The organism is Brachybacterium sp. FME24 (assembly GCF_014897705.1).
Lineage (GTDB): Bacteria > Actinomycetota > Actinomycetes > Actinomycetales > Dermabacteraceae > Brachybacterium.
Window position 1 is genome coordinate 1 of sequence record NZ_JABUXV010000013.1, and the last position, 56648, is coordinate 56648.

Below are 56648 nucleotides of genomic sequence, written 5' to 3' on the forward strand. Positions count from 1 at the left end.
AAATAATGGCATCAACAAACAGACACGCTATTGAGATATCAAGCAACACGCGCACTCGGCCGTCCAAACCTTCCGGCTCTTCCGCTCCGAGGCAACCCTTATAACTTAGGGCTTCCGGCCTCCCATGTCAACTCGGTGCTGTGTGATCCACACCTCGCCGGCCTCGGGGAAGGCCTATCGTGCCTGCTCAGCGGCGAAATCTCGGAACAACCTCTCGGCCGCTCCTCGTTCCCGTCGTGCTGGGCACAAGGAAGAACATTACGCAGACCGGGGAGGTGCGTCAAGCCAGAACGGCCTTTCGCGTCGTGTCCCGCGCCACATTCCCACATGGCCTACGAATATGCAGGTCACAGGCATGCGGAGGGGATCCGTGGACTGCCGTTCGACGGCACCGGGTTCCCATCGCTCCCAGGAGGGCGTCTCAGATGTGAGGCACGACCCCGCGATGCAGCGCCACGATCCCTCCCGTGAGGTTGCGGAACTGGGCGCGGTCCAGGCCTGCCTCGAGGAACCAGCCCCGCAGAGCCTCCTGATCCGGCCACTCCAGGATCGACTCGGCCAGGTAGTCATAGGCTTCGGCGCTCGTGGCGACCCGACGGGCCACGGCCGGCAGCGCCCGCAGCAGGTACCGCTGGTACACGGTCCGGAACACAGGGGAGCTCGGGGTCGAGAACTCGCAGACCACCACGCGTCCCCCGGGCTTCACCACTCGGGCCATCTCGTCCAGCGCCTGTCTCGGGTGCTGCACGTTGCGCAGCCCGAAGGAGATGACCGCAGCGTCGAAGGAGTCATCGGCGAAGGGGAGGTGCTGCGCATCGGCGCCGACGAACGGGACGGGGGCTCCGCGCCGCCGGCCTTCCGTCATCATCCCCAAGGAGAAGTCGGCCGCGACCACCCGGGCGCCGGTGCGCGCGATCGCGGCGGAGGACGTCCCGGTACCGGCGGCGAGGTCGAGCACCGTGCCGCCGTCGCGAACATCGAGCGCCTCGACCATCGCTTCGCGCCACATCCTCACCTGGCCCAGTGCGGCGACATCGTTCATGAGGTCATAGCGCTTGGCGATGCTGTCGAACATCCCCGCGACGTCATACGGCTGCTTCTCGAGATCGGCTCGGCTCATGTCCCGATCTTCCCATGCACGAGGCCCGAGCACGGACCGCTCACGGGCGCGCCGAGTTCGCCTGGCAGGATGGGGACGCCTGCCGTCGGAACCGCCGTCGGCGCCGGCCCACGCATCATGAGGAGCAGCCGATGTCCGATGCCCGCACCGTTCGAGCCGACACGATTCGCGGTATGTCGATCCCCCAGGAACTGCTTCCTGCAGACGGTCGGTTCGGGTCCGGCCCCTCCCGCATCCGTGATGAGCAGCTCCAGGCACTCGCCTCGGTCGCCCGCACCGTGCTGGGCACCTCTCACCGCCAGGCACCTGTCAAGCAGCTCGTCGGTCGCATCAGGTCCGGCCTGAGCGAGCTGTTCTCGCTTCCCGAGGGCTATGAGGTGGTCCTGGGCAATGGCGGCTCCACCGCCTTCTGGGATGTCGCCGCCTTCGGCTTGGTCGAGCGCCGCTCCCAGCATCTGGTGCTCGGAGAGTTCTCCCAGAAGTTCGCGACCGAGATCGCTGATGCTCCGCATCTCGGCGATCCGGAGATCATCCGCTCCGCACCCGGCTCCCTCCCGGAGCCGGCAGCCCGCGACGACGTCGACGTCTACGCCTGGCCGCACAACGAGACCTCGACCGGCGTGATGGCCCCCGTGCGTCGGCCCTCCGGTGCGCGCGCGGACCAACTGGTGCTCGTCGACGCGACGTCGGCTGCGGGCGGGGTGATGGTGGATGTCTCCGAGACCGACGCGTACTACTTCGCCCCCCAGAAGGCTTTCGCCTCCGACGGCGGGCTGTGGCTCGGTGTCCTGTCCCCTGCCGCGATCGAGCGCGCCGAACGCCTCGCGACCGACCAGAGTCGTTGGATCCCGTCCTTCCTCTCCCTGACCAGTGCGATCGAGAATTCGCGCAAGGACCAGACCCTGAACACCCCTGCAGTCGCCACGCTCGTGCTGCTGGCTGAGCAGATCGACTGGATCCTTGCCCAGGGCGGGCTCGTCTGGGCTGACGCCCGCACGCGGGCCACCAGTGGGATGCTCCAGGACTGGGCCGCCCGCCGCCCCGAGATCACGCCGTTCGTGAGCGAACCGGCAGCCCGGTCCCAGGTGGTCACCACGCTGGATGTCGACGACGCGGTCGATGCCACCGCGATCACCGCCGCGCTGCGGGCCCACGGCGTCGTCGACATCGAGCCGTACCGGAAGCTCGGCAGGAACCAGCTGCGCATCGCGACCTTCCCGGCGGTCGGCGAGGACGACGTCGACGCGCTCCTGAAGGTTCTGGATCACGTTCTGGACCACAGCGCCTGACCACGTTCGCCGCGCATCATCGCTCAGCACGGCACGGGCCGGGCCACCTCGAGGTGACCCGGCCCGTGCTCTGCGGTGATCCGGCTCCGGCACCCGGATTCCGGACCCGGGTCAATCAGGACGCGAGATGAGTGTCCGACGCAGGAGCGCCGTCGCGTCACGCAGCGTCTGCTGCTCCTGTGGTCCGGCGGCCTCGATCCGGGTACGCAGCCAGGCGTCGCGCTCGGCGCGTCCCTTCAGGACCACCCGCTCCCCCGCCTCGGTGAGCGTCACGCGCACCTGTCTGCCGTCGGCGGGATGGGCGGCGCGGTGCACCAGGCCCTCCCTCTCGAGGCGACCGAGCATCCGAGTCATCACCGGCGGGCTGACATGCTCGAAGTCCGCGATCGTCCCCGGAGTCGAGGCCCCCGAGCGCTGCAGATAGGCCAGCACCGAGTACTGGGAGGCGGAGACATCGTCGGACGCGGTGTGGGAGCGCAGGATGCGCGAGGAGACGAGCAGGACCCGGCGCAGCTCGGCCGCCAGCTCGGCGACCTCGACCTGCCCTTCGTGACCGACGTGCTCGTCGGCCGACAGGGCCGCGGATCCCGGATCCGACGGGAGCCCCGGAACGAGATCGGGAGTCTCGTCCCGCGCGTCCTGCCGCTCCTGTTCCGTCACAGCAGCAGACCCTCGATCGCCCCGCGGAGGAAGTAGGCGACGAACAGTGCGGCGATGACATACATCAGCCAGTGCACCTCGCGCGCCTTCCCGCGCACCACCCGGATGAGGACGTACATGAGGAACCCGGCGCCCATTCCGACCGTGATCGAGTAGGCGAACGGCATGAGGATGATCGTGAGGAACGCCGGCAGCGCGATCTCCACGTCCGAGAAGTCAATCTCGCTGACCTGGGTCATCATGAGGAAGCCGACCATCACCAGCGCCGGCGTCGCGGCCTCGTACGGCACCAGGCCCACCAGCGGTGACAGGAACGTCGTCAGCAGGAAGGCGATGCCGACCACGACGGAGGCGAGGCCCGTGCGAGCTCCCTCCGCGACGCCCGAGGTGGATTCGACGAAGCTCGTGTTCGAGGACACGCCCCCGAGCCCGCCGGCGATAGCGCCGATCGAATCCACGACGAGGATGCGCTGGGAGTTCTCGATGTCACCGGTCTCGTCCACAAGGTCGGCGCCGCTGCCGACAGCGACCATCGTGCCCATGGTGTCGAAGAAATCGGCCAGCAGCAGGGAGAACACGATGACGATCGCACCGATTCCTCCGGCGGCCGTGATGCCCCCGATCGGGTCGACCGTGAACAGGGTCGCGAAATCGGGGACCTGGATCGGGAACTCGGTCAGAGCGGGGACGTTCATCGCCCACCCTCCGGGATTCCCGGCTCCGGACCCATCGGCCGGGGCGAAGGCACCGAGCCTCATCACCTGCTCGATGATGATCGAGAGCACGGTGGCGGAGACGATCGCGATGAGGATCGAGCCGGGGACCTTGCGCACCCAGAGGACGAACATGAGCAGCAGACCGGCCACGAACACGAAGGTCGGCCACCCGGTGAGCGAGCCGTCATTGCCCAACTGCACCGGGGTCCCGGCCGCGGTGGTCACGAACTTGGCATTGAACAGCCCCAGGAAGGCGATGAACAGACCGATGCCCACGGCGATCGCAGTCTTGAGGAACGGCGGCACGGCGTTGAACACCGCCCGACGGAAGCCGGTGAGCACGAGGATCAGGATGACGACGCCCTCGAGGACGACCAGGCCCATCGCCCCGCCCCATGTCATCCCTGGCAGCGGCACCACGGAGTACGCGACGTACGCATTGAGGCCCAGACCGGTCGCCAGCGCCAAGGGAAATTTGGCCCACGCGCCCATGAAGATGCTCAGCAGGCCTGCGATCAGGGCGGTGCCCGCGGCGACCGCCGGCAGATTAGGCTCGGACCCTCCGCCCAGGAACTGGCCGGTCGAGTCGGGAACAGTGCCGATGATCAGCGGATTCAGCACGACGATGTAGCACATCGAGAAGAACGTGACCAAGCCTCCGCGGATCTCACGAGGCACGGTCGACCCGCGCTCGGTGATCCGGAAGAACCGATCGAATCCGTGGCGCGGCGTCGGGGCCGTCAGGGAGGGGGACGAGGAGGGGTCGGCCTTCTGCATGAAAGCGATCGTATCCGGCGGTGCACCGCCCGGTCGCGCCGGGCCCCCGGCATCAGCTGTGAGGTACGACCGGGTTCTCGGTCTCGAGGAAGCGCGCGTACCGGTAGTAGTCGGCGAGCTCGAGACGGGTGGCGGCAGCTTCGTCGATCACGACGGTGACATCCGGGTGCAGCTGGAGGCTGGTCGCGGGCCAGCGGGCGCTGATCGCTCCCTCGACGAGCTGGGCGACGGCCTCGGCCTTGCCCTCCCCCGAGGCGGTCAGCACGATCGACCGTGCTTCGCGGATCGTCCCGAGCCCCTGACTCAGTGCGCGGACAGGGACGTCCTCGGCGCGGTCGAAGAAGCGCGCGTTGTCGGCGATGGTCCGACGGGTCAGGCCGATCACGCGTGTCCGGGATGCGAGGGAGCTGCCAGGCTCGTTGAACGCGATGTGGCCGTTCGAGCCGATCCCGAGGATCTGCAGGTCGATGCCCCCGGCCTCGGTGATCCGACGGTCGTAGGCGGCGGCTTCGGCGGCCGGGTCATCGGCGGCGCCGTCCGGCGAGAGCACCGCCGCATCGTCGATGTCGACGGAGCTGGTGAAGTTCTCCCGGATGAAGCGATGGTAGCTCTGCTCATGCCCGAGGGGCAGGCCCACGTACTCATCGAGCAGGAAGGCGCGGGATCCGGCGAAGGAGAGCCCCTCCTCGCGGTGGCGTCGGATCAGCTCGGCGTAGGCGGGGACCGGAGAGGACCCCGTGGCCAGCCCGAGGATCGCGCCAGAGGCACCGGCAGATCGCACCGTCCGCTCGAAGACGTCGGCGACGGCGTTCGCACCTGCGGCCGCGTCCGTGACGATGTGGATCTCCATGAGGTCCTTCCCTCCCGGCCCGCCCGCTGCGTCGGCAACGAGAACGATGGCCGTACATGCTCGTTCATTGGCTGAAACGAGCATACTCGGTCACGCGGAGGGTGCGCGCATCGCTCGCACCCGGTACGTGTTCTCTCACATGCGCTGAGGCACCGCCACGCAGTGCGTGACGGTGCCTCAACGGTGATCGGGAGGCCGCCGCTCAGGGGGCGACTCCCGGTCCGATCACTTCTTCTTGCCGGAATTCGCCGCGTACTCGAAGGCCGCGCGCGGCGTCGAGGACTGCGGAATGCCGATGATGTCGCGACGGGAGACCAGCGTGGTCGCCCAGCCGGCGACCACGGCGGCCTTGCGACCGAGCGTCGGCATCGCGTACACGTGGTAGGCGCGGGCCATGGCCCACGCGGGCAGGCCCCGGATGTCGAGCTCCTTGTCGGCCAGGTTGATGCGGCCGACGCCCTTGTACATGCCCAGGGTCGCCATGACGCCGAGGTTCTTGTGGTAGTAGTCCACCAGCGGCCGGCCCTGCACGGAGCGTGCGATGTTGTCGGCGACTCGCTTGCCCTGACGGGTGGCGTGCTGAGCGTTCGGCGGGCAGAACTTGCCCTCGCCCGAAGCCAGATCCGGCACGGCGGCGCAGTCGCCACCGGCGAACACATTGTCCAGCGAACCGTCAGGACCGTTGACTCGCAGATCGGCCAGTGCCTCGAGCTTGCCCATCATCGGGCCGCGCTCGGAGATGACCGGCAGGTCGGAGGCATCGGAGTCGCCGAGCACCGGGTTGGGCTTCACCCCGGCGTTCCACACCAGCAGGCCGGTCTCGAACTCGTCGCCATCGCTGGTCTTGATGAGACCGTCCTCGGCGGAGTTGAGGAACGTCTCCAGCTTGACCTCGATGCCGCGCTCGCGCAGCTGATTGAGCACGTAGGCGCGCTGGTCCTCGGTGAGCTCGGGGAACACGAACGGCGCCGCGTCGATGAGCACGAAGCGGATATCCGAGGCGTGCAGATCCGGGTAGTAGCGCAGGGCGTCGCGAACCATGTCCTCGGTCTCGGCGATCGCCTCGCCGCCGGCGAAGCCGCCACCGATGAAGGTGAAGGTGAGCAGGCGCTTGCGGATCTTCGGATCCTTGGTGGAGGCGGCCTCGGCGAGGTTGGCGAGGATGCGGTCGCGCACGGCCACTGCCTCCTCGACCTGCTTGAATCCGATGGCGTTCTCTGCGAGGCCCGGGATGGGCAGCAGGCGCGGAACAGCACCGAGACCGACGACCAGGTAGTCGTAGGCGATCTCGAGCTGGACATCTTCCTCGGTGGTCACCACGACAGTGTTGTCCGCGCTGCGGATCTGGGAGACGGAACCGGTGACGACCTTGGCGCCCGCGAGGACCTTGCGCAGCGGCGCGAGGACATTGCGGGGGTCGATGCTGCCGGCGCCGACCTCGGGGAGGAAGGGGGCGTAGGTCATGTAGGGCCGAGGGTCGACGACCGTGATCGCGACCTCGGAGCCGAGGGTCTTGCGCAGGTCGGACGCAGTCGTCAGGCCGACGGAACCGCCGCCGAGGATCAGGACATGGGGCTTACCGCCGAAAGTGGTGTTCATAGGCCACAGCCTAGAACCGTGAGGCCGTTCAGACAAAAACGATGCGCTCCGTGGACGAGCACGGCGATCTCGATGCCCCGGCCCTCCGCACGCACTGCGGGTGGGTCGGAGCGCGCTTCCGGCTCAGGCCACGCGGTCCAGCAGGTCCAGGGCGATCCCGTCGAGGATGTCGTGCTCGCTGGTGCGGGTGTCGGTGATGCCGGAGGCCGCTGCGACCCGTTGCATGATCCGTGACCAGATCAGAGCCCCGGCCCCGATCACATCGATGCGCCCCGGGTGGATCAGTCGGTGCGAGGCGCGCTGCTCCCGGGTCTGGGAGAGGAGGTCGCGACAGAGCCGCTCGACCTCCTCGATCCGCAGACGCGCCCCATGGGTGACGTCGGGCCGATACTCCTCCAACCCCAGAGCCACTCCCGTGACGGTGGTCACAGTTCCGGCGACCCCGACGAGGGCGGAAGCCTGCTCGAGGGGCACCACCGCCGCAGCCTGGTCCAGGAGCGCATCGACGTCCGCGGTGGCCGCGGCCACCTCGGCGGCCGTCGGCGGGTCCGTGGCCAGGTGTCGTTCGGTCAGACGCACCGACCCGATATTCATGCTGATCCGATGCGAGGGAGTCTCGGTGCCGAGCACCAGTTCCGTCGAGCCGCCGCCGATGTCGACCACCAGGCGCGGGCCCTCGGGCAGGTCACCGACAGTGCTGACGGCGCCCCGGAACGAGAGCGCCGCCTCCTCGTCGCCCGTGATCACCTCCGGCGTCACGCCGAGGATCTCGCGGATGCCCTCGATGAAATCGTCGCGATTGGAGGCATCGCGGGTCGCGGAGGTGGCGACGAAGCGCACATCGCTCGGGGCGACCCCATGATGCTCGATCAGCTGCTGGTACCTGCGCGCGGCATCCAGTGTGCGCTCGATCGCCACCGGATCGAAGCGTCCGGTGCGGTCCACGTCGAGGCCGAGGCGGACCATCTCGAGGTGACGTTCCAGGTCGATGAGCACGCCCGTGCCCTCCTCACGACGGGCGATCAGCAGCCGGATGGAATTGGTCCCGCAGTCGATGGCGGCAACGGGGGCACTCCCGGGCGCGCCTTCCGCTCCGGTCGGTTTCACAGGCTCCGCGAGCTCCGCTGTTCCGCAACGGCACACCAGCTGCGGAAGGACGCCGTCGATGGTCGCGAGGACCTCGTCGGCCACGGGGTTGATGCCCGGGCCCTCGGCGAGTGCCTGACCGGCAAGGGCGTGGAGGCACTTCACGCGCGTGGGCATGCCCCCGGCGCTGACGTGGTCGACCTCCTCCGCCTCACCGACCTCCTCGCGGCGGGCCAGATAGCGCTCATGGGCACGCTGGTAGCCGGTGGCGAGCTCGTCGTCCGTGGCGAGCCGTTCGGTCAGCTCCGCCATCAGGCCGCCGGACTCGAGGCGGGAGATCTCCAGGGTCAGCCACGGAAGGGTGAGGTAGAGCGAGGTGGGGAACGGCGTGCCGTCCTCCAGGCGAGGGGCGGTGCGGACCACGGCAGGGCGACCGCATCCGCAGCGGCGCGCGATGGAGACCACGCCGCGCATGTCCCGGCCGAGCTGCTCCCGCATCACCTCGAGATCGTGCTCGGTCGCCGGGGACTCGAAGGGAAGGGGCGCAAGTGCAGTCACTGGTCGGGATCCTGATCGGTGGGTTCGTCGGCGGGGTCCTCGTCGGAGACGTCCTCCTCGGTGGAGCCCGTCTCGTCGGGGATGTCATCGGGGGTCAGGCGGCTGGCTCCTTCGACACTCTTCCAGAGCGTCGAGAACCATTCGCCTTCCTGTGCCTGCTCGGCGGCCTGCTCGGCCTCCGTGAGCGGGACGTCCTGCCCGGAGGTATCGGTGAGGCGGTACTGGGTCTCCCCCGGCATCGCGAAGAGCAGCCGCTCCCTTGCGCGGGCGGCCACGAAGGCCGGGTCCTCCCAGCGGGAGACCTGCTTGCGCAGGGACTCCACGTCGCTCTCCTGCTGGTTCACCGTGGCGTGCAGCTCCGAGAGCTGCTGGCGCTGGGCGACGTACGAATTCACGGTCGGGACCAGGGCTGCCAGGGCGATCACCACCAGGGCGACGAGTGCAAGCGTGCGCCGGGTGATGGTGACACCGGGGCCGTCCCCCTCCGGGCCGCGCGGAGTCGTGCTGCGAGGGCGGGACGCGGCGGCCGGGCCGCGGTTGCGCGAGGCGGAACTCCCCTTCGCGGTGGTGCGGGATGTCGCGGCGGCAGGGCGTGCGGACGGCCTCGCGGCGGGACGGCGGGCCCCCGACGCAGAGACCGGGCGCCTCGCTGATCGCGGGGCGCCCGGTCGTCTGCTGCTCATGCTCCGAGGTTACAACCTCAGGCTGAGATCTCAGGCGGTGAAACGCGTGAACCGGGGAAATGCTGAAGCGCCGGCGTAGCGCGCGGCGTCGCCCAGCTCCTCCTCGATGCGCAGCAACTGGTTGTACTTCGCCACGCGCTCGCCACGGGCGGGGGCGCCCGACTTGATCTGGCCGCAGTTGGTGGCCACGGCGAGGTCGGCGATGGTGGTGTCCTCGGTCTCACCGGAGCGGTGGGACATCATGGCCTTGAAGCCCGCACGATGCGCGAGGTCCACGGCGTCGAGGGTCTCGGAGAGAGAACCGATCTGGTTGACCTTCACCAGCAGCGCGTTGGCGGAGCCCTCGGTGATCCCGCGGCCAAGGCGCTCCGGGTTGGTGACGAACAGGTCGTCGCCGACGAGCTGGGTCTTGGCGCCGACACGCTCGGTCATGGCCTTCCAGCCCTCCCAGTCGTCCTCGTCCAGCGGGTCCTCGATGGAGACCAGGGGGTACGCGTCGACGAGCTCGGCGTAGTAGTCGATCATCTGGGCGGAGGTCTTCTTCTCGCCCTCGAAGGTGTAGGAACCGTCCTCGAAGAACTCGGAGGCCGCGACGTCCAGCGCCAGGGCCACGTCCTTACCGGCCTCGAAGCCTGCCCGGCCGATGGCTTCGACGATGAGGTCGAGGGCCGCACGGTTGGAGTCGAGGTTCGGGGCGAAGCCGCCCTCGTCACCGAGTCCGGTGGCCAGTCCGCGCTCCTTGAGCACGGACTTCAGCGCGTGGTAGACCTCCGCGCCGACCCGCATCGCCTCGGCGAAGGAGTCCGTACCGATCGGGGCGATCATGAACTCCTGGATGTCGACGTTGGAGTCCGCGTGGGAACCACCGTTGAGGATGTTCATCATCGGAACGGGCAGGATGTGCGCGTTCGGGCCGCCGACGTACTGGTACAGCGGCACACCGGCGGAGTCGGCGGCGGCGCGGGCCACGGCCAGGGAGACGCCGAGGATCGCATTGGCGCCCAGGGCCCCCTTGTTCTCGGTGCCATCGGCCTCGAGCATGACCTGGTCGATCGCGCGCTGCTCCTGGACATCCATGCCCAGGATCTTCGGCTGGATGTCGGTGATGACCGCGGAAACGGCCTCCTCAACACCCTTGCCGAGGTAACGGGACGTGTCCCCGTCGCGACGCTCGACGGCCTCGAAGGCTCCGGTCGAAGCGCCGGAGGGCACCGCGGCGCGTGCCACGATGCCATCGGTCAGGAGGATCTCCACCTCGACGGTGGGGTTGCCTCGCGAATCGAGGATCTCGCGGGCGTGAACGGCATCGATCAGAGCTGCCATGGGCTGTTCCTTCCTTCAGGAGAAGAGCGGTCACGGCCGGTCGGCGCTGACCGTCCACCAGCCAGTCTAGGCGCTCGGGCCGCTCTCGCCCGACAGGGTGTCACCAGCCGGGCTCTCCGGGGCGGTCTCGGTGACGCTCGTGCGCATCCGCGCGAGCAGGGCGCGCAGGGCTGTCTCGGGGTCGTCGTCACGGGCCTCGGCCGCGATGACGAGATCCAGCAGGGCGCGGCCGATGTCGCCGCCCCAGTGCTCGGCGTCCGCGGACCCGGCGGCCTCATCAGCGGCGGCCAGCAGCTCCTCGAGCCTGCCGTCGGACCGTGCCCGGTGAACCACCTTGGCGGCGGTCTGCAGGGCAGGCAGCTGCGCGGGGATACCGTCGAACCAACCCCGGTGGCCGACTCCGGCCGCCGTGCGCTCGCTCGCCTTGACCGCATGCCACTGGGCGATGATCTCCTCGACATCGCCGGGGTCCGCGAGCGCCTGGTCGCGGCTACGACCGAAGACATGGGGGTTGCGCCGCTCCATCTTGGCGACGAAGGCTCGGGCCACGTCGTCGACGTCCCAGGCGGGAACCTCCTCCTGCCCCATACGGGCATGGAAGAGGATCTGGAAGAGAAGGTCACCGAGCTCGTCGGCCAACGCCCCGGGTCCGTGGGCCGACGGGTCGTCGATCACCTCGAGCACCTCGTGACTCTCCTCGAGCAGGTAGCGCGCGAGGGAGGCGTGGGTCTGCTGGTGCGTCCAAGCGTCCCCGTCGGCCGCGCGCAGGGCTTCCATCACCTCCACCGCTCTGAGCAGTTCGCGCCCGGGGCGCCGGTCAGGCGAGGGCTCGGTGGCGTCGGGGGGCTGCTGAGCATCGGTCACGGGAGCGAGGCTACTGCGCCGAGCCCGTCCCTGGGGCCCGCACCGAGACCGATGGCTGCTCCTTCCCGAGGCTCTCGTCAGCTCCTCGCCGCCGAGGATCCCGCTCCTTGCGGGGCCTGCGCCATCGCGTCGGCGGCTGCGGGGACGAGCGTGCGCAGCACCTCGCGCGCCCACGCCAACAGCTCGTGATCGCGCAGCTCGGTGCCCCCGAAATGCGAGGTGGTGGGCCGTGGCACCAGCACCTGCCGAATGGCCGGCTTCAGCATCGTGCCCGGGTAGAGGCGCTTCATACGCATCGCCGCGGAGTCCGGGACCTCGAGGTGGGCGAAACGGATCATCTTCCCCTGGGCCTGGACCTCGTCGACGCCGACAGCGCGGGCGTCGATGCGGAACCGTGCCACGTCCAACAGCACCTCGACCGGTTCGGGTGGGGCGCCGTAGCGGTCCATGAGCTCTGCGCGGATCTGCTCGATCTCGGAGATCTCCCGCACGGCGGAGAGCTTCGCGTAGGCCTCCAGCCGCAGCCGCTCGGACCCGATGTAGTCATGGGGGACGTGCGCGTCCAGGGGCAGCTCGACCCGGATCTCCTTCTCGGGAGCGGAGCTCTCGCCCCGGAAGGCGGCGACCGCCTCCCCCACCATGCGCACGTACAGGTCGAAACCGACCCCGGCGATGTGGCCGGACTGCTCGCCGCCCAGCAGGTTGCCGGCGCCGCGGATCTCGAGGTCCTTCATCGCGACCTTCATCCCGGCGCCCAGGTCGGTGTTGGTGGCCAGCGTGGTGAGCCGGTCGTGCGCGAGCTCCGTGAGCGGCTTGGTCGCGTTGTAGAGGAAGTACGCGTAGGCGCGCTCGCTCGAGCGTCCGACGCGCCCGCGCAGCTGGTGCAGCTGGGACAGGCCGAACTTGTCGGCGTTCTCGACGATCAGGGTGTTGGCGTTGGCGATGTCCAGCCCGGTCTCGACGATGGTGGTGCACACCAGCACGTCGAAGTCGCGTTCCCAGAAGTCGACGATGACCCGCTCGAGCTGGGCCTCGTTCATCTTGCCGTGCGCGACCTGGACGCGAGCGTCGGGCACCAGCTCACGCAGGTGCGCGGCGACGCGGTCGATGTCCTCGACCCGGTTGTGGATGTAGAACACCTGCCCCTCGCGCAGCAGCTCCCGACGAATGGCGGCGGTGACCTGCTTGTCCTCCTGCGCGCCGACATAGGTGAGCACGGGGTGGCGTTCTTCGGGCGGGGTGGCCAGGATCGACATCTCCCGAATACCGGTGACGGCCATCTCCAGCGTGCGCGGGATCGGGGTGGCGGACATCGCCAGGACGTCCACGTCGGTGCGCAGCGCCTTGAGCGTCTCCTTGTGCTCGACGCCGAAGCGCTGCTCCTCGTCGACGATCAGCAGGCCCAGGTCCTTGAACCGCACCTGCCCCGTCAGCAGACGATGGGTGCCGATGACGATGTCGACGCTGCCGTCGGCGATCCCCTCGATGGTCTGCTGCGAATCCGCGGGGCTCTGGAAGCGCGAGAGGCCGCGCACGGTGATCGGGAAGCCGGTGTAGCGCTCGGTGAAGGTGTCCAGGTGCTGCTGGGCCAGCAGCGTGGTCGGGGCGAGGATGGCGACCTGCTTGCCGTCCTGCACGGCCTTGAAGGCAGCGCGCACCGCGATCTCGGTCTTGCCGTAGCCGACGTCGCCGAGGATCAGGCGATCCATGGGGACGGTCTTCTCCATGTCGGACTTGACGTCGTCGATGGTGACGAGCTGGTCCGGGGTCTCGACGAACTCGAAGGCGTCCTCGAGCTCGCGCTGCCACGGAGTGTCGGGGCCGAAGGAGTGCCCGGGAGCTGACTGGCGGGCCGAGTACAGGCGCACCAGCTCGTCGGCGATCTCGCGGATCGCCTTGCGGGCACGGGACTTGGTCTTGGCCCAGTCGGAGCCGCCCATGCGGTTGACGCTGGGGTCCTCGCCGCCGACGTACTTGGTGACCTGGTCGAGCTGATCGCTGGGGACGTACAGACGATCCCCGGGCTGACCCTTCTTGGAGGCCGCGTACTCGATGACCAGGTACTCGCGGGTGGTGCGCTTGGCCCCGGTACCGACGGTGCGGCTGGTCATCTCGACGAAGCGGCCGACACCGTGGTGGGCGTGGACGACGTGGTCGCCCGGGCGCAGCTGGAGGGGATCGACGACGTTGCGCCGCCGAGAGGACATCTTGCGCTCCTCGCCGCGCCGCGCACCGGATTTGCCGGTGAGATCCCGCTCGGAGGCGAGGATCAGCTTCAGGTCATCCGCGATGAGCCCATCGGGGAACGGGCCGACGGTGACCACGGCCTCGCCCGGATCGACCGGGCCCTCGAGGTCCGTGGCGAAGACCGCCGGCATCCCCTCGGCGCGGAGGTTCTCGGTGACGTGCCGCGCTCCGCCGCTGCCGACCATCGTGGCCACGATGCTCCAGCCGTCCTGGCGCCGCTTCTCGAGGTCCTTGGCCGCATCCCCTGGCTTGCCCGAGTAGCCGGGGTGGGTGTGCGAGGTGGTGGTGAGGTCGGCGTCCAGGCCGAAAGCGGCCAGGGTGAACCAGGGGCGGCCCCCGTCGCGGGCATGAGCCTTGGCCTCCGAGAGCGGGACGAAGCTGGCGGCGCCCACGTCGATCGGGAGGCCACCACCGGCGGCGGCGCTGGACCAGGCTGCGGCCAGGAACTCGTCCGTCGTGGCGACCAGCTCATCGGCGCGCGCACGGGTCTTCTCCGGGTCCAGGATCAGGAACCGCGCCTGCGCGGGGAGGGCTTCGGCGACCTGCTCCATCCCGTCGACGAGGACCGGGCTGAGGGACTCCATGCCATCGGCGGCGATGCCGTCGGCGATGCGCAGCAGCAGGTCACGCACGCCGGGCAGATCTTCCGCCCGGGCGCGGGCGCGCTCGCGCACCTCCGGGGTCAGGAGGATCTCGCGGCAGGGCGGGGCCTCGAGTCCGCGCGTTGCCGGGTCCAGCGATCGCTGGTCGGCGACCGAGAAGTACCGGACGTCGTCGATCTCGTCGCCGAAGAGGTCCACGCGCACCGGATGCGGCTCGGTGGGCGGGAAGACATCGAGGATGCCGCCGCGCACGGCGAACTCCCCGCGCTTCTCGACCATGTCGACGCGCACGTAGGCAGCGTCGACGAGGTCGCGGACGATGTCGTCGAGCGGGTAGGTGTCCCCGACCGCAGCGCGCACCGGGCGCAGATCGCCCAGACCCTTCGCGATCGGCTGCAGCAGTGAGCGCACGGGCATCAGCAGCACGTGCACCGGGTCCTCGGACTCGGGATGCGCGAGGCGACGCAGGGTCGCCAGTCGCTTGGCGACGGTGTCGGCGCGCGGGGACAGCCGCTCGTGCGGGAGGGTCTCCCAGGCGGGCAGCTCGGCGACGTGCTCGGTGCCGATGAGCGAGGACAGCGCGGAACGCAGGTCCTCGAGGGCGCGGGTGGTGGGGGTGACCACGACGAGCGGGTGCTCGGCGGTGGCCTGCCGTGCGAGATCGGCGACGACGAAGGGGAACAGGCCGGTCGCGGCGACGATGCTGCCCCCGTCCCCCGTGCTCGAACCGTCCTCGACGAGGGCACGCACGGCGGTGAGGTCACGACCCGCGGCCAGCTGGTCGAGCAACGGGTGCAGGGGGGCGCGCGTGGGTGTGGCGCTGGGGTGGTTCGTGGTCATCGTGTCTCTCGGGAGTGGAAGCGCTGCTGGGCGGTGGTGAGCCCCTCGAGGATCACGGACTCCACAGCGTCGGCGGCGTCGGCGATCAGCAGATCGAGGGTCTTGCGCTCGGAGGCGGCGAAGGGGGCCAGCACGTGGTCGGCGGTGTCGCCCCTGCCGGACGGGCGGCCGACGCCGACCCGCACCCGCAGGTAGTCCTTGGTGCCCAGGGCCCTGGTGATGTCACGCAGGCCGTTGTGGCCGCCTTCGCCGCCGCCGATCTTCAACCGGATCCCATCGAAGGGGATGTCGACCTCGTCGTGCACCACGACGACCCTCTCCGGCGGAATGTCGTAGTAGGCGGCCAGTGCCTTCACCGGGCCACCGGAGACGTTCATGTACGTGGTGGTCTTGGCGAGGATCACGCGCTCATCGGAGCCGGGCGTGCCGAGGCGACCCTCGATCACGACGGCCTGGGCACGGCGGGCGGCGGCGAAACGTCCACCGGAGGCGCCGGCGATGTGGTCCAGCACCATCTGGCCGATGTTGTGTCGGGTCGCGGCGTACTTCGCGCCGGGGTTGCCGAGCCCCACGACCAGGTATGGGCCGGGACGTCGTGCGCTCACGGTCATGGACTGCTCCTCGCTGCAGCGTCGACGCCGCCCCGGATCTGGTGTCCGGCCCGGCCTGGTCCCGGCCGACGCGCGGACGGCCTCGAACACCGTACCGGGGCGCCGCGCAGTGCGCGACGCCCCGGGGCCATGGGTGTGAGGAAAGGAGCGGACGATGGCACCTCAGGGCGCCGCACAGCCGCTCGCAGGGGTCACTCCTGCTCGGAGGATTCCTCGGTGCTCTCCGCGGCGGCGCCCTCGGACTCCTCGTCCTCGGTCTCCTGGACGCGGGGAAGCGCGACGCTGACGACGAGGATCTCGGCGTCCGTGACCAGCTCGGTGTTCTTCGGCAGCGTGACGTCACCGGCGAAGAGCTGGTAGCCCTCCTCGGTGCCCTCGACGTCGATCTCGATGTGCTCTGGGACGTGGAGCGCATCGACGGAGAGGACGAGCACCTGCAGGTCGACGAAGGCGTCGGCCGGGGCGACGGGCGCGCCGGTGAGGACGACGGGGATGTCGACCTCGACCTTCTCGCCCTTGCGGACGGTGATCAGGTCGAGGTGGGTCAGGGAACGCTTCAGCGGGTGGCGCTGGATCTCCTTGATCAGCGCCAGGTGCTGGGAACCGTCGGCCAGCGACAGCTCGAGCAGAGCGTTGGGGTTACGGGCGGCCAGCGCCGTCGCGTGACCGGGCAGCGAGAGGTGGAGGGGTGCCTCGCCGTGGCCGTACAGGACGGCGGGGACGCGGCTATCGGCGCGGATGCGGCGGGCAGCGCCCTTGCCGAAGTCCTCGCGCAGTTCGACGTTCAGCTTCTCAGCCATGGTGGTGCTCCTCGTGGATACGGTTGCTCGACGGTGAGCGACGCCACGGGGCACAGGAGGCATCCTCCTGATATCCGCACCGCGTCGATCACGGAGGGGCTGAGCCCGTTCCCTCGCCGAAGTGACGAGGCGACACTAGCACGCGCACGCGCTCGATCAGGAGGGGACGTGACGCCCGTCGCCGGGCCCTGCCGAGCCTGCTGGTCGCTCCGAGTCGTGCAGGCGCCGGCGTCCGCACGCACCGTGTGACCGCGAAAGGACCGCATCCCGGAGGACACGGTCCTTTCGTGGTGGAGCGCACGATGTCACGAGGGCGATTCGTCTGCCGCACTCGAGGTCCGGCGTGCGTCCTGCTCAGCTGCGCGTCGGGCTCTCCAGCGAGCGGTCTCCTCCTCCGCGTCCCGTCGGGCTCTCCTGCCCCACACTCCGCCCAGAAAGGCTCCCAAGAGGACCATTGCCCCGACGATCACCGCGTTCAACACGATCTGAACCTCATCCCTCGCTGGACCGCCCGACCTCCTACCGCTCGCAAACTCGCAGTACGTCGATCAGACCCCACAGAACCGCCCGACCTCCTACCGCTCGCAAGCTCGCAGTACGTCGATCAGACCCCACAGAACCGCCCGACCTCCTACCGCTCGCAAGCTCGCAGTACGTCGATCAGACCCCACAGAACCGCCCGACCTCCTACCGCTCGCAAACTCGCAGTACGTCGATCAGACCCCACAGAACCGCCCGACCTCCTACCGCTCGCAAGCTCGCAGTACGTCGATCAGACCCCACAGAACCGCCCGACCTCCTACCGCTCGCAAGCTCGCAGTACGTCGATCAGACCTCACCATCGAAGAGGCTGGTGACCGAGCCGTCGTCGAAGACTGCTCGGATGGCGCGGGCCAGGAGCGGAGCGATCGACAGCTGGGTGAGGCGATCGAACTGCTTCTCGGGCGGGATCGGGAGCGTATTGGTGCAGACCACCTCGCGCACGGAGCTGGCCTCCAGGCGCTCGGTGGCGGGATCCGAGAGGATCGCGTGCGTGGTGGCGATGACGACGGAGTTCGCACCGTTGGCGATCAGCGCGTCGGCAGCCTGCACGATGGTGCCGGCGGTGTCGATCATGTCGTCGACCAGGACGCAGGTCTTCCCGGTGACGTCACCGATCACGCGCTTGGCGACGGCCTGGTTGGGCCGCGTGGAATCGCGGGACTTGTGGATGAACGCCAGGTTCACGCCGCCGAGCTTCTTGGCCCACTGCTCCGCGACACGGATGCGGCCGGCGTCCGGGGAGACCACGGCCATGTCCTCGTGACCGTACTTCTCCTGGATGTACTCCGCGAGGATCGGCAGCGCCATCAGGTGGTCCAGCGGGCGGTTGAAGTAGCCCTGCACCTGAGGGGCGTGGAGATCGACCGAGATCATGCGGTCCATCCCTGCGGTCTCGTACATGTCCGCGACCAGGCGGGCGGAGATCGGCTCACGGCCGCGGTGCTTCTTGTCCTGGCGGGCGTACGGGAAGCTCGGGGCGATGGCGGTGATCCGCTTGGCCGACGCGCGCTTGAGCGCATCGATCATGATCAGGTGCTCCATCACCCAGGTGTTGATGGGGGCGGGGTGGGACTGCAGCACGAAGACATCGGTGCCGCGCACGGACTCCCCGTAGCGCACGTAGATCTCGCCGTTGGCGAAGTCCCAGGCGTCCATCGGCAGGATCTCGACGCCGAGCTCGTCGGCGACTTCCTGGGCAAGGACCGGGTGGGCCCTTCCGGAGGCGAGGACCAGGCGCTTCTCCCCCGTGGTGACGATTCCGCTCATCGCTGCTCGTGCTCCTTGTGCTCTTCGGCGACAGATCCTGCAGGCGCATCGGCAGCGGACCGGTCCTCGGTACCCAGGGCGGCACGAGCCGCATCCTCGGCCGCGGTCCCCGCACGGCGTCGCAGGGTCCATCCTTCCATGTTCCGCTGCGAGACTGCGTTCACGGCCAGTGCGCCCGGCGGGACATCCTTGCGCACCGTGGTGCCTGCCCCGGTGGCCGCACCGTCGCCGATGGTGATCGGGGCGACCAGCACGTTGTCGGAACCCACTCGCACGTGCTTGCCGACCGTCGTGCGGTGCTTGGTCACACCGTCGTAGTTGGCGAAGATCGTGGCCGCACCGATGTTGGTGCCCTCCCCGATCTCGGCGTCGCCGACGTAACTGAGGTGGGGGACCTTCGCGCCCTCCCCGATCCTCGAGTTCTTGGTCTCCACGAAACCGCCGATCTTGCCCTTCGCGCCGAGATCGGTGCCCGCGCGCAGGTACGAGAAGGGGCCGACTGTCGCGTTCGCGCCGATCACGGCGAGAACCGCATGGGAACGGACCACCTCGGCACCTGCGCCGACCTCGGTGTCACGCAGCGTGCAGTCCGGGCCGATGACGGCTTCGGTACCGATGTCGGTGGCACCGTGAAGCTGCACCCCGGAAAGGATCACGGCGTCCTGGGCGATCGAGACATCGGCATCGATCCACGTCGTGGAGGGGTCGACGAGGGTGACCCCGGCGCGCATGTGGCGTTCGAGGGTGCGTCGGTTCATCTCGGCGCCGAGCTGGGCCAGCTGGACGCGATCGTTGACGCCCTCGACCATCATCACGTCCTGCGTGACGACGGCGCGCACGGATCGGCCGTCGGCACGGGCGATGGACAGCACGTCGGTGAGGTACATCTCGCCCTGCGCGTTGTCGGTGCCGATACGGCCCAGCGCGTCCCGCAGGACGGCGAGGTCGAAGGCGTAGATGCCGGAGTTGATCTCGTCGATGGCGCGCTGCTCGTCGCTGGCGTCCTTGTGTTCGACGATGCCGTGCACCTCGGATCCGTCGTCGCTGCGCAGGATCCGGCCGTAGCCGGAGGGGTCGGGAACCCGAGCGGTGAGCACGGTGACCGCGGCGCCCTCGGCCTCGTGGGCGCCGACCAGTTCGCGCAGGGTGGCCGGGTCCAGCAACGGCACATCGCCGTAGGTCACCAACACGGTGCCCTCGGTCGCGGTGACCTGCTCGAGACCGCACTGGACAGCGCGACCGGTACCGGGGACCTCGTCCTGGTCGGCGACGGTGACCTCCGAGGCGTGTTCGGCGAGGTGCGCGGCGACCCGATCCCGCTCGTGGCGCAGGACCACGACGAGCTCGGAGGGACTGGCCCCCTCGGCGGCCGTGACCGCATGGACGAGAAGCGATCTGCCCCCGATCTCATGGAGGACCTTCGGCGTGCGGGACTTCATACGGGTCCCGGCACCGGCGGCCAGAACGATGACAGCGGCGGGGGCAGGGGTTTCCACGTCGGCAGCTCCTCGGAATCGACGGGTGATGTGCGGCGGCACCGCCGCGGAGGCGGTGAGCGTTCCGCCATCAGGACTCGAACCTGAAACTTCAGAACCAAAATCTGAGGTGTTGCCGATTACACCATGGCGGACCGTGCGCCCGTCGCCGTCGACCGAGCCGCATCGACCACCGAGGGGTCTGCGGGTGGGTGGGAGGTATCGGGAGCGCGGACCGATCCTATCGCCCCGACCAGGTCGCTCGTGCCCATCACGGCACGAAGCATGGGTGCTCCTGCCCACGCCTGTGGGACACTCCCGACATGGCGGAGAACGGAGCCCCTCGTGGCCGATCGACCCGGATGACGGGACGCGAGCGACGAGAGCAGCTCGTGACGGTGGGGCGGCGTGTCTTCGCCGAGAAGGGCTTCGACATGTCCAGCGTCGAGGAGATCGCGTCCCGTGCCAAGGTCTCCAAGCCGATCGTGTATGAGCATTTCGGAGGCAAGGAAGGACTGTATGCGGTCGTTGTCGATCGCGAGGTCAGCACCCTGCTCGCCGCACTCGAGAGTTCTCTGCAGGACCAGCGCGCGCACCCCCGACTGCTCATGGAGCGGACCGCGATGGCGTTCCTCTCCTACATCGACGAGAACGAGGACGGGTTCCGGATCCTGGTGCGGGACTCTCCGGTCAGTCAGGCCGGCGGCACCTTCTCCTCCTTGCTCACCGACGTCGCCCAGCGGGTCGAGGAGATCCTCGGAGCCCAGTTGAAGCTGCACGGGTACCCGACTCGAGACGCGACGCTCTACGCGCAGATGCTGGTGGGGATGGTCGCCTATACCGGTCAGTGGTGGCTGGAGACGCGCGAGCCGTCCAAGGAGATCGTCGCCGGGCGCATGGTGAACCTGTCCTGGTACGGGCTCGGCGCGCTGCAGAAGACGCCGACGCTGCACGAGGACGCCCGAGCCTGATTCGGCGCCGTCACGCCGATCCCAGGTGGGACGCACCACGCACCGAGGACCGTACCTGCCCGTGAGGGAGCCCCCGCCCTAGACTCGGCGCATGCCCACCACCCCTGAGGACGCCGCCGCGCCCCGACTCGATGAGGTCGACCGGATCATCGCGGGCTGGGATCAGGCGCGCGGGGACCTGGACATCGAGCCGCTGGCCGTGTTCTCCCGCATCTCCCGACTGGCTCGCTACCTGGAGACCGCACGCCGCGAATCCTTCACCGCCGCGGGCCTCGAGGGGTGGGAGTTCGACATGCTCTCCGCCCTTCGCCGCAGTGGGGACGACGCCCTCTCCCCCGGCGCTCTGATGCATCAGACGCTCGTGACCAGCGGAACCATGACCACGCGGATCGACAAGCTCGTCGCTCGTCACCTGATCAGCAAGAACCGCAGCCCGCGCGATGGCCGGGCTGTCGAGGTGCGCCTGCAGCCCGAAGGCGTCTCCCGGGTCGACGCCGCCATGGAGAGCCTGCTCGCCGCGGAGCGCGAGCTGCTCCGGCCCCTCACCACCGACGGGCAATCCGTCCTCGCGGACACTCTGCGCTCCTTGCTGCTGACCTTCGAGGTGGACGATCCGCTGGACCGGTGACGCATGATCCGGGCACGTGAGACGTGACCCGGGCGCGCTCGACAGCACTTCGAGGGTCGCCGCGCGCTCCAGAACCTCAAGCATTCCCGCTCTTCCGCTCTTTCGAAGGACGTCTCCGTATGGCCCATATGCTCGGCACCCAGTCCCTCCGCGTCTCCCTGCCTGATCGGGTCCTGCTCGATGACATCACCCTCGGCATCGACGAGGGGGATCGCATCGGTGTGGTCGGCCGCAACGGTGACGGGAAGTCGACCCTGCTGCGGCTGCTCGCACGTCATCAAGAGCCCGACGGCGGCCGTGTCACCGTGCGCGGCGGGGTCCGTCTCGGTGTCCTCAGCCAGCAGGATGAGGCCACGGTCGACACCACGGTGCGTCAGCGCGTGGTCGGGGACCGCCCCGAGTACGAATGGGCGTCGGACCCGCGGATCCGGGACGTCCTGGCGGGCCTGCTCGACGAGATCGATCTCGAGGCCCACCTCGCGGACCTCTCCGGGGGGCAGCTGCGCCGCGTGCATCTGGCCGAGCTGCTGGTCGGTGATTGGGATGTGCTGCTGCTGGACGAGCCCACCAACCACCTCGACGTCGAGGGCATCTCCTGGCTCGCCGAGCATCTGCGCCGCCGCTGGAATGCGAAGGACGGCGGGCTCGTGGTCATCACGCACGACCGCTGGTTCCTCGACGCCGTCTGCACCCGGATGTGGGAGGTCCACGACGGCGTCGTGGATCCCTTCGAGGGCGGGTACGCCGCGTACGTGCTGCAGCGGGTCGAGCGGGATCGCCAGGCCGCGACCATCGAGTCGAAGCGGCAGAACCTGATGCGCAAGGAGCTCGCATGGCTGCGCCGCGGCGCCCCGGCTCGGACGGCGAAGCCGAAGTTCCGCATCGATGCGGCCAACGAACTGATCTCCGGTGAGCCGCCGGTGCGCGACACCGTGGAGCTGACGCAGCTCGCGACGTCCCGACTGGGCCGCGATGTCATCGACGTGCTGGACGTCGACGCGGGGTACGGGGACGTGCGCGTGCTCAACGACGTCACCTTGCACATCGGGCCGGCGGATCGCATCGGCGTGCTGGGACCCAACGGGGCCGGCAAGTCGACATTGCTGGCCCTGATCACCGGCGAGCTCGAGCCGCAGGCCGGGCGTGTCAAGCGTGGCAAGACGGTCACGGTGCGCCAGGTCTCGCAGCGCATCGAAGGGTTGAAGGATCACCTGGACTCTCGCGTCAGCGATGTGGTCGGGCGCTATCGCACCTCGTTCCGGGCCGGCAAGGACGAGGTCTCCCCCGGGCTGCTGCTGGAACGTCTCGGATTCACCACGGCACATCAGAAGGTGCGGGTGGGCGCACTGTCCGGTGGGCAGCAGCGTCGCCTCGATCTGCTGCTGACGCTGCTGGAGGAACCCAACGTGCTGGTGCTCGATGAGCCGACGAACGATATGGACACCGACATGCTGGCGGCCATGGAGGATCTGCTGGACTCCTGGCCGGGCCCGCTGATCGTGGTCTCTCACGACCGCTACCTGCTCGAGCGGGTCACGGACACGCAGTACGCGGTGCTGGATGGAGGGGTGCGGCATGTGCCCGGCGGCGTGGACCAGTATCTGAAGCTGCGCAAGGCGGGCGCCACCGGCGCACCCGCTGACTCCCGGGGAGCGCGGGCCGGCGGGGCAGGATCGTCCCGCACTGCGGGCAGTTCGCCGTCGGCCGTGTCCGGAGCCGGTCCTGCCGCGAAGACGTCCTCCACAGCGGCGGTGACCGGCGCTGAGTCGCATGCCGCCCGCAAGGAGCTGAAGGCGGCCGAGCGACGCATGGAGAAGTTGTCGGAGCAGACCAAGAAGCTGCACGAGAAGCTCGCCGCTCATGATCAGTCCGACTTCCACGGACTGCAGTCGATCACGGAGCAGGTGCAGGCGCTCGAGAGCGAGATGATGGGCCTCGAAGAGCGCTGGCTGGAGCTGTCCGAGCTCATCGACTGACGTTCCTCTCCGCCTGTCGGAGCCCTCCTGCTATCGCTCTTCGGAGCCGGGCATTGCCGCAGCACTGCTGCACGATTCAGCCCTCTCCGGGTCCCGACCGGTCCTCGTGGTCCGCGCCCTGGCCCGCCTCGTACGGGGGCTCGGGCTCCGGCGCGACCTGCGGTGCCATCAGGATTGCGTCGAAGACGTAGTCGGTGCGTCCGCAGAGCAGTCGATGACGGTTCACCCGACGGTTCCTCCAGAACGGGTGGGGATCAGAGGTCTCGTAGGCGCGCCGTGCGATGCGATGAAGCGCACGAGGCATCGGCCCGTCCAGCTCCGGGGGCAGATCGGCGCCGGCGTCCCATGATGTGACGTCGTCCAGACCCCGCGAGGCCCAGGTGCCGGGCACGGTTCGCCCCGGTTCCGGGGTCGCCGCCGTGGACGTGGTCTCGACCTGCTCGCGTTGAAGCTTCCGCCTGCGCGCAGTACCGACCAGATCGACGTTGTTCCCACCACGTCGCGCCTTTTGACCGTACCTGGTGGTCCATTCGACCGTACGGCGTCGACCGTCACTGTCACTGATGACTCGGGCGGTCTCACCGGCCTCTTCCTTCTGATTGTCCGCGCCGCAGAGCCCGTTCCCATTCTCCATCGACGTGGCGCCGCCTTGCGAGAAGGGCGTGATGTGGTCGTTCTGCCGGATATCGGCGTCGCAGTAGGGAGCCCGGCACGTGAGGTGACTCCACCGGATGAAGCGCGAGAGCGCGGGAGGGAAGGCGCGGGACCGGGACTCGACCGCGACGAGCTGACCGTCCTCGGGATCGGCGTAGAGATTCCTCAGAGCCAGCTGGAGATCCTTGTCGCCGTCGACCGATGACATCGCCTGGAGCATCTCCTCGCGAATGTGCTCGTACGGAACCGGGCCGATGCCTTCGATGGTGGCGGAATCCGCGTGAGCAGGGGCGAACAGCGATCGATCGGTGATGATCACACCGATGTCGAGCTGTGCTGTGGGCGGCCCCGTGCCGCGTCCGATCAGGGTGTCGGCCAGAAGATCGGCCATGATCTGCTGGTGACCTCGGCGATCACCGTGAGCTCGAGCCTTCTCGGCCGCGAGGGAGATTCCTTTGCGGATGCGTGCCCCGTCGAGTGCGGTGATCCGCGCGGTCAGAACGGCCATTCCGTTCTCGGCGCGACGCACGGAGAGTCCACGTTCCCTCTTGGTCCGGAGGTGCCGAGCCTGCGCCCCCTCGGGATCGAGTGAGTGCATGACCTTCTCTGTCTCTCCGCCCCATTCCTGGACCCCGCAGTCCTCGAGGTAGGGCAGGTGCTCGGTGAGCACCTCGTCGACCTGCGAGCGCAGCTCCGGGGACGCCGGGCCGACGACACGCCCGACGCGATGCGCAGCCGCAGCAGACATCTGCCCGTGTGCGACAGCGGAGAGCATCCCTGGCATCGAGTGCACGAGCCGACGGCTGCTCGACATGGTCTGGCCTGCAGCGGCAGGAGAGGCCTTCACGGCGAACGACGCTTCTGCCCGCGCGATCTTCAGCGCGGCTCGGGGCGTCTCCTCACGGGCCAGGCAGTCCTCCTTCACGGCTGCTTCGAGGCGCACGAGTGCGCGTGCCTGAACTGCGGCCATGGCGTTGGACAGGTCGCGTAGCCCCGCGATCAGGGTGATCGTCTCAGCGACGGAGAGGCGGTTGAGGAAAAGGGAGCCTTCGGCGCCCAGCATCGCCATCACTCCCCGTGCTGCCAACAGGTCGACGTCGTCGAGTCCGAGCTCGTCGTCGCTCGCAGCAATCAGGACATCATGAGGCTCATCAAACGCCTCTCCCGTGTTCGGTGGCCCGGGCAGGCGCGGGGCGCCACCGGCACCGGCACCGGCACCGGCACCGGCACCGGCACCGGCACCGAGAGAGCTTTCATCACCTCTCTGCGGAGAGGAGCTTCCATCCTCAAGATCATCGTCCATAGGATTCAGTATCGCATCCTTGTTCGACTTACCGAAGGGTCATCTCTGATTCACGGTCAGAATGTGGATAAACCACCACTGTGGAGGAACCGCTAAATCTGGACCGATCGCCGGAGAGTCGATTCTGCCCCGACGACCAACAGGGGCGGTCCCACCAGATCACCCCGGCGGATCTCTCGTCCTGGCGGTGTGGACCGTGCGCCACGATCCTTGCGCCCCGGGCATGCAGTATCGCCGTCGAAGCAGGCAAGGACGCACCACCCTCGACCGCGGCAAACACCCTGAAGCTCCAGGATCAACCTCAGTTCGCGAGAGGCATGGCCGACCCTGACTGCGACGGGCCGTGGGACTCGACAGGAAGAGAGGCTATTGGTAGCTCCACTGCGCTATCCCACGAGACCGGACCCGGCCGTCGACGACGATTGCCATACGGCGTCGCCGGACACATTGCAATCAGTGATCGCTAATTGTGGATAACCCTCCTTGGTGGAGGAACAATGAATTCCGTTCAGCTCTCCTCGAGCACGCTCGCCCCCGGCGCCGATCCACGCACGACCAGGCAGGAGTCGACCAGGCGCGAAGTCATCAGTTGCGCAGCGATCTCCTGCGCCTGCTCCTCGTCCTCGACGAGGGCCGCGACCGTCGGGCCGGATCCGGAGACCAGGGCGCCGAACGCACCGGCGCGTTCGGCCGCTTCGACGACCGGTTCCAGGCCCGAATGCAGGGCGAAGGCTGCGGACTGCAGGTCGTTGTGCAGGGTGCGCCCGAGCAGGCGTGCATCACCGCCGCTCAAGGCCTGGAACTGCAGTTCCTCGATCTCAGGCTGTTCTGGCACCTGACGACCCACCGCCTCGGCGATCTCGTCGTGGCGCCGGTACACCTCAGGCGTGGACAGATGTCCGCCAGGCAGTGCCAGCAGCCAGGTCCAGTCCCCGTGGGTGAGCACCGTGGTGAGGTCGGCGCCGGTGCCGCGACCGAGCGCAGTGTGGCCCAGCATCGAGAACGGCACATCGGCTCCGATCCGGGACCCGAGCGTGCGCAGCTCCTCACCGGTCAGGCCCAGACCCCACAGGCGGTCGAGAGCCACCAGCGTGGCGGCGGCGTCGGCCGATCCTCCACCCATACCGCCGGCGACCGGGACCTCCTTGTGGATGTGCAGGGAGGCGCCCTCGTCGACGTCGTACTGCGAGCGCAGCAGGTCGGCCGCGCGGAGCGCGAGGTTCGTGCCGTCCAGGGGGATGTGCCCCGGCACGTCGGAATCGACCGTGAGGGTCAGATCGTCGTGCGGCGTCGCCGTCACGGTCTCGTAGAGGTCCACGGCGTGGAAGATCGTGGCGAGGCTGTGATAGCCGCGGTCGTCGACTGCCCCCACGGCGAGGGAGAGGTTGATCTTGCCGGGCGCTCGCACCACCACCCGCTTCAAGCCGGATCCCATCACGCGATCCCGTCGCTCGCTCGGGCGATCGCCCGGAACTGCTCGATCTCCAGGGTCTCCCCGCGCGCGCTCGGATCGATGCCGGCCGCGCGGAGGATCTCCTCGGACCGGGACGGGCTGCCGGCCCAGGTCGCGAGCGCGGCGCGAAGGGTCTTGCGGCGCTGGGCGAACGCTGCATCGACGACGGCGAACACACGCTCCCGCTCCGCGGTGGTGCCCAGCGGTTCGTCATGCCGAACCAGTTCCACGAGCGCGGAGTCGACGTTGGGCACCGGCCAGAAGATCTGCCGGGAGATACGCCCGGCGTGCTCGGCCCTGCCGTACCAGGCGGCCTTGACGCTGGGACCGCCGTACGTGCGCGATCCGGGGCCCGCGGTGAGGCGGTCCACGACCTCGGACTGCACCATGACCAGCGCAGTCCGGATATTCGCGAAGCGCTCGAGGATCGTCAGCAGGATGGGGGTGGCCACGTTGTACGGCAGATTCGCGACCAGCACAGTCGGCTCCCCGCTGCGGGGCAGCTGCGGAAGGTCGGTGACCTGCAGAGCGTCTGCGTGGAGCAGCCGATACCGATCCTCCGCGACGCCACGGGCTTCCAGGGTCAGCGGCAGCAGCTCGGCGAGCCCGCGATCCAGCTCGATCGCGACGACGTCGGCGCCGGTCTCCAGCAGGCCGAGGGTGAGGGAGCCCAGCCCGGGCCCGACCTCGAGCACGGCCTGGTCCGCGCCCACTCCGGAGCGGCCGACGATGGTGCGTACCGTGTTGGGGTCCATGACGAAGTTCTGGCCGCGCTGCTTCGAAGGTCGGATGCCTGCCGCCTCGGCGAGGTCGCGGATGTCCCGTGCAGTCAGCAGCAGCCCGGAGTGCGACGACTGCCGCCCCGCGTCCGCCCCCTGCGCGCCCTGCGGCGCGACGTCGCTCATGCCGCCGCTGCTTCCGGCCAGTCGTACACGTGCTGAGTGGTGGCGCGGATGGTGCGGCACGCCTTCTCCAGGTCGACACCGGTGACGTCGGCGATGGTCGCCATGGTCAATGGGATCAAGTACGAGGAGTTCGGGCGACCCCGGTACGGCATGGGGGTGAGGAACGGCGCGTCGGTCTCGACCATCACTCGGCCAAGGCCCACCTCGGCGAGAGCGCCGCGCAGCTCGCCCGCGTTCTTGAAGGTGACGGTTCCCGCGAACGAGAGGAAGTAGCCGCGGTCGACGCAGGTGCGGGCGAACTCGGCGTCTCCGGAGAAGCAGTGGAAGACGGTGCGCTCGGGAGCCCCGTCGGTCTCGAGGATCTCGAGCACGTCGCGGTGAGCGTCGCGGTCGTGGATCTGCAGCGGCAGGTCGAGCTCCTTGGCCAGCGCGATGTGGGCGCGGAAGGACTCGATCTGGGCGGCGCGCGCCGTCGAGTCCTGCCGGGAGGTGCGGAACCAATCCAGGCCGGTCTCGCCGACCACGACCATCCCGGGGCCTCGCAGCAGTTCGGAGACCTCTGCGAGGGCAGTCCCGAGACTGATCAGGGGGTTCCCGTCGTGGTCGGTGCCGCGGGCGTGGAGCGCCGCCTCGTTGGGGTGGACCGCGACGCCGCCGCGCAGGGAGGGCGGGCACGCCTCGGAGGCGAGGAGGGCAGCGGTCCAACGCACGGCCTCGAGATCGGATCCGATGGTGATCTGCGCGTCGACACCGACGGCTGCCGCGCGTGCGACGTGCTCGGGGACGCTGAGCGACTGGTCGCCATCGGCGAAGTCCAGATGGCAATGGTTGTCGATCACCGGGAACGGCAGCGGCTGCGGGGTCGGAGGCCAGGAACGGTCGCGGGACCTGCCCCGGGGGTCGATGTCCTCGCGACTGCGCACCGGTGCCGGCGCAGCTGTGGCGGACACGGCCCCGGACCCGGTGGCTGATCCGGTCTCTGTCTCGTGAGGTGACGGCATGCGACCATCGTAGGAGGATCCGCGGCCCCTCCTGGCCACAGCGCGCACTCCTGCGCGGTCGTCCGGGTGGTCGAGACGGCGATCGCCCCGACAGCCGGGGGTTGGCCGGCCGGCCCCGCGAATGTCGCCTCAGGACCGATGGTGGGCGAATCATCGGTCCTGAGGGGACATTCGCGGCGACCTGAGGCGGCTATCGTGGCTCAGGGCCGCGATGTGGACGTCGGGCCGGATCACCCCCGCCGACGTCGTCGCCGAGACCTGCGGTGGGATAGCTCACGGGCCCGACGGAGGCGAAGAAGTGCCCGATGTGACAAGATAGGTCGTCGTTGTGCGTCCTAACGTGCACCCGAGCGCCCCGACTCAGCTGGACCGGGTTCGGGTCGCTGCTCGGGACGGATGCCAACGCAGTTCATCCTCCGGACCGTCAAGGAGCGTCCTCATGGCAGTGCCCAAGTTTAAGATGTCCCGCGCTCGTACGCACTCGCGTCGCGCGCAGTGGAAGGCTCACAACGACGACCTCGTGCAGGTCACCGTGCGCGGCCGCACCGCGGCTGTCCCGCGCCGTCTGGCCAAGGCCTACCAGCGCGGTCTCCTCGAGATCGAGGACTGAGACTGCTCGGGCCCTCGGCCCGACCTGAGATCTTTCGATGAAGCCCCGGCACCTGGTGCCGGGGCTTCGTTGCTCCCAGCAGCCCCTGCTCTCAGTCCTTCGCTCTCAGTCCTTCGCTCTCAATCCTTCCGGCGCAGCGCGAGGTCATAGAGCTCACTCGCGCTCACCCCGGTGTGCCCCTTGGCCAGTTCCTTGGCGGCGTCCTTGAGCCGCTCCCCTGCTGCGGCTCGGGCCAGGACCAGCTCGACGAGCTCCTCCGCGCTCGCCGCGATCGGTTCGGCCCCCGCCACCACGATCACGATCTCCCCGAGCACCTCGGTGCTCCTCGCCCACGTCGCGAGCTCTCCCAGTGACCCGCGGACGACCTCCTCGTGGGTCTTCGTCAGCTCTCGGGCGACGGCTGCGGTTCTCTGCATCCCGAAGGTCTCGACCATGGTGGCGAGGGTCGCGGCGGTGCGACGGGGCGATTCGAAGAAGACCATCGTGCGCTGCTCACCGGCGAGCGGTTCGAGCGCGGTCGCCCGCCTGCCTTCCCTGCGCGGAGGGAACCCCTCGAAGGTGAAGCGGTCCGGTGCGATGCCGGAAGCGGCCAGGGCCGTCAGCACGGCGGAGGGCCCGGGGATCACCGTGACCGGGTGACCTGCCGCGGTCGCCGCACGCACCGCGCGGTATCCCGGGTCGGAGACCACGGGCATACCGGCGTCGGTGACGATGAGGACGCGCCGGCCCTCGGCGAGCGCCTCGAGCAGCACCCCGGTGCGCTCCTCCTCGTTGTGCTCGTGGTACGAGAGGATGCGCCCGGTGGTCACGACCTCGAGCGCGCTGACCAATCGCGCGAGGCGCCGGGTGTCTTCGGCAGCGATGAGATCGGCCTCCCCCAGCGCCCGCATCAGGCGCACGGAGGCGTCGAGCGGATTGCCGATCGGGGTGGCGGCGAGGGTGAGGACTCCGGGCTCGAGCATCCGACCATGCTAGCCAGGTGCGGGCCCCCTGCGAACCGGCATCCGGGCACTCCGGTGCAGATGACTTAGCATGTGCGGGTGCACACGGAGGAGGAAGCGACCCCCCGCGCCGACGTCGAGAACGAGCCGGGCGCGCTGCTGGCCTCTTACCGCCGTCGGCTCAACACCTTCGATCTTCCCGTGTCCCGATGGGCCTGGGCGGGCGCCATGGCTCTGTTCGGTCTGGCGCTCGTGCTGCGTCTGTGGGGTCTGGGCGCGATCGAAGAGCTGATCTTCGACGAGACCTACTACGTCAAGGACGGCTACGCCATCTCCCAGGAGGGCGTGGAGATGTCGTGGCCGGAGGAGCACGACCCGGTGTTCGAGTCCGGTGATGTCGACACCTACGAGGGGACCGGCTCGTACGTCGTCCATCCGCCCCTGGGCAAGTGGCTGATCGGTGCCGGGATGATGGTGCTCGGGCCGGACAGCCCGTGGGGTTGGAGACTGTCGGCGGCCGTGCTCGGCGCGGTCGCGATCCCGATGCTCGTCTTCATCGGACGTCGCCTGTTCCGGTCCACGACCGTCGGTCTCATCGCGGGCCTGCTGCTCGCGATCGACGGCATGCACCTCGTGCATTCACGCACCAGCCTGCTGGACCCGTTCGTGATGTTCTTCGCGCTCGCCGCCTTCGGGGCGCTCCTGATCGACCGTGACCGCTTCCGTGAGCGCTTGGCGCGGGAGACCGCGAGGCTGCACGCGAACGCCGTGCTCGCCCCTGCCCTGGGAGTCTCCGGGGGGAGCCGTCCCTGGCGTCTGGTCGCAGGGGTGCTGCTGGGCATGGCCTGCTCGGTGAAGTGGTCGGGTCTGTACGTCCTGGCGGTGTTCGGGATCATGACGGTGCTGTGGGACTGGTGGGCCCGACGCGCCGTCGCCCAGAAGAACTGGCTGCTGGGCGGCCTCGTCAAGGACGCGATCCCCGCGTTCTTCGCCACTGTCGGCACCGCGCTGATCGTCTACATCTCCTCCTGGTCGGGCTGGTTCGCGTCGTCTGTGGGGTACAACCGTCAGCTGGCCGAGGCCGAGGGCTCAGCGACCGGATGGGGGTTCCTGGACTCATTGCTGTCGCTCTGGCTCTACCACCGCCAGGCCTACGAGTTCCATGTCGGTCTCGACTCGGACCATCCCTATGAGGCGAATCCCCTGGGTTGGCCCGTGATGCTGCGGCCGACGAACTTCTATTACCGCTCCTACGAGTACGGGGAGAACGGGTGCGAGGTCGCCGAGTGCGCCTCGCACATCCTGTCCGTCGGCAACCCGCTGATCTGGTGGCTGGGCGCCCTCGCCGTGCTGGCGACCCTGGTGATCGCGATCATGCGGTTCGACGGGCGGGCTTGGGCCGCGCTCGCCGGCATCGCTGCCGGGTACCTCCCCTGGCTGCTGTACATGGACCGCACGATCTTCACCTTCTACGCGGTGGTCTTCGAGCCGTGGCTGATCCTGTGCCTCGCCTACGTGCTGTCGCTGGTGATCGGCTCGGCCCGTGCCGATCCGGAGAGACGCCTGGCCGGAGGTCTCTTCGCCGGTTCGCTGCTGGTGCTGATCGTGCTGGTCTCCGCGTTCTTCTGGCCGATCTGGACCGGACAGGTCATCGACCTCGACCAGTGGAAGTTCCGCATGTGGCTCCCGTCCTGGTCGTGAAGCTGGTCGTGAAGAGCGTGGATCACGACGGAGACGTGCGCGGCGCGAGACAGAGCAGCCCCCACCGGAAGCCCCCTCGCAGCGGCGGAACACCACCTGCAGCGGGAGGAGCATTGCTCTCCTGCTTTCCTGGGCCGCCGTGGCAACCCCCTGCGCATCGGTCCGGGTCGGGGTGATCACGGTTACTCTTGCCGCATGGCTCCGGATACCTCAGCGCTGCGTGATCTCGCCCGCGAACTCGGCGTCGGTACCGACTACTGGGGGTGGGACGGCACCCGGAAGGACGTCGCCGACGACACCCTGAGTTCCGTCCTGGCCGCGCTCGGGGCGACGGTGTCCACCGAGGCCGACATCGTGCGTATCCGGGCCGAGCGCGAGCGGGAGCCGTGGACCCGCACCCTGCCACCGGTGACAGTGCTGCGCGCGGACCGCGAGACCACCGTGCCGGTCCACGTCGATCACGGCACGACCGTCTCCGCGGACCTGCTGCTCGAGGAGGGTGGCCGTCGCTCGCTCGAGCAGGTCGAGGACTTCACCACGCCGTTCGACCTCGACGGCCACCTGCGCGGGCGCGCCCGCTTCCGCCTTCCCTCAGGCCTGCCGCTGGGCTGGCACCGGATCGTCGCGCAGACCTCGACAGGCCCGCAGGAGGCTGATGTCGTCGTCACGCCCGCGCGGCTCACGGTGCACGAGGGCTTCGCCGCCCGCCAGGCCTTCGGCATCCAGGCGCAGCTGTACTCCGTGCGCTCGCCACGATCCTGGGGTATCGGTGATCTCGGCGACATGCAGGATCTCGCCGCCATCACCGGCGCGAGCCACGGAGCGGATTTCCTCCTGGTCAACCCCCTGCACGCCTCCTACCCGACGCCTCCGGTCGAGCCCTCGCCCTATCTGCCGGTGACCCGTCGCTTCACCAGCGTGCTCTATATGCGCATCGAAGCAATCCCCGAGTACCGGGACCTGCCCGAGTTCACGCGCCAGCGTCTCGCACTGCTCAAGGACGAGGTCGCCGGCTGGAACGATCGCACCGACCGCCTCGTGCGCGATGAGGTGCTGGCCGTCAAGCTGCAGGCGCTCCAGGAGCTCTTCGCGGTGCCGCGGACCGCCGGTCGGCAGGCCCTGCTGGATGCCTACCGCGAGCGCGAGGGCCAGGGTCTGGAGGACTTCGCGATCTGGTCGGCGATCGCTGAGCAGGTGCGCGGCACGAAGGAGCAGGTGCTCGCGGATCTCGACGCCGGCACCGTCCGTTGGGCGCGACGGGAGCTCGGCGACCGCATCGACTTCCAGATCTGGACGCAGTGGCTGCTGGACGAGCAGATGGGCGCAGCGCAGGCCGCCGCCCGCAACGCCGGCATGCGCATCGGGATCATGCACGATCTCGCCGTGGGCGTGGAGCAGATCGGTGCGGACGCCTGGCGCCTGCGCGATGTGCTGGCCACCGGCGCCACCGTCGGAGCCCCTGCCGACCAGTACAACCAGCAGGGACAGAACTGGCATCAGCCGCCGTGGCATCCCGAGCATCTGCGCGAGGCCTCCTATCGACCCTGGCGCGACATGCTGCGCACGCTGATGCGGCATGCCGGCGCTCTGCGTATCGACCACGTGCTGGGACTGTTCCGGCTGTGGTGGATCCCCGAGGGCCATGAGGCGGCCGACGGCGCCTATGTCTCCTACGACCATGAGGCGATGATCGGCATCCTGTCCCTGGAGGCGGAGCGCTCCGGCACCCTGGTGGTCGGCGAGGATCTCGGCACGTTCGAACCGTGGGTGCGCGACTATCTCGTGGATCGCGGGATCCTGGGCACCTCGATCCTGTGGTTCGAGCATGATGGCGCGGGGCGGCCCCTGCCCGCCCACGACTACCGCACCCTGTGCATGGCGTCGGTGAACACGCACGACCTGCCGCCGACCGCCGGGTACCTGGCCGGTGACCATGTCTCCCTGCGCCACGAGCTGGGTCTGCTCGAGCGGGACCTGGACGAGGAGCAGGCGGCGGATGCCCTCGGGCGGGAGCAGGTGCTGGACGTGCTGCGGGAGGAGGGCCTGCTGGAGCCCGCTGCGGATATCGAGCAGACGGTGATCGCCCTGCACCGTCATCTGGGGCGCACCCCCTCGATGCTGCTGGGGGTCTCCCTGGTGGACTGCGTCGGGGAGCGCCGGATCCAGAACCAGCCGGGCACCGACGAGGAGTACCCGAACTGGCGGATCCCGCTGGCCGACGCGCGTCAGCGCCCGGTGAGCATCGACGACATCGCCACCGACGAGCGCACCGCGCGCTTGTTGGCGGCGGTGCGCGAGGGCATCAGGACGCGGTGACCTGGCCCCACGAATCACGCTGGTCCAGGAACTCCTGCGCGGCCGTCTGGGCTCCTTCGAGCGTGTGGTGGGCGCCCCATCCGCACTGGATCTCGTTGGCGGCGGGCACGTCGTCGGCCGCGATCAGATCGCGCATCGTCGCCTCCAGCACGGGAGCGAAGGCCTCCGGGGTGTGGTCGCCGACCAGCAGCACGTAGAAGCCGGTGCGGCAGCCCATCGGGGAGACGTCCAGGACGTCATTGCTGTGATTGCGCATGTGCTCGGCCATCATGTGCTCGAGCGAGTGGACCGCCTCCGAGGCGAGGTGAGCGACGTTGGGCTGGGTGAAGCGCACGTCGAGCTTGGTGAGCACGTCACCGCCAGGCAGCTCCTTGCGATCCGCGATCCGCACGTACGGGGCGACGACGGTGCGGTGGTCGAGGTTGAAGCTCTCGACATTCATGCGGGGAGGCTGGTTCTGCTCGGTTTGTTCTGTCTGTTCTGGCTGCTCTGACATGACTGGTCTCCTGGGTGGTCCGTGGGAATGATCGTCGGTGGGCTTCGCTGTCGGTGGGCTTCGCTGTCGGTGGGCTTCGCTGTCGGTGGGCTTCGTCGCCGGCAGGACGGGTCAGCGGCTGGAGCGCGGGGTTCGCCCACGGACGACGCCGACGAACTCCTGGCGCAGGTCGTCGTCCTTCGCCCGCGGCCACGCCAGGGCGATGCGCGTCGGCTCGGCATCGGTGAGCGGCCGGTGTGTGACGTCCTTGCGGTGATGCAGGCGGGCCAGCGAGAGCGGGAGGCGCGTGAAGCCGACACCGGTCGCGACGACCTCGACCCGCTGCGCAGCGTCGTCGGGGTCAGCCGCAGGGATCTCGGTCTCGTCCCCCAGCTCCGTCGCAGAGAGCTCGTCATACAGACTCAGCGTGCTCTCCCCGCTCATGACCACGGCCGGCCGCTCCTCCCACAAGGGAATCACGTGGAGGTCATCGGCCTGCAGCGGGAGGCGCACGAAGCACATGTCGACCTCCCCGTGCTCCAGCACGGACCGCTGGGCCGAGACCGGCACTGGGACGGTCTCGAGAAAGGCGGGACGGCGTCCCGCGCGCCACCGGCGCACGAAACGATCAGGTTCGACGCCGGGCACGAAGCCGACGCGCAGCACAGGGCGGGTCATGGCTCCAGCTTACGGCGAGCGACCCGCTGGACGCAGCACCGCCCGCCGCGTTCACCCCGTCGTCCGGGCCGAGCCGAGCACGCGCACCAGGTCCTGGGTGAACAGCTCGGGTCTGCTCAGGTTCACCAGATGGGTGCCGTACCTGAGGTGCACGACCCGGCCCCGGGGAGCTGCGCGGGCGAAGGAGCGCTCGTGCCACCGCAGCTGGTCGAACCGCGGGCTCAGGATCGTGACAGGAACGGGGATCGACCGCAGGTCGGAGCGCAGGTCGAGCCCGGCGACCGCCCTCATCGCGGGGGCGACGACCTCGGGCCCGGCGCGGCCACCGCGCACATAGGCGTCCACTGCCCGCCGGCCCAGGAGCACGGACAGCACGGCGGGGGCTGCCTCGGCCGTCGGAGTGTCCGGGGCTGTCGGCGCCGTACTCAGGGTGCCGCCACTGCCACTGCCACGACCGGATCGCCACGAACCCGCCTTTCGTGCGGCACCGGGGAGCAGATCCACGGCGGTCATCGCGCGGCCGTAGAGGCCCGCGGTGAGCTCTGTCGGTTGCACCGCGGACCCGCAGACGGTGAGCGAGGCGAGCGGCGTGACAGAGGCGGGCGCCGCGACTGAGCACAGCTCGGCCGCAGCATGGATCGCGAGCATGCCGCCCAGGGAGGAGCCGACCAGGTGCACTGCGGCGGGGCCGACGGTCTCCGCCGCGGAACGGACCGCATCCAGGATCGTCGTGGTCGCCGCGGCGAGGGTGAACGGCTCGGCGCGCCGGGTCCCATGACCGGGCAGATCCGGGGTGACCACCCTGTAGCCCGCGTGCCGAAGGCCCGGCCGCTGCAGGTCCCACTGGCTCGCGGACGTGCGGGTGCCGTGGACCAGGACCACGGCCTCAGACACTGTCGACCGCCCGTGAGTGCCGCGCAGCTCGTCTCAGCACCTTGGCGAAGCGCTTGGGTCGCGAGAGGTTCGCGATATGGCCTGCATCGTGGAGGATCACCAGCTCAGCATCCCCAGCGGCCTCCAGGAACAGGGCCTCGTGGCGGCGGAACGGGTCATGCTCGCCATTGACGAGGGTCAGCGGCACGTCGATCCGGGCGACGTCGGCGAGAAGGTCGAGAGAACTGATGGTCCGAACCACCGTGCGCACCACCCCATGGGCGCGACCGCCCCCGTAATAGCGGCGGGCCGCCTTGCGGGTGTGGCGCCGTGCGAAAGAGCGCGTCACGCGGGAATCGGAGTCTCCGGGAAGCCAGTCCTTCATGGAGATCCACAGTCCGTAGATGCGGGCCATCGCCGGCCCCGGCACGATCGTGCAGCCCGCAGCGACCACAGCCGCCAGCCGAGACGGATTCCATGCCGCCCAGTGCAGGGTCAGATACCCGCCGAGGGAAAGACCGACCAGCAGCGGTGGCTCGTCACAGGCAGCCACGGCCTCGTCGATCGTGGCCAGGGAGGACTCCAGCGTGAACGCCTCGTCCCGCCGCCGGCCATGCCCGGGAAGGTCCGGAGCGATCACCTGGAAGCCGCGCTCGCGGAGGCGTCGGGTCTGGCCCTTCCACATCGTGCGCGAGGATCGCACGGCATGGATCAGCACGATGCTGGTGGTCATCGCGGTCCCTCCCCTACGCCGCCCGGCGGGCGGCCCCGGACGGGACACTACCGGCTCGACCCGGTCCGTGGGCAGGTCGCTCGGGAGGAGCAGTGCTCGGAAGCAGTGACGCCCCGGTTCGCCGGTAGATTGTGGTCATGCCGAGCTACCGCATGCACCTGCCCATCGGGGAGCTGTTCCCGGGCACCTCCCCCGGAGATGTCATGGAGCAGGCTGCGCTCGCTCTGGGTACCCTCCACGCGGTGGAGAAGAAGGATGTCGAGGCCCCGCTGATCGGCGACCGGCGGGTGGGCCGCGCGGTGCTGCGATTCGCCGTGGACGCGAGCAGCCGGGCCGACGAGGACGCCGCGGCGCGCCACGCGATCGCTGTGGTGATCGACCATCTCACCGGCAGCGTCGGACAGATCGCCCCCGCCAGCGCGGTGGTGCTCACCCGCAGCGCTGGCGGCCGTCTCCGGGCGATCTCTCCTTTCTGAAACATGTGGCCTGCCGGACTGGATCGACCGCGCTCGCCCGGCCCGCCGGTTCAGACCAGCGACACCTTCCGGTTCCAGGATCGGACGCTGCGCCAGATGCAGACCGCGATGATCAGGAGGAACGGCGCCAGGAAGCCGACAGGCATGAGGTCGTCGGCTGCCCCGCCGGGCGACATCACGGCACCCAGGAGGTTGTACGGGATGACCCCGAGCCGGCCGCCCTCCATCGCCACAGCGAACGGGACTGCGAAGATGCCGATGGCCATCAGCACCTGGAACACCACGTAGGCACCGACGTACATCAGAACTGGCCCACCGAAGCCCAGCCGATTCAGTGGCGACTCGCTGCCCACCGAGATCGCGAAGTAGTACTGGACGGGCGAGAACAGGTACATCATCAGCAGGACACCGACCGCGGCGACGATCATTCCGGGTGAGGCGACCGCCGTCACCGTCGCCCACAGACCCTGCAGGACCGGGATGGGGTTCACCTCGGTGCCCGCCTGGAGCGAGATCCCGACCGAGAGCACACCGCCGAGGACCAGTGTCGCCACCAGCCCTGCGAGAGTGACGACGACGACCCATATGAGTTTGGCCAGGAAGATCGTCGATCCGCGCAGAGGCAGAGCGTGGGTGAAGTACCCGGTGCGGCGATAGTTGGAGGTCCAGAAGTCGACGGCGAGCGCGATCTGGGCCACCGGGACGAGTGCAGTGAGGGCGATGAGGCCGAAGACCTGCGCGATCGTGGAGATGATCGGGAGGTCGAGGGCGGTGAGCGCGCTGGCGAGGACGACGACGAGCGCCGCCAGGCCCCCGGTGATCGCGAGCAGGTTCCGGGTGCGGAGCCATTCGTGCTTGAGGAGGATGGCCATCATCGGTACGTCTCCTTGAAGATCTGGTCGAGGCTGGCGGAGTGCTCTGCTCGCAAGTCATCGGCGTCGCCGGCGAGCAGGACCTTCCCGTGGCGCATCATGACGACGCCGTCCAGCATCGGCTCGAGGTCATGCACCAGGTGGGTGGCGAGCACGAGCAGCGAGTCCTCCGAATGGGAGCGCAGGATGCCGTCGAGGATGACGTCGCGCGCAGCGGGGTCGACGCCGGAGATCGGCTCATCCAGGAGGAAGACCCGGGCATCGCGGGACATCGCGAGGGAGATCTGCACCTTCTCGCGCATGCCCTTGGACATCTCGCGCAGTCTGGACGTCTCGGAGAGCCCGAAGAAGCCGATGAGGTCGCGTGCCTTCTCGCGCTGGAAGTCCGCGAAGAAGTCGGCGTAGAGGTCCAGGCAGTAGCGCACGCGGGCGCTGTCGGCCAGGAAGCTGGCATCGGGCAGGAAGGACACGAGCGCCTTCGAGCTCGGTCCGGGTGCGTGGCCGGCGATGGTGGCCTCGCCCGAGTAGTCGGCGTAGACGCCCGCCAGGACCTTCATCAGGGTCGTCTTGCCGCATCCGTTCTCGCCCAGCAGGCCGAGGATCTGCCCGGGGACGAGGTCCAGGTCGAGACTGTCGAGGGCGGTGGTGCGGCCGTAGCGGACCGTGAGACCGCGAGTGCGGACCAGCGGCGCGAGTTCCGTGGCGGTCATGTCAGGACTCCCGGGAGTCGGTGCGGTCGTGGTCGTGGGTGTCATGGCGGTCCCACCTCTCGTGGATGAGCTGCTGTGCTCGGGTCGGCCGGATCCCGAAGCCTCGGGCGCGGCGGATGAACTCGTCGGCGGCGTCGCGGGCGAGTTCGGCTCGAAGGTCGTCGATGCGGGTCGGGTCATCGGTCACGAAACGCCCGGTGGTGCGCTCGGACCGGCAGAGTTCCTGCCGTTCGAGCTCGGCCAGCGCCCGTTGCGCGGTGTTGGGGTTGACGCCGAGGTCCGAGGCCAGCTCGCGCACGCCGGGGATCCGTCCGCCCGGAGCCCAGTCCCCGACCACGATGCGGCGTGAGAACTCGGCCACGAGCTGGGCCCAGATGGGTGAGGAGCTGTCGAACCTCACGGATCACCTCGTCTGCACCGTTGTATTAGATCCCTAATACAGTGACACGACGATGCGGTGCCGTCAAGGGGTGGAAAGGCCCCAACGCTTCAGCAACGGTCGGTCGTGACCAGATCCCGGCGACCAGTGCTGCGAACACCAGCCCTGCCGCAGCGGACGGAGCCAGCTGCGCAGCGCTGACCACCGCACTCTCGGCCGTGTCCCGGAGTGCCGTGGTCGAGAACGGGATCCACGCAGTTGCCCACGTCAGGCCCCTCCGCTGCCGCCAGCCAGGACGGGAAGGCGGCGAGGCGGCACCATTGCGTCGACGTCGGGGGTCAGTCGTCCGCCGACTCCTCGGCGATCGCCCGACCGGGATCGACCAGGCGCCGCATCCCGGCGTTGAACACTGCGGGATCCGGGAGGAAGTCGCCGGACAGCAGGATCAGGCCAGCCCCCTGATCCAGCGCGGCCAGCAGCTTGCCGATCTCCTGGGCGGGCAGCGTCTCGCCATCGGGGCGCGAGGTCAGGGCGACGTCGTGGTAGTGCCCGAGGACCGCTTCCAGGCGCCGATGCAACTGCGGGGCGAGCACCTCGTCACGAGCTGCGCGGGCGATGAACTCCAGGGTCGCCAGGGCGAACCCCTGGGTCGCTTCCACGGGGAAGCCCTCACGATCTGCCACATCCCTGCCGGTCGACGCCGGGTTGGCCGGGCGCTCGAACGGATCGCGGATATCGGCGCCCGCGAGCTCCAGGTTCTGGTCCATGACGGCCAGGAACAGGGCCGACTTGCCGTCGAAGTTGGAGTAGACGGCACCCTTCGAGAAGCCCGCCTCGCGCGCAATCCGCTCCAAGCTCGCCGCGTGGTACCCGTCCTCGGAGAACACGCTCCGAGCCGCGAAGACCAGCGCTTCACGGGTCTGCTGCTGCCGGTCCCGGCGCGAGATGGGTTCGGGAAGCTGCGTCATCCCCCGATCATAGGGCCGATCCATCCATTGACGTACCGCCAGTATTCAAATACCGTCAGTATCCCCGTACCCGAAGTATCTGAGGAGATGGCATGGACACCGACGTTCTTCGCATCACTGCACTCACCCGCGGCTACGGAAAGGTCGTGGCGAACGACGACATCTCGCTCCGCGTCCGCCCCGGCGAGGTGGTGGGACTGCTGGGCCACAACGGGGCCGGCAAGACCACGCTCGTCTCCCAGGTGGTCGGCCTGCTGAAACCCCACGCCGGCACGATCCAGGTGGGACAGGTCGACGCAGTGCGGCATCCGGGTGCCGCCCGTCGGCACGTGGCCCTGCAAGCACAGTCACAGACCCCGATCGACGGGCTCACCCCGCGCTCGGCGATCGAGATCGCCGGCCGCCTGCGCGGGCTGTCGTCCCGCGATGCCCGTGCCTCCGCCGTCGACCTGGCCGAGGAGCTCGATATCGGACCCTGGCTGGACCAGCGCGCCCTGCCAGAAGGCGGTGGCCTGTCCGGCGGCATCCGACGGCTGACCGGCTTCGCCATGGCCGTGGCGGCGCCCACCGCGCTGCTCATCCTGGACGAGCCCACCAATGACATCGACGCCTCCCGCCGTCGTCTCCTGTGGGACGCCGTTCGCCGCCGCGGGGACCTCGGCAGCGGCGTCCTGCTGGTCACCCACAACGTCGCCGAGGCCGAGCGGATCGTGGACGAGCTCATCATCCTCGACCGCGGCCGGGTCGTCGCCGACGGGTCGCCGGCGCACCTGCGCGGCACGCAGGACAGCGACCTGCGATTGGAGCTGCAGCTGCCACCCGATGGCGCGGACCCGTCCGAGGAGGAGCTGGAACTGCCGGTGCTGCGCCGGGTCCGCACCGGGCGGCGCACCCTGCTCACCGTCCCGGCCGCAGAGGCGGCATCGGCGGTCGCCTGGGCCACCGCCCAGCGTGCCGAGAACCGGATCGACGGCTTCTCGCTGGCCCCGGCGACGCTCGAAGACGCCTACCTGGCCCTCACCGTGCACGCCGACCCCGACGCCGACCGCACTGCGGACCCGGCCCCCGACCCCGCTCCGAGCCACCAGGAGACCGCTCATGCCTGAGGCGACCGCCGTCCCGACTCCACGCCCCCATCCCCTCGCGCCGGTCCAGGTCAGTCTGGGGGCCAGCTTCCGCACGATGATGCACTGGTCGTTGGCTGCGACGGGCGCGATGCTGCCCCTGATCGTCCTCATCCAGGCGATGCTCGCCGCCGGGATCATCATCGGCTTCGGCTTCGTGATCCCCGACATCACCCCTGCCAGCGCGCTCTTCCTGTCCTCCGGAGCGCCGACGATCCTGCTGCTCACCATCGGACTGGTGATCGTCCCGCAGGGCATCTCCCGCGCCAAGGCCAGTGGCGCGTTCGACTACCAGCGCGCGCTGCCGGTGGCCCGTCCGCTGCTCCTGCTGGTCGACCTCGTGGTGTGGGCGCTGATCGCGCTGCCCGGAGTGGCGGTAGGGCTCCTCGTCGCCTGGTTGCGCTTCGACCTGACCTTCTCGTTCGACTGGCCGCTGCTCATCCTCGCCTCGCTGCTCGTGACGACGATGGCCACAGCAGTGGGATACGCCATCGCCGTCAGCCTGCAACCGATGCTGGCCCAGATGGTCTCGCAGGTGCTGGTGTTCTTCGTCCTGCTGTTCTCGCCGATCACATTCCCCGCCAGTCAGCTGCCGGACTGGTTCCAGACGGTGCACGCCGCCCTGCCGATCCAGCCCGCCGCGGACCTGATGCGGGCCGGGATCGCCTCCGGGAGCTTCACAGCCGACGCCCGCGACCTGCTGGTCCTGGCGCTGTGGACCGCGCTCGGCCTGCTGATCACCACCCGGGCGCTGGTTCGACGGAAGTGAGCGCTCGCGGTGCGGTCTCCGACCGCTGCCGTCGGCGCATGCCTCACCACCCTCGACGCATCGCCGGCGGCATGACCTTCACCAGGTGCGGCGGAGACCGAGAGAGTTCAGGAGGGCAGAGCCCATGCTCAACAGGTCGCGACCCAGGATCACGACGTCCGGGTGAGCGAACCCCCAGAAAAAACCTGAGCCGCGTCACCGTTCGTAAACGATGACGCGACTCAGGACAAGGGTGGAGCTAGGGGGATTCGAACCCCCGACCTTCTCATTGCGAACGAGACGCGCTACCAACTGCGCCATAGCCCCTTGTCGCCGGGCGACCACGACAGATTAGCACCGGGGGGCCCCAGGTGACGACTCGTCGCAGCCGCCTTGACGAGGATCACAGATCCGCGTCGCGAGCGGCTTGGACCTCCTCGAAGATATCGTCGAGCAGCTCGAGGCGCTCGGGGCCGGTGCACGCCACATAGGCGGGATTGAGGAAGTCGGGCCTGCCCACCGCACCGCGTCCCGGCCAGGTGCGCACGGAACCGCCCGCGCGCTGCAGGATATGGAATCCGGCGGCGATATCCCAGGAGTTGATCGAGGCCAGTGCGGTCGCGTCCGCCCAGCCGGCAGCCACGTACGCGAGCTCGAGAGCTGCAGTGCCCAGGTGCCGCATGGCCGAGAGCCCGTCCTCCATCCCCGCGTACGCCCGTGCGGCGAGCTCGGGGAACTCGGCGCAGGCCCGCTGACCCGGGAAGCCGGACAGCACGAGCGCATCGGCCGAGGCGTGGGTGGAGCGCGGCCGGATCTCGCGGCCGTTGAGCATGGCGGGCCCGTCGGCCGCAGTGAATACCTGGCCGAGCACCGGGGCGTCGATCACCCCGGCCACCAGCACGTCATCGACGGCGACGCCGATCGAGACGCAGAACAGGGGCAAGCCGGCGGCAAAGTTGCTGGTGCCGTCGATGGGGTCGACATAGAAGGTGACCACGGGGGCCGCGTCGCCACCGACGGGGCCGCCCTGTGCGGGGCGTTCGCCGCCCTCTTCACCGACGATGCGGCAGGTGGGCAGCAGGCGGCGCAGCTCGGAGACGATGATCTCCTCGCTCGCCCGGTCGTGCTCGGTGACGATGTCGTGGCTGGAGGTCTTGTACTCGCGGGCCAGGTGGTCGCGGTCCAGGGAGCGGATGTAGTCGGCGGCCTCCCGTGCCGCAGTGGTCGCGATGTCCAGCAGATGGGAGGGGCTCGGCACGGGGACCGAGAGGGAACGGGGCGCTGTGGTGTTCATCATCCCCAGCCTAGGCCGGAACCACGCGGGCGTGCAGGTCACGACAGGGGGCGGACCTCCGCGTCATCCCAGCAGATGATGGAGGTACGGGGTCATCAGAACGCCGTCGGGGTCGGCGAGGGCACGTACCGCTCGGAAGTCCTCGAAGCGCGGATAGAGAGCCGAGAGCTCGCTCGCGCCGAGCCAGTGCTGCTTGCCCCAGTGGGGGCGCGCACCGAAGGACTCCACCGTGCGCTGAACCATGAGCAGGTAGGGCCCTGCCTCCTCCCGATGGTGTCGGTGCGCCGCGATATAGACCGTGTCGCGGCCGTACGCCGTGGACATCCAGACATCGTCGGCCGCGACCCTCCGTACCTCGAGCGGGAAGGTGACCTCGACGCCCTCGTCCTCGAAGCGGGCTCGCAGCGCGGTGAAGGCCTCCGCGAACCGCGCCGCGGGGATCGCCCATTCCGTTTCTTGGAAGCGGACCCGGCGGGGCGCCGTGAACACCGAGGCGGAATCATCGACCACGCGGGGCCCGGCGAACAGGCGGGAGGCGAGCTCGGCGGCGGGCCGGCTCAGCCGCGGGGCCACCGCCGCGCCCCGGCACATCAGGTCCCAGGCTCCGTTGCCGAGCACTTCGCTCTGCAGGAATTCGACGGGGCGTGGAGCTCGCCGGCGCGGGGTGTCCTGCGGCACCCGGCGACTGGTGCGCACCGTCGCCCGGTCGGTGCGGGGGAACCAGAAGAACTCGTGGTGGTCCGCGATCGAGGAGTCGGCCAGGAAGGCGCCCACGGTGGACTCGAGATCCTGCGTGCTCTCGACGAGATCCAGGCGGTAGGCGGGGACACAGGCCAGGGTGACCTCGAGGATCACGCCGAGGGTGCCCAGTCCGAGTCGGGCGGCCTCGAAGAGGTCCGGGTCCTGCACGGGCGAGGTGTCCACCACGCTGCCATCGGGCAGGGCGAGGCGCAGGGCTCGCACCATGCCGGCGAAGCCCGTGAAGCGGGCGCCAGTGCCATGCGTACCGGTCTGGATGGCGCCGGCGATCGACTGGCGGTCGATGTCCCCCATGACCGCCAGGGCGAGGTCGTGCGGAGCCAGCAGATCAGCGATCTCCCACAGCCGGGTGCCACCGCGCAGGGTGACCAGTCCGGTCCCGGTGTCGGCTCGCACCAGGCCCTGATAGCTGTCCAGGGACAGAAGCATGCCGTCGGTCGCGACCAGGGCGGAGAACGAGTGCCCGCCGCCGACCACGCGCACGGTCCTGCCTGTGCGACGGGCGCGGTGCAGCGCGGCGAGGACCTCGTCCTCGGAGGTCGGCAGGAGAACCTCAGCGGGAGTCCATCGGACGGAGCCGCTCCAGTTGCGGTGGCTGGCGTTGGTGGTGCGCATCGTCGGCTCCGTTCCTGAGGTGCGTGATCAGGGCGTCGGTGCCCGCACGGCGTCGCGGAGCGGCCTGCGGAACCCGTCAGAGGAAGAGTGCACCCTCACCGCGGTACGTGGGGGCGGTATCGACGATCTGGTCGCCGGAGACCAGGACGTAGTGCGCGGCGTGCTCGGCGGGCTCACCGGACTTCGCGTGCCGAAGCCACACCGTGTCCCCCACCCGCAGATCGTCGGCGGCGGCGCCGAGCACCGGGGTCTGCACCTCCCCGGCCGCCTCCTGCGGCGCGAAGGCGAGGCCTCCGGGGTGAGCGATCGTGGGCAGACGGTCCGCGCCGGGGACGCCGCTCGCGATCCAGCCGCCGCCGAGCAGAGTGGCGACTCCGGGCGCGGGACGACGCACCACGGAGAACCCGAGGTACAGCGCGGGGTACGGGTGGAAATCCCGATAGTGATCGAAGAGGCCGGGGCCGATGAGCCCGGAGCCGGCAGCGATCTCGGTGACCGCCTCCTCGGCGCCGGTGGACTCGATCGAGCCGGTGCCGCCGCCGTTGACGAATTCGAGGTCGGCGAGCTCGCGCACGGCCGCGACGACCTCGGCGCGGCGGACGGCGATATCCGGGCGGGAGAGCCTCTTCATCGCGCGCACGGCCGCGCCGTACGCCGTGCGCGCCGTATCGGTGACGCCCGCGATGTGCCCTTCGTAGGCCATGAGGCCGACGAGCTGAAGCTCGGGCCGCTCCACGATCTCGCGCGCGAGGGCGACGGCCTGCTCCGGGGTGCGCACGGGCGAGCGGTACGCGCCGAAGCGGACGCCGGGCAGCGGTGCGTAGGAGACGTCGAGCTCGATCGCGACGCGCAGGCGACGACCTCCGCGGCGGAGCCCCATCTCCGCGGTCACGTCGAGGATCAGCGCGAGCTGTGCGGTCTCATCGACCATGAGGGTGATGGCGTCCAGCGCCGTGGGGCTCGCCAGGAGCAGTCGCAGGCCGCCGCGTTCGGCCGTCGGATACGCCAGGACGATGTCCTCGACCCCTCGATTGGCCAGCCAGATCGCCTCGGGCAGGGTGTAGGCGAGAACGCCGTGGTACCCGGGATGCTCGAGCGCCCGTTCCAGGAGTGCCCGGACCCGCAGCGATTTGGAGGCGACCCGGATCGGGGTGCCGGCCGCGCGGCGGGCGAGGTCCTCGAGGTTCGCGTCGAAGGCGTCGAGGTCCAGGACCGCCACCGGCCGCTCGGCCCAGCCCTCCCGCGCGAGCGCCTGCTCGATCGCCGCGATCCGGGAGGGGCCGCTCATGTCAGGCCCGGCGACGGGCGAGGATCTCGTCGAGCTGCAGGTCCTGGGCGGGGGCGTAGGCCTCGTCGACGGCCTCGAGATCCTCGACGGCATCACTCTCGAGGGGAACCGAGGTGGCCATCATGCTCTGCCGATGGGCGGCATGGCGGGTGGCGAGGTCGTCGACGTCCCCCCGCATCGCGTAGGTGGGGCGCGGGACCGGACGCGGGGTCCATTCGCCCGCGGCGGTGACCTGATGGGCGGCGCGCTCGGCGGTGGCCTCGAGGGGCTCGCGCTGCGCCGGTGCTTCCGAGGGAGCCATGGCACCGGCAGCTTCCTCCGCGGGGGCGGAAACCTGGGTCGTGGCGGCACGGCGAGCAGTCTCCTGCTCAGCGCGCTCCCGACGGGCGAGGCCCGCAGCTCGCGTGGTGCGGGCACGACGCTCCAGCTCGGCGCGGCGCAGACCGAACAGATACGTCGCCAGGCCAGCGACCGCGATGACGGGAACCCACCAGGCGATGACCTGCGTGAGAGCCAGAGCGATCAGGGCAAGGGTTCCCAGCGCCATGGCCCCGAGGGCGATCGCCAGCAGGCGGCGCGAGCGAGCGCGTTCCTCGAGGACGTCGATGCGAGTGCCGGGGACGGCATCGAAGCGCGGGCGGCTGGTGGGATCGGCGGGACGCAGGAGCAGGCGGTCCTGGGACATGTCGGCATTCACCTCACGGGAGGAGCGGCGGGAGTGGACGGCCTCGGACAGATCCCGGGCCTCCGAAGTCGTCTCGGTGAGCTCGGCGGCACGGGCGCGACCCATCTCGTCGCGACGACGCGCGGTGCGCGGGAGGGCATACGCCACCCACAGCAGCAGCAGCAGGCCGAAAAGCACGGCTCCGAGATTGATGGACTCCACACCGACACAGTAATGACACCGATGTGATTTCCCTGGTCACCGCGCGGGCGTGTCGGGAGGGAACTCTCTGTGAAGTCGGGCGAGAACGCCGTGACCGTCCTCGCCCGTGGCAACCTCCTCGGCCGTGAGCGCGAAGACGAGATGGTCCCGCCACTGCCCGTCGACATGGATCGCGCGGCGTCGCAGTCCCTCGTGCCGCAGATGCAGCTTCTCCACCACTCGCAGGCTCGCCGCGTTCTGCGGGCGCACCGTGACCTCGACGCGGTGAAGACCGAGCTCGGCGAAGAGATGGTCGATCACGAGCGCCGTGGAGCGCGGGGCCAGACCTGCACCGGCCTGCTCGTGATCGATCCAATAGCCGAGCACTGCGGAGCGGAGGGCTCCGTACTGGATCGGTCCGGCGGTGATCTGCCCGGCCAGGCGCCCACGATTCGTGATCGCCAAGGGCAGATGCAGGCCCAGCCGGGCCTGCTGCTCGTTCCACCGGCGCACGGTCGTGAAAGGGAGCTGACGCGCAGTGCGCTCGGGGTCGGTCGCGTCCCACGGCCGCAGCCAATCGCGGTTGCGCTCGCGCATCCGCTCGTAGTCTGCGCGGTCACGGCGTCGCAGGGGTCGCAGTGCGAGCTCCCCGTCGCGCAGTGCCAGCGGCCACACGTGAACCATCGCGTCATCGTAGACGGGGGCGCTGGCCCTTGGTGGCGCACACCGTTCCTGTGGGAGCCTGAGGCCATGGACACCGAGGCGATGGCGGCTCACAAGAAGGAACTGCGCTCAGAGCTGCGGGCACGACGAGCGGAGGCCTACGGCGGGCCTGCAGGGACTGCGCACCGCGCCCGGGAATCGCGGCTGCTGCTCGAGCGCGCTGCGGCACTGATCGCTCACGTCGAGGCGACCCTCACGGCGGCGCCCGCGCAACCCGTGCTGGTCGCCGCGTATCACCCGACCCCGACGGAGGCCGACGTGATGCCGCTGGCCCGACACCTCGCCGAGCTCGGTGCCCACCTGATCTTCCCTGTCGCCGCCGGCCGGGAGCTCGACTGGGTGAGCTGGGACGGCTCCTCCCCGTTCCTCGACTCCCCCGGCCGCGGCTTCGGCAAGGAGCCGTCCGGCAGCCGGCTCGGCCCCGGTGCTCTCGCCGCAGCCGCGCTCGTGCTCGCCCCGGCGGTGGCGGTGGACCGTTCCGGGACCCGGATCGGCCACGGCGCCGGGTACTACGACCGAGCACTCACCGCGGTGCGGGCGGACGCGGCGGTGGTGGCCGTCGTCCATCCGGGCGAGCTGCTCGAGGCGGGCACGCTCCCCCGCGAGGAGCACGATGTCCCGATCCCTGCCGTGCTGACAGCCGACGCGCTCGTCTCACTGGTCACGATCGATGGCTCCTGGGCACCGCGACCGGCGATCCGGTCATAGAATCAGCGTGGCCGCGCCGTCCGCGGTCGCGCCGCCAGAACACCCCGGAGGACTCGCGTGCCCACGTATGTCTACGCCTGCAAGAACTGCGGGCATCGTTTCGAGAAGTACCAGAGCTTCAGCGAGGACTCGCTGGCGACCTGCCCCGAGTGCACGCAGGATGCCCTGCGCAAGGTGTTCGACTCGGTGGGCATCGTGTTCAAGGGCTCCGGCTTCTACTCCACGGACTCCGCCACCTCCGGCGCGGCCTCGACGCCTTCCGGGTCCAGCAGCGGGTCGGGAGATGCCGCCGCGTCGTCGAACTCCTCGGAGTCCGCGAGCTCCACCTCGGCAGGCTCGTCCGACAGCAGCGCCAGCACTCAGCCGGCGGCAGCGGGAGCCTCCGCCTCCTGAGCCACCCTCACCGTGAGCAGTGTCGGCGCCGCCCGCCGGTGGGCATGACGGTTCCTCCCCAGGGCCAAGTCATCCACCGCGAGGGCGACCCGGCCTGATCGGCGGGACGCCGGTCCTAGCGTTCAGTCATGCTCACTTCGATCCGCGCTCAGTTCCCGCTCTGGCGTCGTGCCCTGCGTCGACGTCGTCGAACCCTGGCGCTGCTCGCCGCGGCGCTCATCCTCGCCGTGCTCATCCCTTCGCTGCTGCCTTCTCGGCTGCACGGAGCCACCATCGTGGTGGCCAGCGCCGATCTCCCGATCGGTACCGTCCTGGAGGAGCAGCACCTGCACACGCTTCGTGTGGCGGCGGAACTGGCGCCCCCCGAGGTGGCCTCGGACCCTGCAGAGCTCCTGGGACGCCGTACAGCCCTGTCAGTTCCGGCCGGGACTCCGATCCTGCCCGGTCTGCTCGACGGCGACGGCACCGCCGTGATCGCGGAGGGCTCCGCCCTGATGGCGGTCCCCGTCCCCGCAGTCCTCGTGCCCCATCTGGCACCGGGAGCGAGGATCGAGATCCTCAGCTCCAGCCCGGACGCCGACGCCGCCGTGCGGATTCCTGCCCGGATCGTGGAACTCCCGGCCTCCGCCGGGTCGGAGCCTTCGGTCATGGGGAGCGACTCCTCCGGGCAGGAACATCTGCTGGTTGCCCTGGACCGACACCGCGCAGGAGAGCTCGCTCACGCGATCAGTGAAGGTTGGTTGACGATCTCGATCATCGGTTAGAGTCCCCGTGGGTCGCCTCGGCGGCCCATCCCTACCCCCTCGAAAAACTCGTAAGGATGTCCCATGAAGGGCTTCAAGGACTTCGTCATGCAGGGCAATGTCATCGACCTCGCGGTCGGTGTCGTCATCGGTTCTGCGTTCACCGCCCTCATCGGCGCATTCGTGGACAATCTGATCCAGCCGATCATCAACGTGTTCGGCGGTGGCAACGTGAACGGCCTCGCCTTCACGATCACGAACGACTCCACCCTCGTCGATATCGGCGCGATCCTCTCCGCGATCATCGCTTTCGCCATCACGGCCGCCGTCGTGTACTTCGTCTTCGTGCTGCCCATCTCCCACGCACGCAAGCTCGACCGCAAGCGTCGTGGCCTTCCCGAAGAGGAGGAGACCGTCATGTCCGAGGACATCGTGCTCCTCACCGAGATCCGCGACGCCCTCACCGCTCAGCGTGGCGGTGCTGCGGGGCCGCAGCTCTGACCGATAAGGGCGATGCTTCGGCATCACACCACGCGGACGCGGGGCGGGGCCGAGAGGTCCCGCCCCGCGTCCGTCATCGGGAGACCCCCGGCGACGCCCGGGTCCAGGACGCCGTCGTCGACACGGTGATCACCTGGTTCGCTCAGCAGGGCCGTGACCTGCCCTGGCGCCACGAGGGCGTCTCGGCGTGGGCGATCCTCGTCTCCGAGGTGATGCTGCAGCAGACCCCGGTGGTCAGGGTCCTCCCCCGCTGGCGAGAGTGGATGCAGCAGTGGCCGACGCCGGCAGACCTGGCAGCTGCGCCGACCGCAGAGGTGCTGCGCCGCTGGGACCGGCTCGGCTACCCGCGGCGTGCCCTGCGCCTGCAGGAATGTGCACGGGAGATCGTGCGCGTCCACGGCGGAGCCGTGCCTCGAGGCGTCGAGGCCCTGCGCTCCCTGCCGGGGATCGGCGAGTACACGGCCGCAGCCGTGACCGCCTTCGCCCACCACGATCGCGCGGTCGTGGTCGACACCAACATCCGCCGTGTGCTCGCGCGCAGTGTGCAGGGTGACGCACTGCCGGCGCCTTCGTACAGCAGCTCCGAACGCTCGCTGGCCACGCGCAGCCTGCCCGCGCAGCGCGAACGCTCCGTCGCCTGGAACCAGGCCGTCATGGAACTCGGTGCCCTCGTCTGCACGGCGCGGTCACCGCAGTGCATGCAGTGCCCACTCGCCGAGGCAGGATGCGCCTGGTTCGCGGCGGGACGTCCCGCCGCACCCGAGGGCACCCGTCGTCGACAGGCATTCGAGGGGACAGACCGCCAGATGCGCGGGAAGATCATGGCCGTGCTGCGCCAGGAGGGCGAGGCGGTGATCGAGGCCCTGCTCGTCCTGGATCCCGATGACCCCTCTCGCGTGGAGCGCTGTACGGCATCCTTGGTCGTCGACGGGCTCGCCGTGCGGGAGGCCGACCGGCTGCGGCTGCCCTGAGCTGGAGCTAAGCCCTGGGCTCCAGGAGCTTTATCATGCGGGTGTTTCCCAGGGTGTTCGGCTTGACGCGCGCGAGGTCGAGGAACTCGGCGATGCCTTCGTCGGGAGACCGCAGGAGCTGGTTGTAGACCTCGGGGTCGACCACGTCATCCATCACCTCGAAGCCGTGTCGGACGAAGAAGTCGACCTCGAAGGTCAGGCAGAAGACGCGACTCAGTCCGAGCTGGACAGCGCGGTCCAGCAGGGAGGTCAGCATCCGGTGGCCCAGTCCGGTTCCCCGTTGCCCATCGCTCACCGCGAGCGTACGAACTTCCGCGAGGTCCTCCCACATGACGTGGAGTGCTCCGCAGCCCACCACAGCGCCGTCGTCGTCGACGGCGACCAGGAATTCCTGGACGGCCTCGTAGTACGACACGAGGTCCTTGCCCAGTAGGACCCCGGTGTGCGTCATCGGCTCGACGAGCTGGTTGATGCCGCGCACATCGGCCGGCAGGGCGGGGCGGATGGTGACGCTCATGCAGGGCTGTCCTGTCCGTGCGCGGGAACGATCGAGGTCTCCTCGGCATCCGTCGCGCTCTCGCGCGGCCGGGCGAGAACCGACTCGGCGTCGAGTCTCGCAGCATCATCAGCGGTGGGATCACCGTCGTCGTGATCGTCCTCGTCAGGGGCAGGGTTCGTCTCGTCGGCCTGGGAGTCCGCGCCCACGCGGTCCCGGACCACCTCGCCACGTTCCTCGGCGCGTCGGTCCAGCGTGCGGTGCACGATCGAGATCAACCGTTCGGCGGCGAGGGCGAGCACCACGGCGGCGATCAGGGCGACGGTGATGGCCAACAGATGGTGCTCACCGAACCAGGCGCCGGCGACCGCGCCGATCGCGCAGGAGTAGACCGCCCACACGAAGGTGGACAGCAACGAGCGCGGCCAGAACTCTTTGTGCGGGTAGCGCACGGCGCCCGCGACGAGGTTCACGGCGGTTCGGCCGAAGGGGATGTAGCGCGCTGTCATCAGGAACACCAGAGCGCGGCGTTGCAGGCCGTGGTCCGCGGCATCGACTGCTCGTCGGCCCTTTCCCTCGCGCAGGAATCTGAAGCGTTCCCAGCCGATCTTGCGGCCCAGGAAGTACCCGAGGTTGTCCCCGGTCCAGGCGCCAATCCATGCGGCGAGGCCGATCAGGATGATGTAGGGGCGGCCCGAGGAGGACCAGAGGGAGGAGAGTGTGACGATGGTCGATTCGCTGGGAACCGTCGGGAAGAAACCGTCGAACGCGGCGAAGCCGTAGACGATCAGATAGATCCACCAGGCGTCCGCGACGACCATGATCCAGTCCTCGACCTGGCCGGTCAGGGACAGCAACCAGTCGACGAATTCGCCCATGCGTCCTCTCCCTCTGATTCCTCGGCACTGGTTCCGGCGTCACCGCCGAACTGGTGGTGCGATCCCGTCGCTCGTGACCTTCACCGCCCAGGGGAACCGGGAGATCACTCGCGGCCGGCGCTCTCGCGTGGGCCGGGACGTCCGGGAGAGGCGTCCCCGCCGCCGGGGCGGGGACGCCTCTCACCGCTCAGGAGGCGCTGGCCTCAGCGTTCTTCGCGTCTGGTGCCGCTGCACCGTCAGGGCGCGCCACCTCTTCGGCACGAGCCTGGGTCATCGATGCCACATCGACGATCTCGGTGATGGACTCGAGCTCGCCGTTGTCGCCACGACGGTTGAAGGTCAGCTCGCCGAGCAGGCCCTCACCCTCGGCACCGACCACGACCGTGTCACCGACGTGCACCTGCCCGAAGAGGATCTTCTCCGAGAGGGTGTCCTCGATGTCGCGCTGGATGGTGCGGCGCAGCGGACGCGCGCCCAGGACAGGGTCGTAGCCCTTCTCCGCGAGCAGCGTCTTGGCTCCGTCGGTGAGCTCGATCGTCATGTCCTTCTCGGCCAGACGCACTGCCAGCTTCGCGATCATGAGATCAACGATCTGGACGATCTCCGACGGCTTCAGCTGCGGGAACACCACGATGTCATCGACACGGTTGAGGAACTCCGGCTTGAAGTGCTGCTTGAGCTCCTCGTTCACCTTCGACTTCATGCGGTCGTAATCGGTGTTCAGATCGCCGCCCGCGGTGAAGCCCATGGAGACGCCCTTGGCGATGTCCCTGGTTCCGAGGTTGGTGGTCATGATGATCACGGTGTTCTTGAAGTCGATCACGCGACCCTGCGAGTCCGTGAGTCGGCCATCCTCGAGGATCTGCAGGAGCGAGTTGAAGATGTCCACGTGGGCCTTCTCCACCTCGTCGAACAGCACCACGCTGAACGGCTTGCGGCGGACCTTCTCGGTGAGCTGGCCGCCCTCGTCGTAGCCGACGTAGCCGGGAGGCGAGCCGAACAGGCGCGAGGCCGTGTGCTTCTCGCCGAACTCGGACATGTCCAGCTGGATGAGGGACTCGTCGTCGCCGAACAGGAACTCTGCGAGCGCCTTGGCCAGCTCCGTCTTGCCGACGCCCGTGGAGCCGGCGAAGATGAACGAGCCACCGGGCCGCTTGGGGTCCTTGAGCCCTGCACGGGTGCGGCGGATCGCCTGCGACAACGCCTTGATGGCCTCGTGCTGGCCGATCACACGCTTGTGCAGCTCGTCCTCCATGTTCAGCAGACGCGAGGACTCCTCCTCGGTGAGCTTCACGATCGGGATGCCGGTCGAGGCGGCCAGCACCTCGGCGATGACTTCCTCGGAGACGGTGGTCACGGCATCGGACTCGCCGTGGCGCCAGGCCTTCTCCTTCTCCTCGCGCTCGGACTTGAGCTGCTGCTCCTCATCACGCAAGGAGGCTGCGAGCTCGAAGTCCTGCCCGTCGATCGCCTCCTCCTTCTTCGTGCGCGCGATCTCGATCTGGGCGTCGAGCTCCTTGAGCTCGGGCGGCGCGGTGAGCCGGCGGATCCGCAGCCGGGCCCCGGCCTCATCGATCAGGTCGATGGCCTTGTCCGGCAGGAAACGGTCGTTGACGTACCGGTCGGCGAGGTTCGCAGCTGCCACCAGCGCGGCGTCGGTGATGGTCACCCGGTGATGTGCCTCGTACTTGTCGCGCAGCCCCTTGAGGATCTCGACCGTGTGCGTCACCGAGGGCTGATCCACCTGGATCGGCTGGAAGCGGCGCTCGAGCGCGGCGTCCTTCTCGATGTGCTTGCGGTACTCCTCGAGGGTCGTCGCGCCGATGGTCTGCAGCTCGCCACGGGCCAGCATCGGCTTCAGGATGCTGGCGGCATCGATCGCGCCCTCGGCGGCACCGGCACCCACCAGGGTGTGGATCTCGTCGATGAACAGGATGATGTCACCGCGGGTGCGGATCTCCTTGAGGACCTTCTTCAGGCGCTCCTCGAAGTCACCGCGGTAGCGGGAGCCCGCCACCAGGGAACCGAGGTCAAGGGTGTAGAGCTGCTTGTCCTTGAGCGTCTCCGGAACGTCCTCGGCGACGATGGCCTGTGCCAGGCCTTCGACGACCGCCGTCTTGCCGACGCCGGGCTCGCCGATCAGAACCGGGTTGTTCTTGGTGCGGCGCGAGAGCACCTGCATCACGCGCTCGGCCTCCTTCACCCGCCCGATGACCGGGTCGAGCTTGCCCTCGCGGGCAGCCTGGGTGAGGTTGCGACCGAACTGGTCCAGCACGAGCGATCCGGCAGGCTGGCCCTCGGCGGGGCCGCCGGCGGTGGCCGGCTCCTTGCCCTGGTAGCCCGACAGGCGCTCGATGACCTCCTGGCGCACGGCCGACGGCTCGGCCTTGAGACGGGAGAGCACCTTGACGGCAGTGCCCTCACCCTCGCGCAGCAGGCCGAGCAGGATGTGCTCGGTGCCGATGTAGTTGTGACCCAGCTGCAGCGCCTCGCGCAGGCTCAGCTCGAGCACCTTCTTCGCGCGGGGCGTGAAGGGGATGTGGCCGCTCGGGGTCTGGTTGCCCTCGCCGATGATGTCGCGCACCTGCTCGCGCACGGCATCAAGGGTGACGCCGAGAGCCTCGAGGGCCTTGGCGCCGACTCCCTCGGCTTCATGGATCAGCCCGAGCAGGATGTGCTCGGTGCCGATGTAGTTGTGGTTGAGCAGTCGTGCCTCGTCCTGTGCCAGAACGACGACGCGGCGGGCGCGATCGGTGAAGCGCTCGAACATGGTCCTCCCCCGTCCGGTGGTGGTGATGGATCGAGACTACGCGCGTTCCTCGTGGATTCCTCGCCTGTTCGCCGCTGGCGTGACGGGCGGCCGACGCATCGCCGATCACGCCGGGCCCTGCCCCTCCCCGCCTCCGTCCTGTCGTGCCCCCGGCCTCCCGCCCTGGGCACGAGGGACCGTGCGGCACCTGCCCCGCCCGGGGCCGCGGTGGACTAGCATCGATCACATCGTGACCGGCACGTACGCCGGTCCAGCGAGGAGTGGGACGCGATGCCAGCACCGCATGCCGTCACGGACAGGGCCATCGATGCGATCAAGCAGATGATCATCGACGGCGAACTTGGTCCTGCGGACCGCCTTCCCCCGGAGAAAGAGCTGGCCGTGCGCATCGGCGTGAGCCGCAACTCCCTGCGGGAGGCCGTGAAGGCCCTGTCCGTGATCCGCGTGCTGGACGTGCGCCAGGGAGACGGCACCTACGTCACCTCGCTCGCCCCGAGCGTGCTCGTGGAGTCGCTCGGCTTCATCCTCGACCTGCATCAGGGTTCGGGCGAGGGGCAGATACTCGAGGTTCGGCGGCTGCTCGAGCCGACAGCCGTCGAGCAGGCCTGCCCCAACCTGAGCGAACACGACTTCGATCGGCTCGAACAGCTGATGCTCGACCTGTCGGCCCACTCCTCGGTCGAGCAGCAGGTGCAGGCGGACATCGACTTCCATCACCTCATCACGAGCCGCTGCCCCAACGTCTATCTCACGTCGATGCTCGAGGGCCTCGCGAGTGCGACCGCCCGGGCCCGAGTCTGGCGGGGTCTCACGGAGGACGCTGCCGTGGAGTCCACGCTGGCCGAGCACCGTCGCATCCTCGACGCCCTGAAGGCCGGCCGCGCCGACCTCGCGCGGGTGCACGCCGCGGCCCATATCGGGGGCGTCGAGAGCTGGATCCAGAAGGGCACCACGGTCGACTGACCGACGTTGCGCCAACGCCACGGTCAGTGTTTATCGGAGGCCGCCCGCCGGTAGACGCGCTCCGCTGTGCCGTGCAGGACCAGCTCGCGATCCGCGACCGGCAGCTCCGCCAGCAGAGCCAGCAGGTCGCCCGTGCCGGAACCGAGATCGAAGGGCACGGGGGCGATCGGCCAGTCGCTGCCGAACATCAGCCGTTCGGGCCCGAAGAGGTTCAGTGCCAGGTCGACAGCGGCGCGGAGATCCTCGCCAGCGGCGTAACCCTGTCCGCTCGTGGACA

At 69.3% G+C, this 56648-nt stretch carries 52 protein-coding genes and 2 tRNA genes (1 of these 54 running past the window's edge); 16 read left to right on the forward strand and 38 right to left on the reverse strand.

Annotated features, from left to right (window positions below):
- Nucleotides 1-421: 421 nt before the first annotated feature.
- Nucleotides 422-1120 carry a demethylmenaquinone methyltransferase gene (locus INT51_RS15070; RefSeq protein WP_193106160.1) on the reverse strand — a complete coding sequence of 233 codons (699 nt, stop codon included), beginning with the start codon at nt 1118-1120 and terminating at the stop codon, nt 422-424.
- Nucleotides 1121-1251: 131 nt separating this feature from the next.
- Here INT51_RS15070 and serC point away from each other — a divergent pair, with 131 nt between their 5' ends.
- The gene (gene serC, locus INT51_RS15075; protein WP_193106161.1) at nt 1252-2409 is read left to right on the forward strand and encodes a phosphoserine transaminase; all 1158 of its coding nucleotides are present in this window, start codon (nt 1252-1254) and stop codon (nt 2407-2409) included.
- A gap of 111 nt (nt 2410-2520) precedes the next feature.
- Here the strand turns inward: serC and INT51_RS15080 are convergent, their stop codons facing one another.
- From INT51_RS15080 to INT51_RS15145, 14 genes are all read right to left on the reverse strand, one after another.
- Entirely contained in the window at nt 2521-3069 is a 549-nt protein-coding gene (locus INT51_RS15080) for a MarR family winged helix-turn-helix transcriptional regulator (RefSeq protein ID WP_304502212.1), read from the reverse strand.
- Nucleotides 3066-4562: an NCS2 family permease gene (locus tag INT51_RS15085; RefSeq protein WP_193106162.1), complete on the reverse strand. Its 1497-nt coding sequence runs from the start codon at nt 4560-4562 to the stop codon at nt 3066-3068. Before INT51_RS15085 ends, INT51_RS15080 begins: the two co-directional genes overlap by 4 nt.
- Nucleotides 4563-4614: 52 nt before the next feature.
- Nucleotides 4615-5412: a glucosamine-6-phosphate deaminase gene (gene nagB, locus INT51_RS15090; protein WP_193106163.1), complete on the reverse strand. Its 798-nt coding sequence runs from the start codon at nt 5410-5412 to the stop codon at nt 4615-4617.
- Between the two features lie 225 nt (nt 5413-5637).
- Nucleotides 5638-7011: an NAD(P)/FAD-dependent oxidoreductase gene (locus tag INT51_RS15095; protein WP_193106164.1), complete on the reverse strand. Its 1374-nt coding sequence runs from the start codon at nt 7009-7011 to the stop codon at nt 5638-5640.
- 123 nt (nt 7012-7134) lie between these two features.
- Nucleotides 7135-8655, reverse strand: coding sequence for a DUF501 domain-containing protein (locus tag INT51_RS22855; RefSeq protein WP_370540816.1), 1521 nt, complete (start codon nt 8653-8655; stop codon nt 7135-7137).
- Nucleotides 8652-9338 carry a septum formation initiator family protein gene (locus INT51_RS15105; RefSeq protein WP_193106165.1) on the reverse strand — a complete coding sequence of 229 codons (687 nt, stop codon included), beginning with the start codon at nt 9336-9338 and terminating at the stop codon, nt 8652-8654. Before INT51_RS15105 ends, INT51_RS22855 begins: the two co-directional genes overlap by 4 nt.
- Nucleotides 9339-9368: 30 nt before the next feature.
- On the reverse strand, nt 9369-10661 hold the full coding sequence (eno, locus tag INT51_RS15110; RefSeq protein ID WP_193106166.1) for a phosphopyruvate hydratase: 1293 nt from the start codon (nt 10659-10661) through the stop codon (nt 9369-9371).
- Nucleotides 10662-10727: 66 nt separating this feature from the next.
- Entirely contained in the window at nt 10728-11525 is a 798-nt protein-coding gene (locus tag INT51_RS15115) for a MazG nucleotide pyrophosphohydrolase domain-containing protein (protein ID WP_304502213.1), read from the reverse strand.
- A gap of 77 nt (nt 11526-11602) precedes the next feature.
- Nucleotides 11603-15214 (reverse strand): transcription-repair coupling factor, encoded by a 3612-nt coding sequence (gene mfd / locus INT51_RS15120; RefSeq protein ID WP_193106167.1) that lies wholly within the window; start codon nt 15212-15214, stop codon nt 11603-11605.
- On the reverse strand, nt 15211-15825 hold the full coding sequence (pth, locus tag INT51_RS15125) for an aminoacyl-tRNA hydrolase (RefSeq protein WP_193106168.1): 615 nt from the start codon (nt 15823-15825) through the stop codon (nt 15211-15213). The genes mfd and pth overlap by 4 nt, the downstream gene beginning before the upstream one ends.
- Before the next feature lie 191 nt (nt 15826-16016).
- Entirely contained in the window at nt 16017-16625 is a 609-nt protein-coding gene (locus tag INT51_RS15130) for a 50S ribosomal protein L25/general stress protein Ctc (protein WP_193106169.1), read from the reverse strand.
- Between the two features lie 828 nt (nt 16626-17453).
- Nucleotides 17454-18434 carry a ribose-phosphate diphosphokinase gene (locus INT51_RS15135; RefSeq protein ID WP_193106170.1) on the reverse strand — a complete coding sequence of 327 codons (981 nt, stop codon included), beginning with the start codon at nt 18432-18434 and terminating at the stop codon, nt 17454-17456.
- Complete coding sequence (gene glmU, locus INT51_RS15140; protein WP_193106171.1) at nt 18431-19930, reverse strand: bifunctional UDP-N-acetylglucosamine diphosphorylase/glucosamine-1-phosphate N-acetyltransferase GlmU; 1500 nt, start codon at nt 19928-19930, stop codon at nt 18431-18433. The genes INT51_RS15135 and glmU overlap by 4 nt, the downstream gene beginning before the upstream one ends.
- A gap of 62 nt (nt 19931-19992) precedes the next feature.
- Nucleotides 19993-20064: transfer RNA gene (locus INT51_RS15145), tRNA-Gln, on the reverse strand.
- A gap of 168 nt (nt 20065-20232) precedes the next feature.
- On the opposite strand from INT51_RS15145, the gene INT51_RS15150 reads away from it, so the two are divergent.
- From INT51_RS15150 to INT51_RS15160, 3 genes are all read left to right on the forward strand, one after another.
- Nucleotides 20233-20880: a TetR/AcrR family transcriptional regulator gene (locus tag INT51_RS15150; RefSeq protein ID WP_193106172.1), complete on the forward strand. Its 648-nt coding sequence runs from the start codon at nt 20233-20235 to the stop codon at nt 20878-20880.
- 91 nt (nt 20881-20971) lie between these two features.
- Entirely contained in the window at nt 20972-21508 is a 537-nt protein-coding gene (locus INT51_RS15155) for a MarR family winged helix-turn-helix transcriptional regulator (RefSeq protein ID WP_193106173.1), read from the forward strand.
- Nucleotides 21509-21627: 119 nt separating this feature from the next.
- Nucleotides 21628-23484 (forward strand): ABC-F family ATP-binding cassette domain-containing protein, encoded by a 1857-nt coding sequence (locus INT51_RS15160; RefSeq protein ID WP_193106174.1) that lies wholly within the window; start codon nt 21628-21630, stop codon nt 23482-23484.
- A gap of 76 nt (nt 23485-23560) precedes the next feature.
- Here INT51_RS15160 and INT51_RS15165 read toward each other — a convergent pair whose 3' ends face one another.
- The 4 genes from INT51_RS15165 to INT51_RS15180 all read right to left on the reverse strand — a co-directional run bounded on the left by INT51_RS15165 (nt 23561) and on the right by INT51_RS15180 (nt 28800).
- Complete coding sequence (locus INT51_RS15165; RefSeq protein ID WP_193106175.1) at nt 23561-25441, reverse strand: HNH endonuclease; 1881 nt, start codon at nt 25439-25441, stop codon at nt 23561-23563.
- A gap of 508 nt (nt 25442-25949) precedes the next feature.
- On the reverse strand, nt 25950-26876 hold the full coding sequence (locus INT51_RS15170) for a 4-(cytidine 5'-diphospho)-2-C-methyl-D-erythritol kinase (RefSeq protein WP_193106176.1): 927 nt from the start codon (nt 26874-26876) through the stop codon (nt 25950-25952).
- Nucleotides 26876-27799 (reverse strand): 16S rRNA (adenine(1518)-N(6)/adenine(1519)-N(6))-dimethyltransferase RsmA, encoded by a 924-nt coding sequence (rsmA, locus tag INT51_RS15175; protein ID WP_193106177.1) that lies wholly within the window; start codon nt 27797-27799, stop codon nt 26876-26878. Before rsmA ends, INT51_RS15170 begins: the two co-directional genes overlap by 1 nt.
- Nucleotides 27796-28800, reverse strand: a complete 1005-nt coding sequence (locus tag INT51_RS15180) for a TatD family hydrolase (RefSeq protein WP_193106178.1) — start codon at nt 28798-28800, stop codon at nt 27796-27798. The genes rsmA and INT51_RS15180 overlap by 4 nt, the downstream gene beginning before the upstream one ends.
- A 439-nt stretch (nt 28801-29239) precedes the next feature.
- On the opposite strand from INT51_RS15180, the gene rpmF reads away from it, so the two are divergent.
- Complete coding sequence (rpmF, locus tag INT51_RS15185; protein WP_193106179.1) at nt 29240-29410, forward strand: 50S ribosomal protein L32; 171 nt, start codon at nt 29240-29242, stop codon at nt 29408-29410.
- Between the two features lie 119 nt (nt 29411-29529).
- Here the strand turns inward: rpmF and rsmI are convergent, their stop codons facing one another.
- Nucleotides 29530-30372, reverse strand: coding sequence for a 16S rRNA (cytidine(1402)-2'-O)-methyltransferase (gene rsmI / locus INT51_RS15190; RefSeq protein WP_193106180.1), 843 nt, complete (start codon nt 30370-30372; stop codon nt 29530-29532).
- Between the two features lie 78 nt (nt 30373-30450).
- Between rsmI and INT51_RS15195 the strand changes: the two genes are divergently transcribed.
- Both INT51_RS15195 and malQ read left to right on the forward strand, forming a co-directional pair.
- A complete protein-coding gene (locus INT51_RS15195) occupies nt 30451-32052 on the forward strand; it encodes a dolichyl-phosphate-mannose--protein mannosyltransferase (protein ID WP_304502214.1) in 1602 nt (533 codons plus the stop codon).
- Nucleotides 32053-32247: 195 nt separating this feature from the next.
- Nucleotides 32248-34368 carry a 4-alpha-glucanotransferase gene (gene malQ / locus INT51_RS15200; protein WP_193106182.1) on the forward strand — a complete coding sequence of 707 codons (2121 nt, stop codon included), beginning with the start codon at nt 32248-32250 and terminating at the stop codon, nt 34366-34368.
- On the opposite strand, the gene INT51_RS15205 is transcribed toward malQ, so the two are convergent.
- From INT51_RS15205 to INT51_RS15220, 4 genes are all read right to left on the reverse strand, one after another.
- The gene (locus INT51_RS15205) at nt 34355-34810 is read right to left on the reverse strand and encodes an S-ribosylhomocysteine lyase (protein ID WP_370540817.1); all 456 of its coding nucleotides are present in this window, start codon (nt 34808-34810) and stop codon (nt 34355-34357) included. The genes malQ and INT51_RS15205 overlap by 14 nt on opposite strands.
- A gap of 165 nt (nt 34811-34975) precedes the next feature.
- The gene (locus INT51_RS15210) at nt 34976-35521 is read right to left on the reverse strand and encodes a LysR substrate-binding domain-containing protein (RefSeq protein WP_193106184.1); all 546 of its coding nucleotides are present in this window, start codon (nt 35519-35521) and stop codon (nt 34976-34978) included.
- A gap of 51 nt (nt 35522-35572) precedes the next feature.
- Nucleotides 35573-36415, reverse strand: coding sequence for an alpha/beta fold hydrolase (locus INT51_RS15215; protein ID WP_193106185.1), 843 nt, complete (start codon nt 36413-36415; stop codon nt 35573-35575).
- Nucleotides 36408-37127, reverse strand: coding sequence for an alpha/beta fold hydrolase (locus tag INT51_RS15220; protein WP_193106186.1), 720 nt, complete (start codon nt 37125-37127; stop codon nt 36408-36410). The genes INT51_RS15215 and INT51_RS15220 overlap by 8 nt, the downstream gene beginning before the upstream one ends.
- Before the next feature lie 137 nt (nt 37128-37264).
- On the opposite strand from INT51_RS15220, the gene INT51_RS15225 reads away from it, so the two are divergent.
- Nucleotides 37265-37603 (forward strand): hypothetical protein, encoded by a 339-nt coding sequence (locus INT51_RS15225; RefSeq protein ID WP_193106187.1) that lies wholly within the window; start codon nt 37265-37267, stop codon nt 37601-37603.
- 50 nt (nt 37604-37653) lie between these two features.
- Here the strand turns inward: INT51_RS15225 and INT51_RS15230 are convergent, their stop codons facing one another.
- The 4 genes from INT51_RS15230 to INT51_RS15245 all read right to left on the reverse strand — a co-directional run bounded on the left by INT51_RS15230 (nt 37654) and on the right by INT51_RS15245 (nt 40532).
- Nucleotides 37654-38478 (reverse strand): hypothetical protein, encoded by an 825-nt coding sequence (locus tag INT51_RS15230; RefSeq protein WP_193106188.1) that lies wholly within the window; start codon nt 38476-38478, stop codon nt 37654-37656.
- On the reverse strand, nt 38475-39185 hold the full coding sequence (locus INT51_RS15235; RefSeq protein ID WP_226832562.1) for an ABC transporter ATP-binding protein: 711 nt from the start codon (nt 39183-39185) through the stop codon (nt 38475-38477). Before INT51_RS15235 ends, INT51_RS15230 begins: the two co-directional genes overlap by 4 nt.
- Before the next feature lies 1 nt (nt 39186).
- Nucleotides 39187-39585 (reverse strand): GntR family transcriptional regulator, encoded by a 399-nt coding sequence (locus INT51_RS15240; protein WP_193106190.1) that lies wholly within the window; start codon nt 39583-39585, stop codon nt 39187-39189.
- 317 nt (nt 39586-39902) lie between these two features.
- The gene (locus tag INT51_RS15245; protein WP_226832564.1) at nt 39903-40532 is read right to left on the reverse strand and encodes a TetR/AcrR family transcriptional regulator; all 630 of its coding nucleotides are present in this window, start codon (nt 40530-40532) and stop codon (nt 39903-39905) included.
- A gap of 92 nt (nt 40533-40624) precedes the next feature.
- Here INT51_RS15245 and INT51_RS15250 point away from each other — a divergent pair, with 92 nt between their 5' ends.
- Nucleotides 40625-41638, forward strand: coding sequence for an ABC transporter ATP-binding protein (locus INT51_RS15250; RefSeq protein WP_193106191.1), 1014 nt, complete (start codon nt 40625-40627; stop codon nt 41636-41638).
- Nucleotides 41631-42425: an ABC transporter permease gene (locus INT51_RS15255; protein ID WP_193106192.1), complete on the forward strand. Its 795-nt coding sequence runs from the start codon at nt 41631-41633 to the stop codon at nt 42423-42425. Before INT51_RS15250 ends, INT51_RS15255 begins: the two co-directional genes overlap by 8 nt.
- 233 nt (nt 42426-42658) lie before the next feature.
- Here the strand turns inward: INT51_RS15255 and INT51_RS15260 are convergent.
- The 6 genes from INT51_RS15260 to INT51_RS15285 form a co-directional block, all read right to left on the reverse strand.
- Nucleotides 42659-42731 (reverse strand) — tRNA-Ala (locus tag INT51_RS15260).
- A 76-nt stretch (nt 42732-42807) separates the two neighbouring features.
- On the reverse strand, nt 42808-43698 hold the full coding sequence (locus INT51_RS15265) for an inositol monophosphatase (protein WP_193106193.1): 891 nt from the start codon (nt 43696-43698) through the stop codon (nt 42808-42810).
- A gap of 63 nt (nt 43699-43761) precedes the next feature.
- Nucleotides 43762-45072, reverse strand: coding sequence for a D-arabinono-1,4-lactone oxidase (locus INT51_RS15270; protein ID WP_193106194.1), 1311 nt, complete (start codon nt 45070-45072; stop codon nt 43762-43764).
- 76 nt (nt 45073-45148) lie between these two features.
- Entirely contained in the window at nt 45149-46360 is a 1212-nt protein-coding gene (locus INT51_RS15275; RefSeq protein ID WP_193106195.1) for an alanine racemase, read from the reverse strand.
- A 1-nt stretch (nt 46361) separates the two neighbouring features.
- Entirely contained in the window at nt 46362-47246 is an 885-nt protein-coding gene (locus INT51_RS15280; RefSeq protein WP_193106196.1) for a hypothetical protein, read from the reverse strand.
- Between the two features lie 36 nt (nt 47247-47282).
- Entirely contained in the window at nt 47283-47909 is a 627-nt protein-coding gene (locus INT51_RS15285; RefSeq protein WP_193106197.1) for a GNAT family N-acetyltransferase, read from the reverse strand.
- A 66-nt stretch (nt 47910-47975) separates the two neighbouring features.
- Here INT51_RS15285 and INT51_RS15290 point away from each other — a divergent pair, with 66 nt between their 5' ends.
- The 5 genes from INT51_RS15290 to INT51_RS15310 all read left to right on the forward strand — a co-directional run bounded on the left by INT51_RS15290 (nt 47976) and on the right by INT51_RS15310 (nt 51264).
- Nucleotides 47976-48656, forward strand: a complete 681-nt coding sequence (locus tag INT51_RS15290; protein ID WP_193106198.1) for a 5-formyltetrahydrofolate cyclo-ligase — start codon at nt 47976-47978, stop codon at nt 48654-48656.
- Between the two features lie 57 nt (nt 48657-48713).
- A complete protein-coding gene (locus tag INT51_RS15295) occupies nt 48714-49049 on the forward strand; it encodes an FmdB family zinc ribbon protein (protein WP_193106199.1) in 336 nt (111 codons plus the stop codon).
- A gap of 128 nt (nt 49050-49177) precedes the next feature.
- Nucleotides 49178-49813 (forward strand): SAF domain-containing protein, encoded by a 636-nt coding sequence (locus INT51_RS15300; protein ID WP_193106200.1) that lies wholly within the window; start codon nt 49178-49180, stop codon nt 49811-49813.
- 63 nt (nt 49814-49876) lie between these two features.
- Nucleotides 49877-50293, forward strand: coding sequence for a large conductance mechanosensitive channel protein MscL (mscL, locus tag INT51_RS15305; protein ID WP_193106201.1), 417 nt, complete (start codon nt 49877-49879; stop codon nt 50291-50293).
- A gap of 125 nt (nt 50294-50418) precedes the next feature.
- Nucleotides 50419-51264: an A/G-specific adenine glycosylase gene (locus INT51_RS15310; RefSeq protein ID WP_193106202.1), complete on the forward strand. Its 846-nt coding sequence runs from the start codon at nt 50419-50421 to the stop codon at nt 51262-51264.
- A 7-nt stretch (nt 51265-51271) separates the two neighbouring features.
- Here INT51_RS15310 and INT51_RS15315 read toward each other — a convergent pair whose 3' ends face one another.
- The 3 genes from INT51_RS15315 to INT51_RS15325 all read right to left on the reverse strand — a co-directional run bounded on the left by INT51_RS15315 (nt 51272) and on the right by INT51_RS15325 (nt 55408).
- Complete coding sequence (locus tag INT51_RS15315) at nt 51272-51781, reverse strand: amino-acid N-acetyltransferase (protein WP_193106203.1); 510 nt, start codon at nt 51779-51781, stop codon at nt 51272-51274.
- Entirely contained in the window at nt 51778-52638 is an 861-nt protein-coding gene (locus INT51_RS15320) for a DedA family protein (protein WP_193106204.1), read from the reverse strand. The genes INT51_RS15315 and INT51_RS15320 overlap by 4 nt, the downstream gene beginning before the upstream one ends.
- Before the next feature lie 187 nt (nt 52639-52825).
- On the reverse strand, nt 52826-55408 hold the full coding sequence (locus INT51_RS15325) for an ATP-dependent Clp protease ATP-binding subunit (RefSeq protein ID WP_193106205.1): 2583 nt from the start codon (nt 55406-55408) through the stop codon (nt 52826-52828).
- Between the two features lie 270 nt (nt 55409-55678).
- On the opposite strand from INT51_RS15325, the gene INT51_RS15330 reads away from it, so the two are divergent.
- Nucleotides 55679-56371, forward strand: a complete 693-nt coding sequence (locus tag INT51_RS15330) for a FadR/GntR family transcriptional regulator (RefSeq protein WP_193106206.1) — start codon at nt 55679-55681, stop codon at nt 56369-56371.
- 23 nt (nt 56372-56394) lie between these two features.
- Here the strand turns inward: INT51_RS15330 and INT51_RS15335 are convergent, their stop codons facing one another.
- Nucleotides 56395-56648, reverse strand: partial view of an amidohydrolase gene (locus INT51_RS15335; protein WP_193106207.1) — the 3' portion only. It continues 679 nt past the right edge of the window; 254 of the gene's 933 nt are visible here — the last part of the coding sequence; its start codon lies off the right edge, out of view — the gene reads right to left on this strand; the stop codon is at nt 56395-56397.

Bases quoted from the DNA above. Each gene is read 5' to 3' on its own strand.
- INT51_RS15070 (WP_193106160.1), bottom strand. From the start codon at position 1,120: ATGAGCCGAGCCGATCTCGAGAAGCAGCCGTATGACGTCGCGGGGATG.
- serC (WP_193106161.1), top strand. From the start codon at position 1,252: ATGTCCGATGCCCGCACCGTTCGAGCCGACACGATTCGCGGTATGTCG.
- INT51_RS15085 (WP_193106162.1), bottom strand. From the start codon at position 4,562: ATGCAGAAGGCCGACCCCTCCTCGTCCCCCTCCCTGACGGCCCCGACG.
- nagB (WP_193106163.1), bottom strand. From the start codon at position 5,412: ATGGAGATCCACATCGTCACGGACGCGGCCGCAGGTGCGAACGCCGTC.
- INT51_RS15095 (WP_193106164.1), bottom strand. From the start codon at position 7,011: ATGAACACCACTTTCGGCGGTAAGCCCCATGTCCTGATCCTCGGCGGC.
- INT51_RS15105 (WP_193106165.1), bottom strand. From the start codon at position 9,338: ATGAGCAGCAGACGACCGGGCGCCCCGCGATCAGCGAGGCGCCCGGTC.
- eno (WP_193106166.1), bottom strand. From the start codon at position 10,661: ATGGCAGCTCTGATCGATGCCGTTCACGCCCGCGAGATCCTCGATTCG.
- mfd (WP_193106167.1), bottom strand. From the start codon at position 15,214: ATGACCACGAACCACCCCAGCGCCACACCCACGCGCGCCCCCCTGCAC.
- pth (WP_193106168.1), bottom strand. From the start codon at position 15,825: ATGACCGTGAGCGCACGACGTCCCGGCCCATACCTGGTCGTGGGGCTC.
- INT51_RS15130 (WP_193106169.1), bottom strand. From the start codon at position 16,625: ATGGCTGAGAAGCTGAACGTCGAACTGCGCGAGGACTTCGGCAAGGGC.
- INT51_RS15135 (WP_193106170.1), bottom strand. From the start codon at position 18,434: ATGAGCGGAATCGTCACCACGGGGGAGAAGCGCCTGGTCCTCGCCTCC.
- INT51_RS15150 (WP_193106172.1), top strand. From the start codon at position 20,233: ATGGCGGAGAACGGAGCCCCTCGTGGCCGATCGACCCGGATGACGGGA.
- INT51_RS15155 (WP_193106173.1), top strand. From the start codon at position 20,972: ATGCCCACCACCCCTGAGGACGCCGCCGCGCCCCGACTCGATGAGGTC.
- INT51_RS15160 (WP_193106174.1), top strand. From the start codon at position 21,628: ATGGCCCATATGCTCGGCACCCAGTCCCTCCGCGTCTCCCTGCCTGAT.
- INT51_RS15165 (WP_193106175.1), bottom strand. From the start codon at position 25,441: ATGGACGATGATCTTGAGGATGGAAGCTCCTCTCCGCAGAGAGGTGAT.
- INT51_RS15170 (WP_193106176.1), bottom strand. From the start codon at position 26,876: ATGGGATCCGGCTTGAAGCGGGTGGTGGTGCGAGCGCCCGGCAAGATC.
- rsmA (WP_193106177.1), bottom strand. From the start codon at position 27,799: ATGAGCGACGTCGCGCCGCAGGGCGCGCAGGGGGCGGACGCGGGGCGG.
- INT51_RS15180 (WP_193106178.1), bottom strand. From the start codon at position 28,800: ATGCCGTCACCTCACGAGACAGAGACCGGATCAGCCACCGGGTCCGGG.
- rpmF (WP_193106179.1), top strand. From the start codon at position 29,240: ATGGCAGTGCCCAAGTTTAAGATGTCCCGCGCTCGTACGCACTCGCGT.
- rsmI (WP_193106180.1), bottom strand. From the start codon at position 30,372: ATGCTCGAGCCCGGAGTCCTCACCCTCGCCGCCACCCCGATCGGCAAT.
- malQ (WP_193106182.1), top strand. From the start codon at position 32,248: ATGGCTCCGGATACCTCAGCGCTGCGTGATCTCGCCCGCGAACTCGGC.
- INT51_RS15205 (WP_370540817.1), bottom strand. From the start codon at position 34,810: ATGAATGTCGAGAGCTTCAACCTCGACCACCGCACCGTCGTCGCCCCG.
- INT51_RS15210 (WP_193106184.1), bottom strand. From the start codon at position 35,521: ATGACCCGCCCTGTGCTGCGCGTCGGCTTCGTGCCCGGCGTCGAACCT.
- INT51_RS15220 (WP_193106186.1), bottom strand. From the start codon at position 37,127: ATGACCACCAGCATCGTGCTGATCCATGCCGTGCGATCCTCGCGCACG.
- INT51_RS15225 (WP_193106187.1), top strand. From the start codon at position 37,265: ATGCCGAGCTACCGCATGCACCTGCCCATCGGGGAGCTGTTCCCGGGC.
- INT51_RS15230 (WP_193106188.1), bottom strand. From the start codon at position 38,478: ATGATGGCCATCCTCCTCAAGCACGAATGGCTCCGCACCCGGAACCTG.
- INT51_RS15235 (WP_226832562.1), bottom strand. From the start codon at position 39,185: ATGACCGCCACGGAACTCGCGCCGCTGGTCCGCACTCGCGGTCTCACG.
- INT51_RS15245 (WP_226832564.1), bottom strand. From the start codon at position 40,532: ATGACGCAGCTTCCCGAACCCATCTCGCGCCGGGACCGGCAGCAGCAG.
- INT51_RS15250 (WP_193106191.1), top strand. From the start codon at position 40,625: ATGGACACCGACGTTCTTCGCATCACTGCACTCACCCGCGGCTACGGA.
- INT51_RS15255 (WP_193106192.1), top strand. From the start codon at position 41,631: ATGCCTGAGGCGACCGCCGTCCCGACTCCACGCCCCCATCCCCTCGCG.
- INT51_RS15265 (WP_193106193.1), bottom strand. From the start codon at position 43,698: ATGAACACCACAGCGCCCCGTTCCCTCTCGGTCCCCGTGCCGAGCCCC.
- INT51_RS15270 (WP_193106194.1), bottom strand. From the start codon at position 45,072: ATGCGCACCACCAACGCCAGCCACCGCAACTGGAGCGGCTCCGTCCGA.
- INT51_RS15275 (WP_193106195.1), bottom strand. From the start codon at position 46,360: ATGAGCGGCCCCTCCCGGATCGCGGCGATCGAGCAGGCGCTCGCGCGG.
- INT51_RS15285 (WP_193106197.1), bottom strand. From the start codon at position 47,909: ATGGTTCACGTGTGGCCGCTGGCACTGCGCGACGGGGAGCTCGCACTG.
- INT51_RS15290 (WP_193106198.1), top strand. From the start codon at position 47,976: ATGGACACCGAGGCGATGGCGGCTCACAAGAAGGAACTGCGCTCAGAG.
- INT51_RS15300 (WP_193106200.1), top strand. From the start codon at position 49,178: ATGCTCACTTCGATCCGCGCTCAGTTCCCGCTCTGGCGTCGTGCCCTG.
- mscL (WP_193106201.1), top strand. From the start codon at position 49,877: ATGAAGGGCTTCAAGGACTTCGTCATGCAGGGCAATGTCATCGACCTC.
- INT51_RS15315 (WP_193106203.1), bottom strand. From the start codon at position 51,781: ATGAGCGTCACCATCCGCCCCGCCCTGCCGGCCGATGTGCGCGGCATC.
- INT51_RS15320 (WP_193106204.1), bottom strand. From the start codon at position 52,638: ATGGGCGAATTCGTCGACTGGTTGCTGTCCCTGACCGGCCAGGTCGAG.
- INT51_RS15325 (WP_193106205.1), bottom strand. From the start codon at position 55,408: ATGTTCGAGCGCTTCACCGATCGCGCCCGCCGCGTCGTCGTTCTGGCA.
- INT51_RS15330 (WP_193106206.1), top strand. From the start codon at position 55,679: ATGCCAGCACCGCATGCCGTCACGGACAGGGCCATCGATGCGATCAAG.